Here is a 56674-nt window from a genome sequence, read left to right as displayed (position 1 = left end):
CGCTCGGCGTCGGCCCGCTGGGCCTCCTCGCCGGCGGCGGCGACCAGCTTCACCCAGCCGATCGGGCGCAGCACATACGCGGCGGCCGCCACGTCCAGCGGATCCGCGGCCGGCGGCGGCGATCCGGCGTCGAGGGCACCGGCCAGCTCGGGCTGGGCCTCGCGGAACTTCTCGCCGATGCGCTGCCGGAACAGCGGGTCGGTCTCCACTGCCGCGGCCATCGCGTTACCGGCGAACTTGGCCCGACGATTCGGGGCGAACCGGGCGTACTGCCGCAGCTGTGCGGGCAGTTCGGCCATCGTCAGCCCGCCGAAGCCGTCGGAAACGATCTGTACGACCTTCCGGCGCACTCCTTCGGGCAGCGGACGGTCGAGCACCTCAGCGGCGCCGTCGCCCGGCCCCCCGCCTGCGGTCTCCACCATCCGTCACCCCAATGCCCCTGCGGGGCCGGTCCCTGTCAGGAGCCGGCGCCCGGCCTGTCCACGAGTTCCACCTGATCCACGGCGTTGCACCACCGGCACCGCACCGACTCGATGGTCTCACTGACCACCTCGCGCTCCTCGACCCTCGGCTCACCGGCGAGGTCGAGGTGGACGTACTCGACGACCTTCGAGGAGCGGGTCACGTCGAAGCGCGTCAGATTGCCGCAGAGGGTGCAGCGCCACCGCGTGGTGTCGGTCGGCAGGGGAACCGTCATCGTGGCTGTTCGCTTTCCTTCTAGTTTCGGTGATGCGTAGTTTCCGTGATGCGCCAGTTTCCCTGGAGCGTGTGGCTCGTAACCCTACGGCCTGGCGGGTACCCGACGCCCGCCCGTCCCGGGCGGCGAGGCGGTCTGTGCGGTTGCGTCCGCTTACGTCATGCTCTGTGTCCATGATCAGCCTCTGGAGCGCGGTGGGCCGCCGGGCGGTCCGCCTACCGCAGGCGCCGGTGATGTACGGACTGATCGCCCTGTGCTGCCTGATCTTCCTGATCGGCCCCGCCTCGGGCCTCAGTCCGGCGTACGGCTCCGGCGACGAGCTGCTCGCCGTGCAGCGGGCGTACTTCCGCCACTGGGGAGTGATCCCCGCAGAACTGTTCGAGGGCTCCCCGAGGGCCGCCCTCACCCCGGCCACGGCCCTCTTCGTGCACGGCAGCTGGGTGCACCTGCTCGGCAACATGCTCTTCCTCTACGTCTTCGGGGTGATGACCGAGGAACGGATGGGCCGCGTCGAGTTCACCCTCTTCTACGTCGGCTGCGGCTACCTCGCGCTGCTGGGGTACGCGGCGGCCAACGCCGACTCCGAGCGGTCCCTGGTCGGCGCGTCGGGCGCGATCTCGGCGGTCCTCGGCGCCTTCCTGTTCCTCTTTCCCCGGGCCCGGGTGACCAGCCTCCTGCCGTTCCTGTTCTTCCTGCCGCTGCGCTTCCCGGCGTGGGTGGTGCTGCCCTTCTGGGTGGCCCTCCAGTGGCTGGCGGCGGGCCGGGCGTCCAGCGGGCCGGGGGTGGCCTATCTGGCCCACCTGGTGGGCTTCGGCCTGGGCTTTGCTTACGCGTGGGCGCGGTATGGCCGTGCGGCTAGAGTGAAGGCCGCCCCAGCTCCGGCCCCCGAGGGAGAGAACCAGCCGTGATCACCGCGATCGTCCTGATCAAGACCAGCGTGGACCGGATCCCCGAGATCGCCGAGCAGATCGCCGCGCTGGACTCCGTCAGCGAGGTCTTCTCCGTCACCGGCACCTACGACCTGATCGCCATGGTCAGGGTGAAGCGCCACGACGACCTCGCCGACGTCATCCCCGGCAGCATCAGCAAGATCCCCGGCGTGGAGGCGACGGACACGCACGTGGCGTTCCGGACCTACTCCCAGCACGACCTGGAGGCGGCGTTCGCGATCGGGCTGGACAGTTAGGTCCGCCGTCGTTCGGATCATGTCGCGGGACGCGGGGCCCGGCCCTCAGCCGGTGACATTGACCGCCGCGAGGCCCTTGGCGGACGGGACGCAGACGCGGCTGCCGCGGCACCCGTGGCGGCGTCGAGGGCGTACAGATGGTCGTCGTAGCAGCCCACGTACACCGTCCCGTCGGCCACCACGGGCGTCACGTCCGGCGCCCAGGTCGCCGTAGCCGACGAGGACCGGGCCAGGGTGAGCCACCCCCGTCGCCGCCCGCGTCGCGTTCCCGGGTCAGGTGGACCCCGCCCACCGGCACACCGGCCGCCAGCAGCCCTCCGGCGGCCGAGGTGAGCAGGCGGGGGCGAGATACACCTCGCCCATGCCACCGGCACCGAGTCTGGTACCCCGTTGCTCCCCTGTCCCGCATACGGCTGCCGAGGGGAGCGTCTACGCCGTGGCCGCGTCAGCGGTTCACACGGCGGGGACGCAACGCCCGTCCACGGTCCGGTAGTTCCACTTCGCGCCGTCGCGGACCAGTTCCCGCACCGCCCCGACGAACCGCTCGACATGCTCGTCCGGCGTGCCCGCCCCGAAGCTCACGCGGATCGCGTTGAGCGACTTCTCGCCGGGAGCCGCCTCGGGGGCGCCGCACTCGCCCTGGGTCTGCGGGTCGCTGCCGAGCAGGGTGCGGACGAGGGGATGGGCGCAGAAGAGGCCGTCGCGGACGCCGATGCCGTACTCGGCGGAGAGGGCGGCGGCGAAGTGCGAGCTGTTCCAGCCGTCGACGACGAAGGAGAGCACACCGACGCGGGGGGCGTCCGCGCCGAACAGGGACAGGATCCTGACCTCGGGGACCTCGGCGAGGCCCGCCCGGACCGTCCGGATCAGGTGCTGCTCGCGGGCGACCAGCGTGTCGAAACCGGCCTCGGTGAGCGCCTTGCAGGCCGACGCGATGGCGTAGGCGCCGATGACGTTCGGGGAGCCCGCCTCGTGCCGGGCGGCGCTCTCGTGCCACTCCACGTCCACGCCGCCGTCCGCCCGCCGGGCCACCTTGCGGCTGGCGCCGCCGCCCGCGAGGTACGGCTCGGCCTCGCGCAGCCAGTCGGCGCGGCCGGCGAGGACGCCGGAGCCGAAGGGGGCGTACAGCTTGTGCCCGGAGAAGGCGACCCAGTCGACGTCCAACTCCCGTACGGACACCGGGTGGTGGGGCGCGAGCTGGGCGGCGTCCAGCACGATCCGGGCACCGTGCGCGTGCGCGGCCGCGGCGAGCTCCCGTACCGGCCACAGCTCGCCGGTGACGTTGGAGGCGCCCGTGACGCAGACCAGGGCCGGGCCGTGGCCCTCTTGAATGGATGCAGTCCGGTCGGCGAGCGCGCGCTCCAGGGTCCGCACGGCCTGCTGCGGGGTGCGCGGCGCGTTGAGGTAGGTGACGTGGGCGTCCCGCCAGGGCAGCAGGGAGGCGTGGTGCTCGGTCTCGAAGACGAAGACCTGGCAGCCGGCGGGGAGGGCGGCGGCGAGCAGGTTGAGCGAGTCGGTGGTGGACCGGGTGAAGACCACCTGGTCGTCGCCCCGGCAGTCGAGGAACTCGGCGACGGTCCGGCGGGCGTTCTCGAACAGGTCGGTGGAGAGCTGGGAGAGGTAGCCGGCGCCGCGGTGGACGCTGCCGTAGTACGGCGCGTAGGCCGCCACGTCGTCCCAGACACGCCGGAGGGCGGGGGCGCTGGCCGCGTAGTCGAGCGCGGCGTAGGTGACTTCACCACCGGTGACGAGCGGAACGGTGACATCCCGCCCCAGAACGGGCAGCAGGGCACAAACAGACTGGTCGGCGGCAGCGGTGGAGACGGACATGGGGAACTCCCGTGAGAGGCAGAGAGAGAAAGAGAGAGAAAGGGTGTGCGGAGGCGGGGCTCGACGCCCTAGCGCATTCGCTTGCTCACGGGAGGCTCCTCGACGACCAGGACCCCTGCCCTCACAAAAATCAAGAACTGTGCGAGGGGTCCGCGCTTGCCGTAGACCTCGCTGCCTACGGCCTGGTCTTCACCCGGGGCACCCCGCCACGGACGGAGGGTTGCCGGACAGTCGGCCGGGGCCTCATGACTGTCACTCATGACCTGGACAGGAACGTACGTGAAGTGTTCGGCGTCCCGCAACCCGAGTCCGGATCGCGGGACGCACGCCACACTCCGTCCGGTTACGCGTTGCTGACGGCCACCCAGCGGTCCAGGACGCGCTTGGCGGCGCCGGAGTCGATCGACTCGGCCGCTTTCCGCATGCCGGCGCGGATCTGCTCGGTCAGCGGTCCGTCACCCGGCCGCAGCGCCACCAGCGCCGCCGCCGCGTTCAGCAGCACCGCGTCCCGTACGGGGCCGGGCTCGCCGTCCAGCAGGCGCCGGGCGACCTCGGCGTTGTACGAGGCGTCCGCGCCGCGCAGCGCCTCCACCGGCACCAGGTCGATGCCGGCCTCGCGCGGATCGAAGGTCTCCTCGGTCACCTTGCCGTCCCGGACCACCCAGACCTTCGACGTCGACGTGGTCGTCAGCTCGTCGAGGCCGTCGTCGCCCCGGAAGACCAGCGAGGAGTTGCCGCGCTCGGCGAAGACACCGGCGACGATCGGCGCCATCCGGAGGTCCGCGACGCCGACCGCCTGGGCCTTGACCTTCGCCGGGTTCGTGAGCGGGCCCAGGAAGTTGAAGGTCGTGCGGATGCCCAGCTGGCCTCGCGCCGCCGCCACATGGCGCAGCGCCGGATGGAACTTCACCGCGAAGCAGAAGGTGATGCCGGCCTCCTCGGCGACCTCCGCGACCCGCTGCGGCGTCAGTTCCAGATTGACGCCCAGCTTCTCCAGCACGTCGGACGCGCCGGAGGCGGAGGACGCGGCGCGGTTGCCGTGCTTGACGACCTTCGCGCCCGTACCGGCGATGACGATCGCCGACATGGTCGAGATGTTCACCGTCTTCGCGCCGTCGCCGCCGGTCCCGACGATGTCGACCGTCTCCCCCGGCACCTCGATGACGTTCGCGTGCTCGTACATCGTCCGCACGAGCCCGGTGATCTCCTCGACGGTCTCGCCCTTGGCCCGCAGCGCCACCGCGAACCCGGCGATCTGCGCGTCCGTCGCCTCGCCCCGCATGATCAGGTCCATCGCCCAGGCGGTGTCGTCGGCGCTCAGGTCACGGCCGTCCAGCAGGCCGTTCAGCAGGGCGGGCCAGGAACGGCCCGCCGCGGTGTCGCCTCCAGCGGGGGTCACAGCGCTCATAAGCCGCTCCTGGGTCGGTCCCGTCGTACGGGACACCTGTCTCGAACAAGGTCCACCCTATCCAGCCCGGGGCACGGCGAAGGGCCCCGTCCGGACATCGGACGGGGCCCCTGCCGTGGCGTGGCGAGTGCAGCGATCAGTGGTGGCCGTGGCCGCTCGTGATCTCCTTGTACTCCTCGACGGTGGGCTTGGGGATCTGGGCGCCCTCACCGAAGTACGCGTCGCTGAGCTTGGCGCGCAGCTTCTCGGAGCCCTTCACCTTGCGCTCGACACCGTTCTCGTCGACCGTCGGGCCGATCTCGGCCGGCTGGTACTGCTCGTGTGCCGTGAGCGTGTACAGCGCCTCCTGGCTGAGCGGCTCGTGGACCTCGATGAACTCACCGTGCGGCAGGCGCTTGATGGTGCCGGTCTCCCGGCCGTGCAGCACCTTGTCCCGGTCCCGGCGCTGCAGGCCGAGGCAGATCCGCTTGGTGATGATGAAGGCGACGACCGGTCCGGCGAAGAAGCCGATCCGGACGAACCACGTGACCGCGTTGATCGACAGATGGAAGTGGGTGGCGACGATGTCGTTGCCACCGCCGATCAGCATGATCATGTAGGCGGTGACCCAGGCGACGCCGAAGGCGGTGCGGGTCGGGGCGTTGCGCGGCCGGTCCAGGATGTGGTGCTCGCGCTTGTCCCCGGTGATCCACGCCTCGATGAACGGGTACATCGCGATCAGGCCGAGGAACAGACCGAACAGCACCAGCGGCACGAACACGCCCAGGACCAGCGTGTGACCCCAGAAGTCGATCTCCCAGCCGGGCATGGCGCGGACGAGGCCTTCGGCGAAGCCCATGTACCAGTCGGGCTGGGCGCCGGTGGACACCAGGTCCGGACGGTACGGGCCGAGCACCCAGATCGGGTTGACGGTCGCGATGGCGGACAGGGCCGCGATGAGACCGAAGACCAGGAAGAAGAAGCCTCCGGCCTTGGCCATGTAGACCGGCAGCAGCGGCATGCCGACGACGTTCTTGTTGCTCTTGCCGGGACCCGCGAACTGCGTGTGCTTGTGGTAGAAGACCAGGATCAGGTGTGCCACCACGAGGCCGAGCATGATGCCCGGCAGCAGCAGGATGTGGATCGAGTAGAAGCGGGCCACGAAGTCGGTGCCCGGGAACTCTCCGCCGAACAGGAAGAACGAGATGTACGTGCCGACGATCGGCACGGACAGGATCGCGCCCTGGGTGAAGCGGACACCGGTGCCGGAGAGCAGGTCGTCCGGGAGCGAGTAACCGGTGAAACCGGTGAACATGCCGAGGACGAACAGCAGGAAGCCGAACAGCCAGTTGATCTCACGCGGCTTGCGGAACGCGCCGGTGAAGAAGACGCGCATCATGTGCACGAACATGGCGGCCAGGAAGATGATCGCCGCCCAGTGGTGGATCTGCCGGATCAGCAGACCGCCGCGCACGTCGAAGCTGATGTCCAGCGTGGAGGCGTACGCCTCACTCATCAGCACGCCCTGCATGGGGACGTAACTGCCGTGGTACTCCACCTCGTTCATCGACGGGTGGAAGAACAGCGTCAGGTACACACCCGTGAGGATGATGATGATGAAGCTGTAGAGCGCGACCTCACCCAGCATGAAGGACCAGTGGTCCGGGAAGATCTTGCGCATGTTGGCCTTGGCCAGGGAGTAGATCCCGAGCCGGCCGTCGGCCCAGTCGGCGACGCGCTCGCCGGCCGGTGCCTTCCCGCGAGAGCGGGACTCGGAGGTGGTCGTAGTGCTCATCCGCGCTCCCAGAATGCAGGACCGACGGGCTCTTCGAAGTCGCCGAGCGCCTCGAGGTAACCCTCGTCGTTCACGCCGATCCGCAGCTGCGGCAGGGCGTGACCGGCGGGGCCGAAGATGACCCGGGCACCGTCGGACAGGTCGAAGGTGGACTGGTGGCAGGGGCACAGCACGTGGTGCGTCTGCTGCTCGTACAGCGAGATCGGGCAACCGACGTGGGTGCAGATCTTCGAGTACGCCACGATGCCCTCGTGCGACCACGCCAGCTCGCGCGGGTCCTTGATGTCGCCCGGCTGGAGCCGCACGATCATCAGGGCCGCCTTGGCGATCTCGGTGTTGAAGTCGTGGTCGTGCTCCTCCAGGCCCTCGGGCTTGGCGAACGTGAGCGAGCCGACGGCGACGTCCGAGGGACGCAGCGGCTCGTTCGTGTTCATGTTGACGAGGAGCTTGCCCCTCCTCCACAGGGTGTGCCGGAGCTTCTCCTCGGGCAGCGGCCCGAGGTCGCGCAGCAGGACGATGCCGGACAGCGGCACCAGGGTGAGCGCGCCGAGCATCGTGTTGCGGATCAGCTTGCGGCGGCCGATCGCGGACTCCTTGGCGCCCTGCCGGAAGTCCGCGTGGACCTTCGCGCGGACCTCGGGGGAGGCCTCGATCGGGTGGCGCTCGTCGGCGATCTCCACGTCGGACATCAGGGTGCGGGCCCAGTGGACCGCGCCCGCGCCGATGCAGAACAGCGCGAGGCCGAGGGTCATGCCGAGCGCGAAGTTCAGCGCGCTGATGTGCCCGAGCGGCCAGATGTAGACGGACTTGTCGATCGGCAGCGTCACGAACGAGGCGATGAAGCCGACCGTGGCCAGCATCGACACGGTGAACAGCAGGGCCACCGTGCGCTCGGACCGCTTGGCGGCCCGCTCGTCGATGTCCTGGATCCGGTGCTCGTGCGGCGGCAGACCGGGGTCCGCGAAGGGGTGCTTCTCGTCGGCGACGTCGACCGCGCCGCCCCGCTCGGCGGGCAGGTTCTCTTCTGGGATGTCTTGGCTACTCATGACTTCTTGGCCTTTGCGGTCCGGGCGGCGACCCACACGGCGACGGCGATCAGCCCGCCGAGACCGAAGATCCAGCCGAAGAGGCCCTCACTGACCGGCCCGAGGCCGCCCAGCTCCAGACCGCCGGGGCTCTCCGTATCGGAGCTGTTGACCGCCTCCAGGTACGCGATGATGTCCTTCTTGTTCTGCTCGGTCAGCACCGTGTCGGGGAAGGAGGGCATGTTCTGCGGGCCGGTCTGCATGGCCTCGTAGATGTGCTTCGGGTCGACGCCTTCCAGGGTCGGCGCGTACTTGCCCCGGGTGAGGGCACCGCCCTTGCCGGTGAAGTTGTGGCACTGCGCGCAGTTGGTACGGAACAGCGTGCCGCCCTCGGCGATGTCCGCGCCCTCCGTGCCGTACTGCTCCTCGGTCGGGATGCTCGGACCGGCGCCGAGCGAGGCGATGTACGCGGCGAGCTGGTCGATCTCGGCCTGCGTGTAGATGACCTTCTTCCGCGGCACCTGGGCGCCCTGGGAGGTCGCGGCCGGCATACGGCCGGTGCCGACCTGGAAGTCGACGGCCGCCGCGCCCACGCCGACCAGGCTCGGACCGTCGGAGGTGCCCTGACCGCCGGTGCCGTGGCAGCTGGCGCAGCCGACGGCGTAGAGCTTCTTGCCCTCTTCGATGGCGAGGGACTGGGCTGTTTCATCGGCCTGCGCCTTACCCGTAGGCGCGAGCGCGGTGTACAGCACCCCCGTGGCCGCCAGCGCGAGGAGTAGGACGACGACCGCCGCCAGCGGATGGCGTCGTCGTGCGGAGAGCTTTTTCACGGATTACCCCGGTGTCAGGATCTTCTGCGTCGAGTCTTCTGGAATGCGCGGGAGCGGGTCCCGGCTACTTGATCATGTAGATCGTGGCGAAGAGGCCGATCCAGACGACGTCGACGAAGTGCCAGTAGTAGGACACGACGATGGCGGCGGTCGCCTGCTCGTGGGTGAACCTCCGGGCCGCGTAGGTACGGCCGAGGACCAGCAGGAAGGCGATGAGTCCGCCCGTCACGTGCAGGCCGTGGAAGCCGGTGGTCAGGTAGAAGACCGAGCCGTACGGGTCGGACGAGAGCGAGAGGCCCTCGTGCTTGACCAGCTCGGTGTACTCGTAGACCTGACCGCCGATGAAGATCGCACCCATCACGAAGGTGACGATGAACCACATCCGGAGCTTCTTGACGTCACCGCGCTCGGCGGCGAACACGCCCAGCTGGCAGGTGAGGGAGGAGAGCACCAGGATCGTGGTGTTGGTCGCCGAGAACGGGAAGTTCAAGGCCGCGGCCTTCTCACTCCAGAACTCGGGACCGGTCACCGATCGCAGGGTGAAGTACATCGCGAAGAGGGCCGCGAAGAACATCAGCTCGGAACTCAGCCAGATGATGGTTCCGACGCTGGTGAGGTTCGGCCGGTTGACCGACGGGTGCGCGTGCCCGGTATCTACTGTCGTTGCTGTCGCCACGACCGACATTATGTCGGTCGCTTATCCCGCCCTCACTCCGGGGGGTGCCGTTCGGAGTGTCTCCTCGCTTCGTACTGGTGTTGACGTGGTGTTCAAGGGAGTAGCATCCGCGTCACGGGCCTTGCCGTACGACGCCGAAGTCACGGAGGAACCATGCAGCCGACCGCCACCGTGCTGGTCTACAGCGACGACTCCAACACCCGCCAGCAGGTGCGGCTCGCGACCGGCCGCCGGCCCGCTCCGGACGTCCCTGTGGTGGAGTTCGTGGAGTGCGCCACTCCGGGCGCCGTCGTCAAGGAGCTGGACAAGGGCGGGATCGATGTCTGCGTCCTGGACGGTGAGGCCGTGCCGATGGGGGGCATGGGTGTGTGCCGGCAGATCAAGGACGAGGTGTTCGACTGCCCGCCGGTGCTGTTGCTCATCGGGCGCCCTCAGGACGCCTGGCTGGCCACGTGGAGCCGGGCCGACGCCGCGGTGACGTTGCCTGTGGAGCCGGTGGAGTTCGCTTCGGCGTTGGCTGCGTTGTTGCGGTCCAAGAGGCTTATGAGCGCCTAGGGAGTTCCCCGCGCCCTCAGGGCGTTGTTCAGACACTCTGGGGCCTCAGTCTTGCCCGGTCCACCTCTGTCGGGCCCTCGGGGTCGCCGGTGACCAGGGCGCTGCCCTTGAGCCACTTCGCCCAGTCGACGTTCCAGTCACCGAAGCCGTTGCCGAACGGTTCCATCGTCTTGCCGTAGGAGTTGACCACCTTGACGATGTCGCCGGGGCGGACGTTCTCATAGAACCAGGCGGCGTTGCTGGTCCGCATGCCGATGCAGCCGTGGCTGACGTTGGCGGAGCCCTGGTCGCCGACGGACCAGGGGGCGGCGTGCACGTACTCGCCGCTCCAGGTGACCCGGGTGGCGTAGTAGACGGGCAGGTCGTACGACTCCGAGGTGCCCGCGGCGATGCCGACCGTGGTGCCGCGCATGCGTACGAAGTACTCCTTGCCGATGACCACCTTGACCCCGTTGCGGGTCTCGAATCCGGGCTTGCCCATGGTGATCGGGATGGAGTTGATCTCCTTGTCGTTCTTGTAGACGGTCATGTAGTGGCTGGCGCCGTCCGCGACGGCGACGATCCGGTCGCCCGTGGTGATTTTCAGGGGCTTGGCGGTGCCGCCCCACAGGCGGTCGTTGATCTTGATGCCGGCGAGGTTGCTGCGCACCTGGATGGTGGCGTTGACGGGCCAGTACTGCTCGGGCCGGTAGTGGAGCTTCTTGTCGTCCACCCAGTGCCAGGAGCCGTCCACGACGGGGCTGGTGACCACTTTCAGACCGCGTTCGACGATCGCGCGCTGTGCCTTGTCCTTGACAGGCTGGCTCAGGTCGGCGGTGATGGGCTGGCCCACACCGTACTTGCCCGCCTGGGGGCCGAAGGTGACGTTCAGCCGGGTCTTGGTGCGGGGCTTGCCGGTGTCGAAGGTGACGACCCGGCGGCCGGGCGCCCCGTCGTCGTCCTCGGTGCTCACCCGGACCGTGTAGTGCGCGTCCGCGGCCAGCGGTGAGGTGCTGTGCCAGCGCCCGCCGTCGGCCGAGAGTTCACCCGAGACATGGCGTCCGGCGGCGTCCGTGGCCGTGACGTCCGTGATCCGGCCCTCGGAGCCCTCGACCGTCACCTCCAGGGGCTTGTCCGGGTCGGCCTTCTTCCCGGCCTTGGTGGGGCCGTTGAAGGAGATCTGCTCCGCGGCGTCGTACGGCGTGGCGGACAGCGGGTTGCCATCGCCGCCGCAGGCGGTGACGCCCGCGCCGAGGGCGATCACCACCAGCGTGCAACCGGCGACTCTGCTGGTGCGCGATGAGTGGCTCATGCCTTCACGCTAGGAAGGTTCGTCAACCTCGGCGCGGTGAGCCATCCGGACGAGTGACGCCGTCCGTGTGAAACATGCGGAACGACGGAGCCCGGACCCTCCTGACGGAGTGTCCGGGCTCCTCAAACGCTCGTGCGCGTCCTACTGGGTTTGGTTCTCACCGCGGTAGTACTCGAAGACCCAGCCCCAGACGCCGATCAGGATCAGCGGGGCGGAGAAGTACAGCAGCCACCAGCCGACCGCGACACCGAGGAACGCGAGGGCGCCACCGATGCCCAGGGACAGCGGCTGCCAGCTGTGCGGGCTGAAGAAGCCCAGCTCGCCCGCGTCGTCCGCGACGTCGGCCTCCTTGTTGTCCTGGGCACCGACGTCGACCCGCTTGGCGGTGAAGCCCAGGTAGAAGCCGATCATGATGGCCAGGCCGAAGGCCAGGAAGAGGGCGGTGGTGCCGGCCGGCTCCTTCGACCACAAGCCATAGACGATCGCCATGGCGAGGATGAAGACGCTCAGCCACATGAACATCTTGCCCTGGATCTTCACTTCCCGGCCTCCTTGCTACCCGCCAGGGCGCTGGCACCGTGCCCGCCGTGGCCGATCTCCTCGAGCGCGGCGATGTCGGGGTGGTGCAGGTCGAACGCCGGGGATTCGCTGCGGATCCGCGGCAGGGTGAGGAAGTTGTGCCGCGGCGGCGGGCAGGAGGTGGCCCACTCGAGCGAGCGGCCGTAGCCCCACGGGTCGTCGACGCCGACCGGCTTGCCGTACTTGGCCGTCTTCCACACGTTGTAGAAGAACGGCAGGATCGACAGGCCGAGCACGAAGGAGCTGATCGTCGAGATCGTGTTCAGGGCGGTGAAGCCGTCGGCTGCCAGGTAGTCGGCGTACCGGCGCGGCATGCCCTCGGCGCCCAGCCAGTGCTGGACCAGGAAGGTGCCGTGGAAGCCGATGAACAGCGTCCAGAAGGTGATCTTGCCGAGGCGCTCGTCGAGCATCTTGCCGGTCCACTTCGGCCACCAGAAGTGGAAGCCGGAGAACATCGCGAAGACGACGGTGCCGAAGACCACGTAGTGGAAGTGCGCCACCACGAAGTACGAGTCGGAGACGTGGAAGTCCATCGGCGGCGAGGCCAGGATGACACCGGTCAGACCACCGAAGGTGAAGGTGATCAGGAAGCCGGTCGCCCAGAGCATCGGCGTCTCGAAGGACAGTGAGCCCTTCCACATCGTGCCGATCCAGTTGAAGAACTTCACACCGGTCGGGACGGCGATGAGGAACGTCATGAAGGCGAAGAACGGCAGCAGCACACCACCGGTGACGTACATGTGGTGGGCCCACACCGTCACGGACAGACCCGCGATCGCGATGGTCGCCGCGATCAGACCCGAGTAGCCGAACATCGGCTTGCGGGAGAAGACCGGGATGACCTCACTGATGATGCCGAAGAACGGCAGCGCGATGATGTACACCTCTGGATGGCCGAAGAACCAGAAGAGGTGCTGCCACAACAGCGCTCCGCCGTTGGACGCGTCGAAGACGTGCGCCCCGAACTTACGGTCCGCCTCCAGCGCGAACAGCGCGGCGGCCAGGACCGGGAAGGCGAGCAGGACCAGCACACCGGTCAGCAGCACGTTCCAGGTGAAGATCGGCATGCGGAACATGGTCATGCCGGGGGCGCGCATGCAGATGATCGTGGTGATGAAGTTGACCGAGCCGAGGATGGTGCCGAAGCCGGAGAAGGCCAGACCCATGATCCACATGTCGGCGCCGATGCCCGGTGAGCGGACCGCGTCCGACAGCGGGGAGTAGGCGAACCAGCCGAAGTCCGCCGCACCCTGCGGGGTGAGGAAGCCGCCCACCGCGATCAGCGAGCCGAACAGGTAGAGCCAGTAGGCGAACATGTTCAGCCGCGGGAACGCCACGTCCGGCGCGCCGATCTGCAGCGGCATGATCCAGTTCGCGAAACCGGCGAACAGCGGCGTCGCGAACATCAGCAGCATGATCGTGCCGTGCATCGTGAACGCCTGGTTGAACTGCTCGTTCGACATGATCTGCGTACCCGGGCGGGCGAGCTCGGCGCGCATGAAGAGCGCCATCACGCCACCGATGACGAAGAACGCGAACGACGTGACCAGGTACAGCGTGCCGATCGTCTTGTGGTCGGTGGTCGTCAGCCACTTCACCACGACATTGCCGGGCTGCTTGCGCCGGACCGGCAGCTCGTTCTCGTAGGAACCGGCTTCCGCGGCACCCGCGGGTTCGTTGAGGATGCTCACAGCTGGTTCACCTCCCGGTCCTTCTCGTGGTCCGTCTGCTCGATGCCGGCGGGAACGTAGCCGGTCTGCCCCTGCTTGGCGAGGTCCCTGAGGTGCTGCTCGTAGCGCTCAGGAGAGACGACCTTTACGTTGAACAGCATCCGGGAGTGGTCGACGCCGCACAGCTCGGCGCACTTGCCCAGGAAGGTGCCCTGCTTGTTGGGGGTCACCTGGAAGGCGTTGGTGTGGCCGGGGATGACGTCCTGCTTCATCAGGAACGGCACCACCCAGAAGGAGTGGATGACGTCGCGCGAGGTGAGGACGAAGCGGACCGTCTTGCCCTCGGGGAGCCAGAGGGTCGGGCCCGGGTTGCCCGTCTGCGGGTTCCGCTCACCCGGCGTACCACAGGTGTAGACCCCGCCGGCGTTCGCCGGGAAGTCCGCCTTGTAGCGGTTCGGAATGGCGTCCAGGGCCGGGGCGGTCCTGGCGTCGCCCGTCGAACCTTCGACTTCCTCGATGTAGTTGAAGCACCAGCTCCACTGGAAGCCGACCACGTTCACCGTGACGTCGGGCTTCTTCGACATGTCGAGGAGCTTGGACTCGTCGCGTGCCGTGAAGTAGAAGAGGACCGAGACGATGATGATCGGAACCACCGTGTACAGCGCCTCGATCGGGACGTTGTACCGGGTCTGCGGAGGAACTTCGATCTTGGTGCGGCTGCGCCGGTGGAAGATCGCACTCCACAGAATGAGGCCCCACACCAGCACGCCGACGGCGAGCGCGGCAGCCCAGGATCCCTGCCACAGGGAGAGGACGATCGGCGCCTCTTCCGTGGTGGGGGTGGGCATACCAAGGCGGGGGAAGTCCTCCCATGTGCAACCGGTGGCGGTCGCCAGGACCAGGCCCGCGGTCAGTGCCTGCAGCAGCTTCCGCCGCATCGGGCGCCGCGGCGAGCGGTCGGAGCCGTTGGGACTCACGTAGCGCCTTCCCGAGAGTCTCGCCCGCGCGTTGTGGCTGCGGCCTGCCTTACTCGGTGGTCGGTCGCCGCCCTGCGTCGGGCAGGGGTTTGGATGTTTATGCGGACCAAACCCTAGCCGACGCCCTCCGGGGGTTCGCGGGGAGGGGTGCCTACTCACTCCGTGGGTTCGCTTGTTTGGCGGCTGCGGGTGTGTGGGGGGCTGGTCGCGCAGTTCCCCGCGCCCCTGGGGGACGACAGCCTGCCCGGCGTTTTAGCGTTGCTGTGTGGCTTACTTCGACGCGGCTTCCAGTGCTCCTCTTCATCCTGTTGCCCGGCAGGCCCTGCAGGCCTCTCTTGATGAGGGGTGGGCCGATCCTGCCCGTCTGTACCGGGAGGGGCGGCGGGCGCGGTTGCTGCTGGACGCGGCGCGGGAGGCGGCCGCCGAGGCCGTGGGGTGCCGACCGGACGAGTTGGTGTTCGTCCCATCCGGGACGCGGGCCGTGCACGCGGGTGTCGCGGGTGCGTTGGCCGGGCGTCGGCGGGTCGGGCGTCACCTGATCGTGTCAGCGGTCGAACACTCCTCGGTGATCCATGCGGCCGAGGTGCACGAGGCGGACGGCGGTACGACCACCCAGGTGGCGGTGGGCCGCGAAGGCGCCGTGCGTGCGCAGGCGTACGCGGAGGCGCTGCGGCCCGACACCGCGCTGGCGTGTCTGCAGTCGGCCAACCACGAGGTGGGGACCGTGCAGCCGGTGGCCGAGGTGGCGTCGGTGTGCCGTCAGGCCGGGGTGCCGCTGCTGGTGGACGCGGCGCAGTCGCTGGCGTGGGGGCCGGTCGAGGGTGACTGGTCGCTGCTGACGGCGAGTGCGCACAAGTGGGGCGGGCCGTCGGGGGTGGGCCTGCTGGTGGTGCGCAAGGGGGTGCGGTTCGCGCCGCAAGGGCCCGCGGACGAGCGGGAGTCGGGGCGGGCCGCCGGGTTCGAGAACATCCCGGCGATCGTCGCGGCGGCGGCTTCGCTGCGGGCCGTACGGGCCGAGGCGGCCCAGGAGGCGGTACGGCTGCGGGAGCTGACGGAACGGATCCGGGCGCGGGTTCCGGAACTGCTGGGCGATGTCGAGGTGGTGGGCGATCCGCGGCGGCGGCTGCCCGGGATCGTCACCTTCTCGTGTCTCTATGTCGACGGGGAGACTTTGCTGCACGAGTTGGACCGCGCCGGTTTCTCCGTCTCGTCCGGATCGTCCTGCACGAGCAGCACGCTGACGCCGAGCCATGTACTGAAGGCGATGGGGGTGCTGAGCGAGGGCAACGTACGGGTGTCGCTGCCGCTCGGGGCGGCGGAGGACGACGTCGACCGGTTCCTCCGGGTGCTGCCGGAGGCGGTCGCGACGGTGCGGGAGAAGCTCGGGGCGCCGGTCCCCAGCACGGTCGTACGGGAGGACGCGCTCGTCGTGGACGCGGTGGGCAAGCTGTGCCCGATCCCGGTGATCGAGCTGGCCAAGGTCATCGGGGACGTGCCGGTGGGCGGGACGGTGCGGGTGCTCGCGGACGACGAGGCGGCGCGGCTGGACATCCCGGCGTGGTGCGCGATGCGCGGGCAGGAGTACGCGGGTGAGGAGCCGGCGGACCAGGGCGTCGCCTACGTGGTCCGCCGACGGGTGTAGGGCCTGTCGGACAGGCCCTGGTCAGCCCAGGTGGGCCTGGACCTCGGCGGCGGCGTCATGGCCGTACGCCTTGGTGAAGCGGTCCATGAAGTGGGCGCGGCGCAGCGCGTACTCCTGGGTGCCGACCGTCTCGATGACGAGCGTGGCCAGCATGCAGCCGACCTGCGCGGCGCGCTCCAGGCCGACGCCCCAGGCCAGACCGGAGAGGAAACCGGCGCGGAAGGCGTCGCCGACGCCGGTGGGGTCGGCCTTGCGCTCCTCCTGCGGGCAGCCGACCTCGATCGGGTCCTCGCCGGCCCGCTCGATACGGACGCCCCGGGCGCCGAGGGTGGTGACACGGTGGCCGACCTTGCCGAGGATCTCCTCGTCGCTCCAGCCGGTCTTGTTCTCGATGAGACCCTTCTCGTACTCGTTGGAGAAGAGGTACGTCGCCCCGTCCAGCAGGATCCGGATCTCCTCGCCGTCCATGCGGGCGATCTGCTGGGAGAAGTCGGCGGCGAACGGGATGTTGCGGGAGCGGCACTCCTCGGTGTGCCGGAGCATCGCCTCCGGGTCGTCGGCGCCGATCAGGACGAGGTCGAGGCCGTCGACGCGGTCCGCGACGGTCTTCAGCTCGATGAGGCGGGCCTCGCTCATGGCGCCGGTGTAGAAGGAGCCGATCTGGTTGTGGTCGGCGTCCGTGGTGCACACGAAGCGGGCGGTGTGCAGGGTCTCGGAGATCCGCACGGAGGCGGTGTCGACGCCGTGCCGGTCCAGCCAGGCACGGTACTCGTCGAAGTCGGCGCCGGCCGCGCCGACCAGGATCGGCCGGGTCCCGAGCTGGCCCATCCCGAAGGCGATGTTGGCGCCCACGCCACCCCGGCGGACATCGAGCTTGTCGACCAGGAACGACAGCGAGACCGTGTGCAGCTGGTCCGCGACGAACTGGTCGGAGAAGCGGCCGGGGAAGGTCATGAGGTGGTCGGTGGCGATGGAGCCGGTGACTGCGATGCGCACGGCGTGGAATCTCCCGGGTGGAGGGGGTTGACGATTCACGCTACCCGGTTGCAGTACCGGCGCTGAAGCGGATGGCCGGATGGCGTGGGGAGACGGCCGGGAGTCGACCGGGAGTCGACAAAGGGGGCGCGGACGGCTGCGAAGGCGACAAAACTACCCGATAGTAGATCTTTCTTCGCCTGCCTCGGCGTGTCTACGGTGCCGCTATGACGAAACTCGACGACCCGGCCCCCACCTCCGCCGACCTGGAAGGCGACCTGGCCTCGCTGCGCGGCGACTGCGCCCGGATGGTCCCGCACTGGTCGGCCCCCGACCGGGGCACCACCCGCCCGGTCCCGCTGTCGCTGATCCACGGCGTGACCGTGCCGCCGAAGTCGGCCCGGCTGCTGGACGCGATGTCGGACTACGGCGACTGAGCCGACCCGCTTCCGGGAACCGTGCGCTCCCCCGCTGCGTCCCATCGCTGTCCCCCGTAAAGGGGAGACGGGATACGACCCACCAGCGTGAGCTGTGCAGCCGAAGGAGCGATGCGGTGAACACCGAGCGACCCGACAACGACGACGACGTCGCGGGCGGGACCGGCGCCGCCGAGCCGACCGACGACGGGGGGACCGCGCCGCGGGGTGCGGGGGAGGCACGGGCCTCTGGGGGCGCGCAGGGTTCCGGAGAGGCGCAGGCTTTTGGCGGCGCGCAGGGTCAGGGAGACGCGCAGGCCTCGGAGGCCGCCCCGGCCTCAGGCGGCGCCCAAGGCTCGGCAGACGCGCAGGTCTCCGAGGACGCGCAGGCCTCGGGCGACGCCGAGGAGGGCGCCGACCGCGAGGAGCCGGACGTCGCCCGTGACGAGCAGGGCGCGGATCAGGACGTCATCCGCATGGACCAGGACGGCACCCCCACCGACCAGGAAGGCGCCCGCACGGACCAGGACGGCACCCCCACCGACCAGGAAGGCGCCCGCACCGACCAGGAAGGCGTCCGCACGGACCAGGACGGCCCCCGCGCCGACCAGGACGTCGTCCGCGCCGACGAGGGCCACGAGCACCACGCCCCCCATCCCGCCCGCCGCCGCTCCCCCGCCGTCATCGCCTCCGTCGCCGCCGCCGTTCTGCTGGTCGGTGGCGGCGGAGCCTATCTCGCGGCGTCAGCCGGTGGCGGCTCCGGCAGTGCTACGGGGTCGGGTGCCCCGGCGGGCAACGGCACTCCCCCGCCGCTCGCCCTCGACGGCTACTCCTCCGGCGCCCCGAACGGCATCGCGCCCGGCGAACCCGACCCGAACGGCGTCACCTACAAGGCCGAGGGCGCCCTCCCGGACGGCCCGCGCTCGGCGGCCGTGCACTGGCCGAAGGGCGAGGTCACCAAGGAGGACGTGGCGAGGCTCGCCGAGGCGCTCGACCTCGACGGGACGCCGATCGCCGAGGGGCAGGCCTGGAAGATCGGCGGCCAGGACGGTCAGGGACCCAGCCTCCAGGTGAACCGGCAGGCGCCCGGCACCTGGACCTTCCACCGGTACGCCCCCGGCACCGACAACTGCCGGAGCACCACGGTGTGCGCCAAGTACCCCTCCGCCGATTCCGGCGATTCCGCCGATCCGGTGAGCGAGGAGGCGGCGCGGAAAGCGGCCGCGCCGATCCTGAAGGCGGTCGGCCAGGACTCCGCCAAGGTGGACGCCGGCCAGGTCATCGGCGCGCAGCGGGTCGTGAACGCCGATCCCGTGGTCGGCGGGCTGCCGACGTACGGCTGGCCGACCGGCGTCACGGTCGGCGCCCAGGGCGACGTGGTGGCCGCGAGCGGCCAGCTGACCGCGCCGGTGCAGGGGGCGACGTACCCCGTGCTGAGCGCGGAGCGGACGCTGGAGCTGATGAACGTGGCGCAGGCGCCCGCCCCGCGCGGCGGCATCGGCGGCTGCGCCAGTCCCGTACCGCTGGACGGCGACGCGGCCTGCGGAGAGACGCCCAGCGTGCCCCGGCAGGAGCAGGTCACCGTCGAGGACGCGGTGTTCGGGCTGGCCTCGCACTCGGTGGACGCCCGGCCGGCGCTGGTGCCGTCCTGGCTGTTCGAGGTGCGGGCACCGGGGGCGCAGGACAGCTTCACGGTGACGTATCCGGCGATCGACCCGAAGTACCTGACCTCGGCCCGGTCGGGCGGGCAGCCCAGTCCGCGGCCGTCCGAGCCGGGGGACGCGCCCCGCACCCGGGACGTCCAGGTCGAGGGCTACACCGCCGAGGGCCGGGAGCTGACCGTGAGTTTCACGGGCGGAGTGTGCGCCAAGTACGAGGCGAAGGCGGTCGAGGGTCCCGACACGGTGACCGTGACGGTGACCGAGAAGTCATGGCCGGACAAAGTCTGCATCCTGATCGCCAAGGTCCACTACCGGACCGTGCAGCTGGACGAGCCGCTCGGTGACCGGAAGGTGGTCGGCTCGGACGGCGAGCGCATTCCGCTGGAGAAGCCGGGAGCGCGGCTGCCGAAGTAGCCGACCGCAGCATGAAGGCGGCGGCCCCGCAAAAGGGGGCCGCCGCCTTCACTCATGCCTTGGTGGGGCGTCGCTCAGCTGAAGGAGTCACCGCAGGCGCAGGAACCCGTCGCATTCGGGTTGTCGATCGTGAAGCCCTGCTTCTCGATGGTGTCCACGAAGTCGATGGTCGCGCCGCCCAGGTACGGAGCGCTCATCCGGTCGGTGACGACCTTGACCCCACCGAAGTCCTTCTCCACGTCGCCGTCGAGCGAGCGCTCGTCGAAGAAGAGCTGGTAGCGCAGGCCGGAGCAGCCGCCGGGCTGGACGGCGACGCGCAGCGCGAGGTCGTCGCGGCCTTCCTGGTCGAGCAGCGCCTTGACCTTGGACGCGGCGGCGTCGGTCAGGATGATGCCGTCGGTGACGGTGGTGGTCTCGTCCGATACGGACATCTACATCTCTCCCGGGTTGTACGGAGACTGCTTGCCGACGGTTGCAACCGGCGGGGCCGCGGATTCATTCCGGGGCGGGCCCGTGTCTTTTCTCCTTGGCTCCCTCTTCATGCTCGCACACGCTTCCGTGAGCGCACAGCGGCCTGTGGACAACGGGGCAACGCCGTACGACGGGGAGGTGTCGGGATTCACGTCACATCGACGCTATGGCCATCGTCAAACTGACGTGAAGCGGTTATGATAGATAGCGTCATTTCGACGAAAAGTCGAAAAGGTGTCCCGTATGTCCCGCCGATCCGGCCTCCCCGGGTCGGCGAGCCGCAGAACAGAAAGGGTGCGTGTCGTGACCACCGCCCAGACCCAGGAGCTCGACGTACAGCCGACGCCCCTCGCCCTGCTGCTGCTCGGCCGTGAGGCCGACCCGAGGAGCGAGCGCGGCGTCGAGTGTCCCGGCGACCTGCCCTCGCCGTCCGACCCGGACCTGGTGATGCGCGCCCGCGCGGCCAAGGAGAAGCTGGGCGACAAGGTCTTCGTGCTCGGCCACCACTACCAGCGCGACGAGGTCATCCAGTTCGCGGACGTCACGGGCGACTCCTTCAAGCTGGCCAGGGACGCGGCCGCGCGCCCCGAGGCCGAGTACATCGTCTTCTGCGGCGTGCACTTCATGGCCGAGTCCGCGGACATCCTGACGTCCGATGACCAGAAGGTCGTGCTGCCGGACCTGGCCGCCGGCTGTTCGATGGCCGACATGGCGACGGCCGAGCAGGTCGCCGAGTGCTGGGACGTGCTGACCGAGGCCGGGATCGCCGAGCAGGTCGTGCCCGTCTCGTACATGAACTCCTCCGCCGACATCAAGGCGTTCACCGGCAAGCACGGCGGCACCATCTGCACCTCGTCCAACGCCAAGCGGGCCCTGGAGTGGGCGTTCGAGCAGGGCGAGAAGGTGCTGTTCCTGCCCGACCAGCACCTGGGCCGCAACACCGCCGTGCGGGACATGGGCATGTCCCTCGACGACTGTGTCGTCTACAACCCGCACAAGCCCAACGGCGGCCTGACCGGCGACGAGCTGCGGGCCGCGAAGATGATCCTGTGGCGCGGCCACTGCTCGGTGCACGGTCGCTTCAACCTCGACTCGGTCAACGACGTGCGCGAGCGCATCCCGGGCGTGAACGTGCTGGTCCACCCCGAGTGCAAGCACGAGGTGGTGTCGGCCGCGGACTACGTCGGCTCGACGGAGTACATCATCAAGGCGCTGGAGGCGGCCCCGGCCGGCTCCAAGTGGGCCATCGGCACGGAGCTGAACCTGGTCCGCCGCCTGGCGAACCGTTTCGCGCCGGAGGGCAAGGAGATCGTCTTCCTCGACAAGACGGTCTGCTTCTGCTCGACCATGAACCGCATCGACCTCCCCCACCTGGTCTGGGCCCTGGAGTCCCTGGCCGAGGGCAACCTGGTCAACCGCATCGAGGTCGACAAGGAGACGGAGGCGTTCGCGAAGCTGGCCCTGGAGCGGATGCTGGCGCTGCCGTAGCCTCCGGCGGTGCGACGCGTGAAGGGGGGCCGCACCTGACGGTGCGGCCCCCCTTCGCCATGCCGGTCAGACCTGCGCGGGCTCCGGCTGCGGCTCCGCCGCCGTCTCCGGCTTCGCCTGCCGCTTCGCCAACCGCTTCTTCGCCCGGCGCTCCTTGCGGAGCTCCAGCATCGCGTAGAGCGTCGGGACCAGGAGCAGGGTCAGCAGGGTGGAGGTGATCAGGCCGCCGATCACGACCACCGCCAGCGGCTGGGCGATGAAGCCGCCCTCGCCGGTGATGCCCAGCGCCATCGGGACCAGGGCGAAGATGGTCGCCAGGGCGGTCATCAGGATCGGACGGAGCCGGTGCCGCCCACCCTCGACCACGGCCTCGACGACGCCGTAACCCTGCCTGCGGTACTGGTTGATCAGGTCGATCAGCACGATCGCGTTGGTCACCACGATGCCGATCAGCATCAGCATGCCGATCATCGCGGGGACGCCCATCGGGGTGCCGGTGGCGACCAGCAGGCCGATCGCGCCGGTCGCGGCGAACGGGATGGAGACCAGCAGGATCAGCGGCTGGACCAGCGAGCGGAAGGTCGCGACCAGCAGCATGAAGACGATCGCGATGGCCGCCAGCATCGCCAGGCCCAGGTTGGCGAAGGCGTCGCTCTGGTCCTCGGAGACGCCGCCGATCCGTGCCGTGGCGCCCGCCGGGAGGTCCAGGTCGTTGATCTTCGACTGGAGCTCGGCGCTGACCGCGCCCGTGTTGTCGCCGGTCGGCTTGGCGGTGATGGTGGCCGCGCGCTGACCGTCGATCCGGGTCATGGAGACCGGCCCGTCCACCAGCCTCACGGTCGCGATCTCACCCAGCTTCACCTGGCCCAGCGGGAGGTTGCGCAGCTCGGCGATGGTCTCGGCCGGCTCCGCCGACTTGATGACGATGTCGCGCTCGGTGTCGTCCAGCGTCGCCTTGCCCGCCGTGGTGCCGCGCACCGCCTGGGCCACGGCCGCGCCCAGCGTCTGGTCGTTGAAACCGGCGGCGGCCGCCGCGTCCTTGGCCGTCACGGAGATGCGCGGCACGCTGGTGGCCAGGTCGCTGGTGACGTCCGTGACGTCGTCCAGCCCGGCCACCGCCTCGCGGACCTCCTCGGAGGCCTCGCGCAGCACGTCCGCGTCGGCCGCCTTCACGACCACGCTGAGGTCCTGGCTGCCGAAGCCGTCACCGGCCGCGATGGTGGTCGTACCGATGCCGTCGAGCTTGTCCAGGCCCGCGTCGATGCGGTCCTGGACGTCCTCGAACGAGGCGGAGTCGTCCAGCATCACCGAGTACGAGGCCTGGTTGGTGTCGGTGCCGCCGCCGAAGGCCGCCATGAAGCCGGAGGAGCCGATCGTCACCTGGTAGTCCTTGACGCCCTCGGTGTCGGCGAGCAGCCGCTCGACCTTCTTCGCCTGGGCGTCGGTCGCGGCCAGGCTGGTGCCGGGCTTCAGCTCCTGCTTGATGGTGAGGACTTCCTGCTCGCCCTGGTCGAAGAAGTTGGTCTTCAGCAGCGGCGCCATGCCGAAGGTGCCGATCAGGACCACGACCGCGATGGCCACGCTGGTCAGGCGGCGCCGGGTGGCGAAGCGCAGAACGGGGACGTAGAACCGCTGGAGCCTGCTCTTCGCCTCCTTCTCCTCCGCCTGCCGGCGCGCCTCGTCGGCGTCCTCGGGGGTGCCCTTGGGGGCGCGCACGAACCAGTACGACAGGACCGGTACGACCGTCAGCGAGACCAGCAGGGAGGCCAGCAGGGCGGCCGTGACGGTCAGCGAGAACGAGCCGAACAGCTCGCCCACCATGCCGCCGACCAGGCCGATCGGCAGGAACACCGCGACCGTGGTGAGGGTCGAGGACGTCACCGCGCCCGCGACCTCGCGGACCGCCTTGAGGATGGCCTCCTGGCGCTCCTCGCCGTAGCCGAGGTGCCGCTTGATGTTCTCCAGCACGACGATCGAGTCGTCGACGACCCGGCCGATGGCGATGGTCAGGGCGCCCAGCGTGAGCATGTTCAGGGACAGGTCCCGCGTCCACAGCACGATCAGGGCGAGGACGACGGACAGCGGGATGCTGACCGCCGTGACCAGGGTGGAGCGGATCGACGCCAGGAAGACCAGGATCACCAGGACCGCGAAGAGCAGACCGAGCCCGCCCTCCGTGGTGAGGCCCTTGATGGACTTGGACACCGCCGGGCCCTGGTCGCTGACGACCGTCACGGTCGCGCCGGAGCCGAGGTCGGCGCGCATCTCGGGCAGCTTGTCCTCGACCGCGTCGGAGATGGCGACCGCGCTGCCGTCGCGGTCCATGGTGACGGCGACGGCGAGGCTGGGCTCGCCGTTGGTGCGGGTGAGGGAGTCGGCCCTGGCCTGCTCCTCGGTCACCTCGGCAACATCACCGAGCCGTACGGGCTTGTCGACGCCCTGGCCGGTGATCATCAGGTCCTCGATCTGCCCCAGCGAGGTGAAGCCGCCGCCGACCTGCACGGTGCGGTTGCTGCCGTCCTCGTCGAAGGAGCCGGCCGGGACGGTGGCGCCGCCCGCCTGGAGGGCCTGGACGAGGCTCTGGGTGGTGAGGCCGGCCCGGGCCAGTTCACGGTCGTCGGGGGTGACGGCGACCCGGAGGTCCCGTACGCCGTCGACGGTGACCTGGCCGACGCCGTCGATGTCCTCCAGGGCCGGTATGACGGTCCGCTCCAGCCGGTCGGCCAGCGCCTGCTGGTCCTCCTCGGAGGTGACGGCGAGGACGACGGTGGGTATGTCGTCCGTCGAACCGGCGATGACCTGCGGGTCCACGTCGTCGGGGAGCTGGACGCGGGCCCGGTTGACGGCCTGCTGGACGTCCGCGACGAGCTGCTGGTTGTCGGGGCCGTAGTCGAAGGACGCCATGATCAGGGCGTTGCCCTCGCTCGCCGTGGAGGTGACGCCGGTGATGCCGTCGACGGCTTCGAGGCTGTCCTCGATCGGCTCGACGACCTGCTTCTCGACCACGTCCGGGGACGCGCCCTGGTACGGCGCGAGCACCGACACCACGGGCAGTTCGATGGTGGGCAGCAGTTGCTGCTTGAGCTGTGGGATCGCGATCGCGCCGAAGGCGAGCGCAACGATCGACATCAGCCCTATCAGGGCCCGTTGCGCGAGGCTGAATCTGGACAGCCAGGACATGGGTCAGCGTCTCTCTTCTGTGGCCGTGAGCGGAGAACGGGCACATGTGAGCGCCCGTACCTACACCCTGAGCCATCGCCCCCCGGTGATCCGTCGCCCCTGGGTCCAGTTCCTTATACGGCGCATACTCCGGCCGCAGTACACGCGGCGCGGGGTCAGTCCACCCTCGGGCGTACCAGCCCCGACTCGTACGCGATCACCACCAGCTGCGCCCGGTCGCGGGCGCCCAGCTTGGCCATGGCCCGGTTGACGTGCGTCTTCACCGTCAGCGGGCTGACCTCCAGACGCTCGGCGATCTCGTCGTTGGAGTGGCCGCCCGCGACCTGGACGAGGACCTCGCGCTCCCGCCCCGTCAGCGCGTCCAGCCGCTCGGAGCGGGCGGGGTCACGGTCGGTGCCGTGGGTGTCGCCGCCCTGCGCGAGGAAGCGGGCGATCAGGCCCTTGGTGGCGGCCGGGGACAGCAGCGCCTCACCTCCGGCCGCGACCCGGATGGCGGTGAGCAGCTCCTCCGGTTCGGAGCCCTTGCCGAGGAAGCCGGAGGCGCCCGCGCGCAGTGACTGCACCACGTAGTCGTCGACCTCGAAGGTGGTCAGGATGACGATCCGGACGTGGGCGAGGCCGGGGTCGGAGCTGATCATGCGGGTGGCGGCGAGCCCGTCGGTGCCGGGCATCCGGATGTCCATCAGGACCACGTCGGCGCGCTGCTCCTTCGCCAGCCGCACCGCCTCCGCGCCGTCGGAGGCCTCCCCCACGACCTCCATGTCGGGCTCGGAGTCGACGAGCACACGGAAGGCGCTGCGCAGCAGCGCCTGGTCGTCGGCGAGCAGGACACGGATCGTCATACGGGGTCCTTCGCTGGGGCGGTGCGGGTCTTGACCGGCAGGATCGCATGGACGCGGAAGCCGCCGCCGTAGCGGGGACCGGTGGTGAGGGTGCCGCGCAGGGCGGTGACGCGTTCGCGCATGCCGAGCAGTCCGTGGCCGCCGCCGGAGACGGGGCCGTCGTCCTCGCCGGAGCCGTCGTCGAGGACGGTGATCTCGATGTTCGGCCCCACCCGTACGACGCTGACCTCGGCCTTCGCCGCCGTACCGGCGTGTTTCTGGACGTTGGTGAGGGCTTCCTGGATGACGCGGTACGCCGCCAGGTCGACGGCGGCGGGGAGGCTGGTGCCGTGGTCGGCGCGGGCCACCTCGACGTGCAGTCCGGCGCTGCGGAAGGTGCCGACGAGTTCGTCGAGGCGGTCCAGGCCGGGGGCGGGTTCCGTGGGGGCCTCGGGGTCGTCGGACTGGCGGAGCAGGCCGACGGTGGCGCGCAGCTCGTTGAGCGCGGAGCGGCTGGCCTCGCGTACGTGCGAGAGGGCCTCCTTGGCCTGGTCCGGCCGCTTGTCCATGACATGCGCGGCGACCCCGGCCTGCACATTGACCAGGGCGATGTGGTGGGCGACCACGTCGTGCAGGTCGCGGGCGATGCGCAGCCGCTCCTCGGCGACGCGGCGGCGGGCCTCCTCCTCACGGGTGCGCTCGGCCTTCTCGGCACGCTCGCGGATGGCCTGCACGACGTCGCGGCGGCTGCGGACCGCGTCGCCGCCGGCCGCGGCCATGCCGGTCCAGGCGAAGACGGCGAGGTTCTCCTGGGCGTACCAGGGCAGCGGGCCGGCGAGCATGGCCGCGCCGGTCAGCACGGTCATGGTGAGCAGGCCGACGCGCCAGGTGGTGGAGCGGTCGGTGCTGGCGGCGACGGTGTAGAGGGCGACCACGGCGGACATGGCGACCGGGGCTCTGGGGTCGCCGGTGACGAACTCGACGACGGAGAGGGTGCCGGTGATGCCGAGGACCCGCATGGGGGCGCGGCGGCGGAACACGAGGGCGGCGGCGCCGAGCACCATGAGGACGAGGCTGAGGATGTCCGGGGTGCGCAGCACCCAGTTGACGCCGTGCTTGCCGTGCGGGTCCACCAGGGAGGCGGCCACCATGCAGGCCAGTACGCCGGCCGCCAGCGCCGCGTCCAGCGCCGTGGGGTGCGCCTTCAGACGGCGCCGGGCGCTTTCGAGGGTGCTCACGGCTGTCAACGGTACGGGTACCTCGCGGGGCGTGGAACGGGGCTGCCGACTGCCGGCTCCCGCTGTTCGTCAGCCCCCCGGGATCAGTCCGTCGTCGCTCAGCAGCTCCCGTACCTCGTCCAGGGTCGCGTCCGGGGACGGGAGGATCAGGTCCGAGGGTTCCAGGGACTCGTCCGGGAGGGGCTCGCCCTGTTCGCGGACCTCGGTGAGGAGGGCCTGGAGAGTGCGGCGGAAGCCGGGACCGTCGCCGTTCTCCATTTCCGCCATGAGCTCGTCGTCCAGCTTGTTCAGCTCGGTGAGGTGGCTGTCGGCCAGCCGCACCTGTCCCTCCCCCATGATCCGTACGATCATGTCGCCCTCCGGTGAGTGACTACTGCTTGTCGAAGCGCGGGGTGTCCTGCGGCTGCTGCTGGGACTGGGACTGGTCCTTGCCGCCCTCGATGGCCTGCTGGTCACCGGTCCCTCCCGCCAGCTCCGCCTTCATGCGCTGCAGTTCCAGCTCCACATCCGTACCACCGGAGAGCCGGTCCAGCTCGGCCTGGATGTCGTCCTTGGCCATGCCGGTGGGGTCGTCGAGCGCGCCGGAGGCGAGCAGTTCGTCGATCGCGCCGGCCCGGGCCTGGAGCTGGGCCGTCTTGTCCTCGGCCCGCTGGATGGCCAGCCCGACGTCGCCCATCTCCTCGGAGATGCCGGTGAAGGCCTCGCCGATCCGGGTCTGGGCCTGGGCCGCGGTGTAGGTCGCCTTGATGGTCTCCTTCTTCGTGCGGAAGGCGTCGACCTTGGCCTGGAGGCGCTGGGCCGCCAGGGTGAGCTTCTCCTCCTCGCCCTGGAGCGTCGCGTGCTGGGTCTCCAGATCCGTCACCTGCTGCTGGAGGGCGGCCCGGCGGGAGAGCGCCTCGCGGGCCAGGTCCTCACGGCCCAGCGCGAGCGCCTTGCGGCCCTGGTCCTCCAGCTTGGTCGACTGGGTCTGCAGCTGGTTCAGCTGGAGTTCCAGGCGCTTGCGCGAGGTCGCCACGTCCGCGACGCCGCGGCGGACCTTCTGGAGCAGCTCCAGTTGCTTCTGGTACGAGTAATCGAGGGTCTCGCGCGGGTCCTCGGCCCGGTCAAGGGCCTTGTTCGCCTTCGCGCGGAAGAGCATCCCCATACGCTTCATGACACCGCTCATGGGCTTCGCGCGCCCCCTTCTGACGGACTCCAGATCACCGGTCTGCGACAGAACCCACAGTACGGGCCCTGCATCCATTGACGCACTGTTCGGGGACGGATGCGCTCATCCCCAAGGACGACTGAGTGCGCTCCCGCTCCGGCGTAGGGAGTAGGTGGTCCCCGGGTATGCCCCGGGGGGACCCGAGGGCGTACACATCGTCCCCTCTGTCCCTTACAAGACGACTGGTGTTGCGGGATCGTTCCCCGCCGGACTGGGGTCCATGCCCCGGGACCCCGTACCCTTGGGTTTTGTGTTCCGTAGCCGTGCCAAAGACGAGAAGGCCGCCGTCGCCGCCCAGGCGCAGCTGACCGACTCCAAGCAGCCCCGTGACCCGCAGGCCCCGAAGGGCCGGCCGACGCCCAAGCGCAGTGAGGCCCAGTCCCAGCGCCGCAGCGTCGCCAATACGTCGATGACGCGCAAGGAGGCCGCCAAGCGGCAGCGCGATGAGCGCCGTGCCGCCATGGAGCGGCAGCGCCAGGCGCTGGCGGGCGGTGACGAGCGGTATCTGCCGGCGCGCGACAAGGGTCCGGTGCGCCGGTTCGCCCGTGACTTCGTCGACTCGCGGTTCAACATCGCGGAGTACTTCCTGCCGATGGCCGTGGTCATCCTCGTGCTGAGCATGGTGCGGGTGCCGGCGCTGCAGAGCATCGCGCTGCTGCTGTGGCTGGTGGTGATCGTGCTCATCGTCCTGGACTCGTTCGTCACCGGGTACCGGCTGAAGAAGCGGCTGGCCGAGCGCTTCCCCGACGAGAACAGGCGCGGCGCGGTCGCCTACGCGCTGATGCGCTCCCTCCAGATGCGCCGACTCCGGCTGCCCAAGCCGCAGGTCAAGCGCGGAGAGCGGCCCTGAGCGCGACGCCTTTCCCGGGGGGTGCGGCGCACGCCTGGCTGAGCGGGCTCGGCGGGTTGCGTGATGTCGTACGGCAGGAGCTGGTGGCCCGGCAGCTCGACGAGCAGATAGCCGGGCGGTTCCCGGTCGGGCAGCGGCTGCGGGTGCTCGACGTGGGGATGGGCCAGGGCACGCAGGCGCTGCGGCTGGCCCGGGCCGGGCACCAGGTGACCGGCGTGGAGAAGGACGCCACCATGCTCGCCGCGGCGCGCTCCGCGCTGGCGGAGGAGCCGGTGGGGATCCAGGAGCGGGTCCGGCTCATCGAGGGGGACGGCCGGGACACGGGGGTGCACTTCCTGCCCGGCAGCTTCGACGTCGTGCTTTGTCATGGCGTACTCATGTACGTCGACGACCCCGATCCCCTGCTGGCCGGGCTGGCGCGGATGCTCGCGCCGGGCGGGCTGCTGTCGCTGCTGGTGCGCAACGGCGACGCGCTCGCGATCCGGCCGGGACTGGCCGGCGACTGGACCACGGCGCTCGCCGCTTTCGACACCACGGCGTACCGGAACCGGCTGGGCCTCGACGTCCGGGCGGACCGCCTGGCCACGCTGACGGCCACACTCGCCGGGATCGGCGCGCCGCTGCACGCCTGGTACGGCGTACGGGTCTTCACCGACACGGCGGCGGACGACGCGGAGGTCCCGGCGGACGTGGAGGCGCTGCTGGCGGCGGAGGAACGGGCCGGGCGGACGGATCCGTACCGGGGGGTCGCGGCGTTGCTGCATTTGTGCGGGGTGCGCGGCGCTCCGCTGGTGGTGCCGTGATGGGCCGTGGGTCGTGTGCGGCGCCATTGTGGCTGGTCGCGCAGTTTTGAGCCCGTTCGGGCGTACAGCGCGGGCCCTCGTCGGGGTCCGGGAGCCAGACTCGGGGCATGGAAGCTCACCCTGTCCGGACGCCGCGCCATGCCGCGGGCCTGTTGTGCTGCCTCGTCCTCGTCCTCGTCCTCGTCCTCGTCTCCGGGTGCACCGGGGGTGGCCCGGCGCGGCAGGCCGAGCAGACGGCCACGCAGGCCGCCGTCCCGGTCGCGGCGAACGATCTGCAGGACGACTACCAGAGGGTGATCAGCGACGTCCTGCCGTCGGTCGTGCAGATCCAGGGCCGCGAGGATCTGGGCTCCGGGGTGGTGTACGACGACAAGGGCCACATCGTCACGAACGCGCACGTCGTCGGTGAGCAGCGAACGTTCCAGGTGACGACCGCCAACAGCGAGGACCGGCTCGACGCCCGGCTCGTCTACTCGTACCCCGAGCAGGACCTGGCCGTGGTGAAGCTGGACCGGCTCCCCCAGGGGCTGCGGCCGGCGACCTTCGGGGACTCCACGAAGGTCGAGGTCGGGCAGATCGTGCTGGCGATGGGCTCGCCGCTCGGGCTGTCGTCGAGCGTGACGCAGGGGATCGTGTCGGCGACCGGACGGACCGTCACGGAGCCCCGCAGCGGCGGCGGTCCGGGCGCGACGATCGCCAACATGGTGCAGACGTCGGCGGCCATCAACCCGGGCAACAGCGGCGGCGCCCTCGTGAACCTCGACGGTCACGTCATCGGCATCCCGACGCTCGGCGCGATCGACCCCGGCCTCGGGGAGGGCGCCGCGCCCGGTATCGGGTTCGCGATCCCGGCGTCGATGGTGAAGACGGTCGCCGACCAGATCGTCCGGGAGGGCCGGGTCACCGACTCCGGGCGGGCGGCACTCGGCATCACGGGCCGTACCGTCGTCGACGACGACTACCGACCCGCCGGGGTGGCCATCGCCGAGGTGCGCCCCGGCGGGGCGGCGGACAAGGCCGGGATCGAGCGCGGGGACATCATCACCAGGTTGGGTGACACAAACATCACCACCATCACCTCACTCGCCGAGGCACTGGCGGTGCTGAAGCCGGGCGACCGGACGACGGTGACGTTCACGCGGAACGGCCGGGAGCGGACCGTGGACGTGACGCTGGGCGAGCACTGAGAAGGGCGGCCCGCGCAGGCCGCCCCGTCCCCGCCTGGCCCCGCCCCTAGTCCTGTTCGGCGTGCAGGCTCATCGGACCGTAGATCTCGGTGGCGTCCTCGAACAGCCGTACCTGGTCCGCGCCCCCGGCGAGCAGTTCCTTCCAGTGCTCCCCGATCCAGGACTCGGCGTCCCCCTGCGTGGTGAACTCCTCGGGCTGGACCGCGGGCTGGACCTCCGTCCCGTCGGCCTTCTCGAACCGCCACGTCCATGCCGCCATGTCGCCTCCGCGTGTCAGCACCAGCAGTGCAGGGGCCGATCTTGGTGCGGCCCCTGCGGAGAGGGTATTCGCTCCGGTCGGCACAGTCCCGCCCCCCTGGGTGGGTCCCCGTCACGCAGGATGACCGGTGACCGGCGAAAATCGGATCGTGGAACTGACTCTGCTCGGCACCGGCGCCCCCGCGGGACTCCCCCGCCCCGACTGTCCCTGCGCTGCCTGCGCCACCGCGCTCGGCCCGGACGCGCGGGCGGCCACGGCCGTACTCGTGGACGGGGGCCTGCTGCTCGACCTGACCCCGGGAGCGGCGTTCGCGGCGGCGCGGGCGGGGCGAACGCTGGCGGGCGTACGGCAGGTGCTGCTGTCGCATCCGCACGGCGGGCCGCCGGTGGAGGTGCCGGCCGGGCTGCCGCAGCCCGGGCGGGTGCCGGACGGGCGGGAGTTGGCGCTGCTGACGGGGCATCGGGTGCGGGCGATGGCGATGGACGCGCCGGGCACGGGGTACGCGGTGACCGGGCCGGACGGGCAGCGGTTGCTGTATCTGCCGCCGGGGTGTGCGCCGGCCGGGCTGGAGGAGGGGGGCGCGTCCGCGGAGCCGTACGACATGGTGCTCCTGGATGTCGTGGGGCGGCCGGACGCGCTGGCGCGGTTGCGGGCGGTGGGGGCGGTCGGGCCCACGACGGACGTCGTCGCCGTACACCTGGATCACGATGTGCCGCCCGGGGCCGAGTTGCGGCGGCGGCTGGCCGCGGCGGGGGCGCGGGCCGTGCCGGACGGGGCGGGTCTGGCGGTCGGGGCCTACGAGGACGTGCCGGACGTGCCGCGGCGGACGCTGGTGCTGGGCGGGGCACGGTCGGGCAAGTCGGTGGAGGCGGAGCGGCGGCTGGAGGCGTTCCCCCATGTGCTGTACGTCGCGACGGGCGGCACCCGGGGCGGGGACGGCGAGTGGGCGGAGCGGGTGGCCGCGCACCGGGAACGGCGGCCGGGGTCGTGGCGGACGGTGGAGACGTGCGACCTGGTACCGCTGCTCGCGGAGGACGGGCCGCCGCTGCTGGTCGACTGCCTGTCGCTGTGGCTGACGGACGCGATGGACGCCGTGGGCGCCTGGGACGACGCGGAGTGGGCCGACGGCGGCGAGAAGGCGCTGCGCGAGCGGGTGCACGCGCTGACGGAGGCGGTGCGGGGCACGCGGCGGGTGGTGGTCGCCGTGTCCAACGAGGTGGGCTCGGGCATCGTCCCCGCCACCGCGTCCGGGCGGCGTTACCGGGACGAACTCGGGCGCCTGAACGCGGCGTTCGCGGGTGAGTGCGAGCAGGTGCTGCTGGTGGTGGCGGGGCAGGCCGTGGTGCTGCGGGGGTGAAGGGCCCCGGCCCGGCCCTGTTCTCCCCTTACGGCACCGGGTTCTTGCGGGCGATCACCCGGTACGCGTTGGAGAAGCCGGTGCGCCGGAGGAGGGGCGCCAGGGTGTGGTCCAGGGCCGTGGCCGTCAGGCGTACGGGGATGGTCGCGGGCGTCAGGGCTGCGCGCGTGGCGTGTTGCAGCAGGGTGGGTGGGGTGACCCGCCAGGGGGTGTCGGGGGCAGGGAGGGCCCGGGCGAGGGCCCGGGTCGCCGCCGTGCCGAGGTCTGTGGGGGTGTGGGGGGTGGCCTTGTCCGTGGTGAGGATCGTGCAGTTGTGGGACTCCAGGACCTGGTGGACGTTGGGGAGCGGGATGAGGTGGACCTGGCGCGGTTGCGCGTGGCCGGGCCACCACTTGCCCAGGAGTGCGGCGAACGTGCTGTGCGGGTTGGTCAGTTCGAGGACGAGGTGGCCGCCGGGGCGGAGCGCCGCGATCGCCGCCCGGAGGTCCTCGCGGGGGGACGGGGACTGTTCCAGGTGGTGGAAGACGCTCACCACGTCGTAGCGGGAGCGCAGGTGGGCCAGCAGGCCGGGGCTGCTGAGGCGGCCGACGTAGGCCTCCTCCACGCGTTCCGAGGCCCGGGCGCGCAGGACGCGCGGGGTGGGGTCCGTACCGTCGAAGGACGTGTACGGGAGCAACTCCTGCGCGGTGGCCGGGAAGTCGCCGTCGCCGGTGCCCACGTCCAGCCAGCTCTCCGGTTCCGGGATGTGCAGCATCGCCCGGACGCGCTCCCGGTTGCGGCGGCGGGAGGGCGGGCGCTCGTACAGCTCCCGGTCCCGGTGGTAGAACGCCGTGCCCTCGAGGCTGAGCCCGGGGTTCTGGAAGACATGCGCGCAGTCCTCGCACTCGTCGAGGGTGAACGTGCCCGGCTTGCGCTGGATCACGTCGGGTGCCGTGAGGCGCGTGCGCAGGCGCCGCCCGCCGCACCAGGGGCAGCTGTCCCGGCGCGGTGCGTGGAAACGCTCGGTGCCCTGGGCGAGTTCGCCGAGGTACTTGGCGCGGCGCAGGTCGATCGCCGGCGGGGCGAGGGGGGCGGACGACGACATGGGCGGCTCCGGGGTGCGACGGACGGGGCGGGGAGGGACGTACGACAATCCGCTGCAAACCGGAACGTATGGGATCGCGATCTTGGGTGCAACGACGTCGTGGGGTCGTGGTCGCCATGTGGCGCCGTCCCGTTCGATCGGGGCCGGTACTGTTCGGCGAATGAGCTCGCTTAATCTCGACGACTTCACCGATCTGATCGAGCGCCCCGACGGCGGGGTGCGCCGCGACGCGGAGGCGCGCCGGGAGCGTCAGATCGTGCCGCCCGGTTCGCTGGGGCGCCTCGACGACCTGGGTGAGTGGCTGGCCGCGGCACAGGGTGCCGTACCGGTGCGGCCGGTGGAACGGCCGCGGGTGGTGCTGTTCGCCGGTGACCACGGTGTCGCGGAGCTGGGGGTGTCGGCGCGGCCCGCGGGGAGCGCCGGGGAGCTGGTGCGGGAGGTGCTGGAGGGCGGCCGGCCGGTGTCCGTGCTGGCCCGGCGGCTCGGCGTGCCGGTGCGGGTCGTGGACATGGCGCTGGACTGCGATCCGCAGGCGCTGCCCGAGGACGTGGTGAAGCACCGGGTACGGCGTGGCAGCGGGCGCATCGACATCGAGGACGCGCTGACGGCCGAGGAGGCGGAGGCCGCGTTCCGGGCCGGGGTCGCGGTGGCCGACGAGGAGGCCGACTCCGGTACGGATCTGGTGGTGCTCGGCGATGTGAGCGTGGGCGGGACCACGGTGGCCGGGGTGCTGGTCGCCGCGCTGTGCGGGACCGACGCGTCGGTGGTGACCGGGCGGGGCGGGCTCGCGATCGACGACCTGGTGTGGATGCGCAAGTGTGCGGCGATCCGGGACGCGTTGCGGCGGGCGCGGCCGGTGCTCGGGGATCAGTTGCGGCTGCTGGCGGCGGTCGGTGGTGCCGATGTCGCGGCGATGACCGGGTTCCTGCTTCAGTGCGCGGTGCGGAAGACGCCGGTGATCCTGGACGGTGTGGTGGCCGCCGCGTGTGCGCTGGTGGCGCAGCGGATCGCGTTCCGGGCGCCGGACTGGTGGCTGGCCGGGCACAACAGCGGGGAGCCGGGGCAGGCCAAGGCGCTGGACCGGATGGCGCTGGAGCCGCTGATCGACCATGGGGTGTCGGTCGGGGAGGGCGCGGGGGGCCTGCTGGCGCTGCCCCTGGTGCAGGCCGCGGCGGCGTTGGCGGCGGAGCTGCCGGAGCGGCCGGAGGAGAAGCAGCCGACCGAGGAGCTGGAGGAGAAGGAGCCCGTCGAGGAGCCGGAGGCAGAGTAGGGGACGCCCGAGAGGTGCGGATCACAGGGGCCGCGGTCAACTTTCGGCAGGTTTCGGGCGGTCTCTGTACGTGTCCTGACGTACCCGCACCACCGCACGCCCCGGAGCCGCCCCGATGAACCCCCTCGCCCGCTGGGCCCGCGCCGAATGGGGGCCGCTCCACCGGACGGTCCGTGCGGAGCTGCGCGTGCGGCGGGCGCGGGCCGTGGCGATGGCGATCGGCGCCGTCTGCCTCACCGCGCTGCTGCACTTCGTGCACGGCCGGTCGTGGGGCTATCAGTTCGTGCAGAACGTCGGGACCGTCCGCGCCGAGGACCCCCTCTGGCTGGCCCTCCTGCGCACTCCCCTGTCGCTGTTCGTGCCCGCCCTCGACCTCCCGGTGTGGGGTGCGCTGCTGCAGATCCTGCTGGTGTTCGGCATCGCGGAGATCTGCCTCGGCCGCCCGCGCACCCTCGCCCTCGCCTACACCGCCACCCTCGCCGGGACGCTGTACGCCCGGCTCGGCATCGCCCTCGGCCCCGACCACCCGCTGGGCCTGCCCGCCTCGGACGCGCAGGTCGTGGACACCGGCCCGTCGGCCGCGGTCGTCGGCCTCGCGGTGTACGTCGGCTGGCGGTACGGGGCGTACGTGACCGCCGGGGCGGTGGTCGTCGCGATGGTGGTCGAGGTGCTGGTGAAGGAGAACCTCGCCGGCAAGGAGCACCTCGCGGCGATCGCGGCGGTGCTGGTGGTGTGCGCGGTGACCGCGCTGCGTCAGCGGTTTTCCAGGTCCTAGGGGTTGGGCGTGCCGCCGAGCCAGTCCTGGAACTTGCGGCTCGGACCCAGCCAGCGGCGGTCGTGGTGGTAGGCGCGCAGGCGTGCTCTGGCCCGGGCGCGGGGACGGCGGCGGTAGAGCCGTTTCGCCCAGGGGGAGCCGGGGCGGGCCAGCCGGACCGCGGCGAACAGGGCGACGAACGGGACGATCACGCCGAGGATCGCCAGGCGGGTCTTGCCCTTGGCGAGGGCGATGAGCGAGAAGAGGAAGGTCACGGCGACCGTGGAGATGACCGAGCCCCGGCTCTGCAACTCGTCCTCGTCGAGGTCGTTGACGCCGAACGGCGAGAAACCGGCCACCCACAGACCGACCAGCGCGGCGGTGAGCACGACCGCCTCCACACTCTTGCGGCCCGCCTCCGTCCAGTACACGTCGTCGAGATGCAGGATCAGCGCGAACTCGTCCAGCACCAGGCCCGCGCCGATCCCGAAGACCACGGCCGCGAGGTAGGACCCGAAGCCCTGCCGTCCCCCGGCCACCGCGGCGAAGCCGCCGGTGAGGATGAGGATGACGCCGGGCACCACGTGGTGGACGTGCAGACCGCCCGCCTTGACGTTGCGGAAGGGGCCCTTGCCCGCCCGGATCATGCGCGTGATCAGCCGGGTGATCAGGAAGGTCAGCACAAAGGCGGTGAGCGCGAGCAACAGGGGGAGCTTGCCGGGCTCGACGATGTTGCGTTCCAGCCAGTTCCCCATACGTCCAAGTCTGCCCAGGATTGGGGCGAGATGCTCTGTGAGCGGTCGCGTACCCTGCCGGGATGCCCCTGATCCCGGCCGCGCACGGCCTCCGCTTCGCCTTCGGCACCCTCACCGTCCTGCCGGTACGGGTGACCCGCTGGGACCGGGAGACCGCACGCGCCGGGATGCTCTGCGCCCCCCTCGCCGGGCTCGTCGTCGGCCTCTGCGCGGCCGGCGTCGGTCTGCTGCTGCTCCTGCTCGGCGCGGGCCCGCTGCTCGCCGCCGTCGGGAGCGCCGCCGTACCCGCCGTACTCACCCGTGGCCTGCACCTGGACGGCCTGGCCGACACGGCGGACGGGCTGGGCAGCGGCAGGCCCGCCGAGGACGCGCTGCGGATCATGAAGCAGTCGGACATCGGACCGTTCGGGGTGCTGACCCTGGTCTTCGTGCTGCTGGCCCAGGTGGCGGCCCTTGCGCAGGTCTACGACGGCTCCTGGGCCCGGGGTGCGCTCGCCGCGGTCGTCGCGGCCACCGCGGCCCGGCTGGCGCTGACGCTGGCCGCCCGCGCCGGGATACCCGCCGCCCGCCCGGAGGGGCTGGGGGCGGCCGTCGCCGGAGTCGTCCCGGTCGGCGGGGCGGTGGGCGTCGCGCTCGCGGTGACCGGGGCCGCCGCGGCCGGTGGGGCGCTGTTCGGGGCGTACGACATCCTGCGCGCCGCCCTCGCGGTGGTCGCCTCCGCCGTCGTCGCCGACGTGCTGCTACGGCACTGCGTACGCCGGTTCGGCGGGGTCACCGGCGACGTGTTCGGCGGGCTCGCCGAGACGGCGGCCACGACGGCGCTGCTGGTGCTCGCCCTGGGCTGAAGGCGCCTCAGCAGGTTCGGCGCCACACCCCCAACTCGTACTCCTTCAGCAGCGAGCTCAGCTTCAGCCGCCGCGACTCGGCGCAGAAGCGGTGGGTGGGGAGTTCGTACTCGGCGTGGAAGACCGCCTTGCCCGCCTCGATGAAGGGGGTGAGGGCGGCGCATTCGCCGTACTGGGCGCACTGTTCGTTGACCGCGAAGTCGAAGTCGCCGACCAGTTCCGGGATCTGGTCGAGGTCGTTCTTCAGGCCGACCGCCATGCCGCGTTCGTGGGCCAGCTCGGCGATCAGGCGGTTGTAGCGGAGCTGGTCGGCGGCCGTGAGGGGGAAGCCGGTGCGGTTGCGGTAGCCGTCCATGTTGTCCGGCTCGACCGCGTCGAAGCCCTTGGCGCGGCACATGTCCATACGGGCCGCCATCAGCGGCCCGAGGACGTCGGTCCGGCGGATGTCGAGCCAGCGTTCGCCCTCCCAGCCGTTGCCCTCGCCGATGACCGACGTCGGGAACTTCTTCGCGTCGGGCCGCCAGTCCTCCCAGGCGCCGGTGGAGAGGTAGCAGATGACCTTGCGGCCCTTGTCGTGCAGTGCGGCGACCGTGGCCTTGGAGGTGTCGAAGCCGTCGATGTCGTAGACGGCCGCGTCGACGGAGGTGTCGACGCGGCCGCGCAGCTGCCACTGCCAGTCGGGAGGGCTCCAGGGTGTGCGGCAACGTACCCCATGGATGATCTCCCGTCCCGGGCACCGCGCAGTACCCGGCTCAGCCCATGGAGTGCGAGGATCGGTGCGTGGCGTCGACGCCACTGACAGGTGAACGCCCGTAGGAATGCTCGAAGAGGTACCGGGCGTAGGCTCGTGCCAGGTCAATACCTGTCCAGGTACAGACTCCACCGCACGAGGGATCTAGGGTCGGCTGTCGGGCCCGGCCGGCCCATCCCTCGGCCACAGAAACTTCACATCGGAAGCGAGATTTCACCACCGTGACTGCTCTCACTCTCAGCACCGCCGCGGCGCCCGGCCTGCGGGCCGACGCGATCGTGATCGGTGTCGCCAAGGGCGACAAGGGCCCGGTCGTCGCACCGGGCGCGGAGGCCGTGGACAAGGCGTACGACGGCGGGCTCGCCGGCGTCCTGGAGACCCTGGGTGCCTCCGGCGCCGAGGGCGAGGTGACGAAGCTGCCCGCGCCGGCCGGTTTCAAGACGCCGCTCCTGGTGGCGGTGGGCCTCGGTGCCCGGCCGGAGAAGGACGCGGAGTACGACGCGGAGGCGCTGCGCCGGGCCGCCGGTGCCGCCGCCCGTGCGCTGGCCGGTGCCAAGAAGGCCGCCTTCGCGCTGCCGGTCGTGGACGCGGCCTCGGTCGGGGCGATCGGCGAGGGCGCGCTGCTCGGCGCGTACTCCTTCGACGTGTACAAGGACAACGGCAAGGACGCCAAGGACAAGAAGAACGGCAAGGCCCCGCTCGCCGAGGTCGCCGTGCTCGGCGCCAAGCCGCGCGACAAGGCGCACAAGGCGGCGGCCGAGCGCGCCACGGCCGTGTCCGAGGAGCTCAACCGCGCCCGCGACCTGGTCAACACCCCGCCGAACGATCTGAACCCCGAGGCGTTCGCCGCAGTCGCCCAGGCCGCCGCCAAGGAGCACGGCATCAAGGTGCAGGTGCTCGACGAGAAGGCGCTGGCCAAGGACGGCTACGGCGGCATCCTGGGTGTCGGCGCCGGGTCGGCGTCGGCGCCGCGCCTGGTGAAGCTGTCGTACACCTCCTCGAAGGCGAAGAAGCACCTCGCCTTCGTCGGCAAGGGCATCACCTACGACTCGGGCGGCATCTCGCTGAAGCCGGCCGGTCACAACGAGACGATGAAGTGCGACATGAGCGGGGCGGCGGCGGTATTCGCGGCCGTGGTCGCCGCGGCTCGGCTCGGGCTGGAGGTCAACGTCACCGGGTGGCTGGCGCTGGCCGAGAACATGCCGTCCGGGTCGGCCACGCGGCCGGGTGATGTGCTGCGGATGTACAGCGGCAAGACCGTCGAGGTGCTGAACACCGACGCCGAGGGGCGGCTGGTGCTGGCGGACGCCCTGTGGGCGGCGTCGGAGGAGAAGCCCGACGCGATCGTGGATGTGGCGACCCTGACCGGGGCGATGATGCTGGCGCTGGGCAACCGGACGTTCGGTGTGATGGCCAACGACGAGGCGTTCCGCTCCGCGGTGCACGAGGCCGCGGAGGAGGTCGGTGAGGCCGCGTGGCCGATGCCGCTGCCGGAACATCTGCGCAAGGGGATGGACTCGGCCACCGCCGACATCGCCAACATGGGTGAGCGGATGGGCGGTGGGCTGGTCGCCGGGCTCTTCCTGCGGGAGTTCGTGGGTGAGGGCATCACGTGGGCGCACCTCGACATCGCCGGGCCCGCGTTCAACGAGCAGGGGCCGTTCGGGTACACGCCGAAGGGTGGGACGGGGTCCGGGGTGCGGACGCTGGTGCGGCTGGCGGAGCTGACCGCTGCGGGTGATCTGGGGTGATGTCCGCCTACTGAGTCGTAGCTCGCTGTCGTGTGGCGGGTGCGGGTGGACTGTGGCCGGGCGCGCAGTCCCCCGCGCCCCTTTACATGGGCCACCCCTGGCCTTTCTCACAAATGAGCGTGGGACGTATCACACCCTGGCCCCGCGTCTCGTTGTGTGCTGACAAGTGCGAAGATGGGGCTCGGCAGGACAGGGCCCCACCGAAGGGCCGAAGTAGAGCGGCCGGACACCAGCCGCCAGCCGGTCACCGCTGACCGGCGTACGGCGCACATGCATGGAGGACGTGACGTGGCGAACGACGCCAGCACCGTTTTCGACCTAGTGATCCTCGGCGGTGGCAGCGGTGGTTACGCCGCGGCCCTGCGCGGAGCGCAGCTGGGCCTGGACGTCGCCCTGATCGAGAAGGACAAGGTCGGCGGCACCTGCCTGCACCGGGGTTGCATCCCCACCAAGGCCCTGCTGCACGCGGGCGAGATCGCCGACCAGGCCCGCGAGAGCGAGCAGTTCGGCGTGAAGGCCACCTTCGAGGGCATCGACGTGGCCGGGGTCCACAAGTACAAGGACGAGGTGGTCTCGGGCCTGTACAAGGGCCTGCAGGGACTCATCGCCTCCCGGAAGGTGACCTACATCGAGGGTGCGGGGCGGCTGTCCTCCCCGACCTCGGTCGATGTGAACGGCCGGCGCATCCAGGGCCGCCACGTGCTGCTGGCAACCGGTTCCGTACCGAAGTCGCTGCCCGGTCTGGAGATCGACGGCAACCGCATCATCTCCTCGGACCATGCGCTGGTGCTGGACCGCGTGCCGAAGTCCGCGATCGTCCTCGGCGGCGGTGTCATCGGCGTCGAGTTCGCCTCCGCGTGGAAGTCCTTCGGCGCGGACGTCACGATCGTCGAGGGCCTGAAGCACCTCGTCCCGGTCGAGGACGAGAACAGCTCGAAGCTTCTTGAGCGCGCTTTCCGCAAGCGCGGCATCAAGTTCAACCTGGGCACCTTCTTCCAGAAGGCCGAGTACACGGCCGACGGTGTCAAGGTCACCCTCGCCGACGGCAAGGAGTTCGAGGCCGAGGTCCTGCTGGTGGCCGTCGGCCGCGGGCCGGTCTCCCAGGGCCTCGGTTACGAGGAGGCCGGGGTCGCCATGGACCGCGGTTACGTCCTCGTCGACGAGTACATGCGGACCAACGTCCCGACGATCTCGGCGGTCGGCGACCTGGTCCCGACGCTCCAGCTCGCGCACGTCGGCTTCGCCGAGGGCATCCTGGTGGCGGAGCGGCTGGCCGGTCTGAAGGTCGTCCCGATCGACTACGACGGCGTGCCCCGGGTGACGTACTGCCACCCCGAGGTCGCCTCCGTCGGCATCACCGAGGCCAAGGCCAAGGAGATCTACGGCGCGGACAAGGTCGTCGCCCTGAAGTACAACCTGGCGGGCAACGGCAAGAGCAAGATCCTCAAGACCGCGGGCGAGATCAAGCTCGTCCAGGTCAAGGACGGCGCGGTGGTCGGCGTGCACATGGTCGGCGACCGTATGGGCGAGCAGGTCGGCGAGGCCCAGCTGGTCTACAACTGGGAGGCGCTGCCGGCCGAGGTGGCCCAGCTCATCCACGCCCACCCGACGCAGAACGAGGCGCTCGGCGAGGCCCACCTGGCCCTGGCCGGCAAGCCGCTGCACGCCCACGACTGACGCCCTCGGTCATCGGGCGCGACGACACAGACTTCCGCAAATTCGTAAGGAGCAACCGAAACCATGGCGGTTTCCGTAACCCTTCCGGCGCTCGGCGAGAGCGTCACCGAGGGCACTGTCACACGCTGGCTGAAGGCCGAGGGTGAGCGCGTCGAGGCCGACGAGCCGTTGCTCGAGGTCTCCACCGACAAGGTCGACACCGAGATCCCGGCCCCGGCCGCCGGTGTGCTGGCCTCCATCAAGGTCGCCGAGGACGAGACCGTCGAGGTCGGCGCCGAACTGGCCGTGATCGACGACGGCACCGGTGCCCCGGCCGCCGCCCCGGCGCCCGCCGCCGAGGCCGCCCCGGCTCCGGCCGCCGAGCCCGCTCCGGCTCCGGTGGCCGAGGCTCCGGCCGCCCCGGCGCCCGCCGCCGCCCCCGCCGCCCCCGCCGGTGGTGCCGCCGAGGGCACGGACGTGGTCCTGCCCGCGCTCGGCGAGTCCGTCACCGAGGGCACCGTCACCCGCTGGCTGAAGTCGGTCGGCGACACCGTCGAGGCCGACGAGCCGCTGCTGGAGGTGTCCACCGACAAGGTCGACACCGAGATCCCGGCGCCCGCCTCCGGCGTGCTGCTGGAGATCACGGTCGGCGAGGACGAGACGGCCGAGGTCGGCGCCAAGCTCGCCGTCATCGGCGCGCCGGGTGCGGCTCCGGCCGCTGCCCCGGCTCCGGCCGCCCCGGCCCCGGCACCCGCCGCCGAGGCCCCGGCCGCGCCCGCCGCTCCGCCCGCCCCGGCCGCCCCGGCTCCGGCCGCTCAGGCTCCGGCCCCCGCGGCTCCCGCCGCCCCGGCCCAGCCCGCGGTTCCGGCCCAGCCCGCGGCCCCGGCTCCCGCGCCGGCCGCCCCGGCTCCGGTCACCCCGGCTCCGGCCGCTCCGGCGCCCGCCGCCGCGCAGCCGACCGACGAGGGCGCCTACGTGACCCCGCTGGTGCGCAAGCTCGCCGCCGAGAACGGCGTCGACCTGGCCACCGTCAAGGGCACCGGCGTCGGCGGCCGGATCCGCAAGCAGGACGTCCTGGCCGCCGCCGAGGCCGCGAAGGCCGCCGCTGCCGCCCCGGCTCCGGCCGCCGCCGCTCCGGCCGCCGCCGCCGCGAAGAAGGCGCCGGTCCTGGAGGTCTCCCCGCTGCGCGGCCAGACCGTCAAGATGCCGCGGATCCGCAAGGTCATCGGCGACAACATGGTCAAGGCGCTGCACGAGCAGGCGCAGCTGTCCTCGGTCGTCGAGGTCGACGTCACCCGCCTGATGAAGCTGCGCGCCCGGGCCAAGGACGCGTTCGCGGCGCGCGAGGGCGTCAAGCTCTCCCCGATGCCGTTCTTCGTCAAGGCCGCCGCGCAGGCGCTGAAGGCCCACCCGGTCATCAACGCCAGGATCAACGAGGCCGAGGGGACCATCACCTACTTCGACGCCGAGAACATCGGTATCGCGGTGGACTCCGAGAAGGGCCTGATGACCCCGGTCATCAAGAACGCCGGTGACCTCAACATCGCCGGTATCGCCAAGGCCACGGCGGAGCTGGCCGGCAAGGTCCGCGCCAGCAAGATCACCCCGGACGAGCTGTCCGGCGCGACCTTCACCATCTCCAACACCGGTTCGCGCGGCGCGCTGTTCGACACGATCATCGTGCCGCCGGGCCAGGTCGCGATCCTCGGCATCGGCGCCACGGTCAAGCGCCCGGCCGTCATCGAGACGGAGGAGGGCACGGTCATCGGCGTCCGCGACATGACGTACCTGACCCTCTCCTACGACCACCGCCTGGTGGACGGCGCCGACGCCGCCCGCTACCTGACGGCGGTCAAGGCGATCCTGGAGGCGGGCGAGTTCGAGGTGGAACTCGGCCTGTAAAACGCCCCAGACGCTGACATCGGTGCCCTCGCCCGGAATCCCCGGGCGAGGGCACCGACGTGTTCGGGGACGCGGGGCTGTGCTCAATATGCGGCTCCGCCGCGTGGGCGCGAGCAACCACCCACAACCCGCACCCGCCGAACCACGGAACCCCCCACCCCACTAGGCGTGTGCGCCTCGTCTCACCTGCACCAAAGCGCCCCCATGCGCCCCTCCCCCGCACGAGGACGGCCTTATTGTCTAATCGTCAAACGCGCCCTAAGGAGCCCTCATGACCGCCCCCGTCATCCACTCGCTGCGCGAACAGATCCGCGAGCACATCCTGGAAGGGATCATCAGCGGGCGCTGGAAGCCGGGCGAGCGGATCGTGGAGCGCCGGATCGCCACCGAACTGGAGGTCAGCCAGACCCCGGTCCGTGAGGCGCTGCGCGAACTGGAGTCGCTGCGCCTGATCGAGTCCGCACCCAACAAGGGCGTACGGGTGCGGAACCTGACCGCGGCCGACCTGGAGGAGAGCTACCCGGTCCGGGCCGGCCTGGAGGCCATCGCCGCCGAACTCGCTGCGCAGAAGCTCGCCGAGGACTGCTCCGCCCTCGAACCGCACGTCACCGCGCTCTACGAGGCCGACCGCAGGTCGGACGGCACGGCCCAGGTCCGGCACACGGTCGCCTTCCACCGCGAGCTGGTCCGCGCCGCCGGCAACTCCGTGCTGCTGCACACCTGGGAGGGGCTCGGCATCGAGGTGTTCACCGCGCTGTCGATCCGCTGGCTGGGGACCGTGCAGCAGTCCTACGCCGAGGAACACGAGGAGCTGGTCGCGGCCTTCCGGCGCCGGGATCCCCGTATCGCGGAGATCGTGAAGGCCCACGTCCTGGGGTGCGCGCCGCGCGCGTAGGCCCACCACAGGGACCGTAATGTGGCGGTATGTCCGATGCGGCGCACGGTGTTCACAGCAAACCACCCACCCCCGGACAGAAGTGGGCCCGGTTCAAACAGTCGCCCTTTCTCCCCGCCACGGTCCTGGTGCTGATCATCTCCGCGGCGGCGGGTCTCTTCGCCGGTTCGTACACCTACTCCATGGCCGACCCGGCGCCACGCTCCATTCCGACGGCGGTGGTGGGGCAGTACGAGGCGCAGCGGGGGCGGGAGTTCCTCGACGGTATGGAGCGGGCGCTGGACGCGGCCGTGAAGGTGCACACGTACGACACCCTGGCCGAGGCCCGGTCCGCGGTGGAGGAGCAGGAGGTCTTCGCGATCCTCGACCTGCGCGAGGAGGGGCGGGCCGTCACGCTCGGCGTCTCGGGGGCGTCCGGGGCGTCGGTGGCCGACGTGCTGGCCGAGGCGGCGGTCGCGGCGGGGCGGCAGACCGGGGTCGCGGTCACGGTGCGGGACATCAGGCCGTTGCAGGAGGGCGATCCGCGCGGGCTGGCGATCTTCTACATCTCGCTGGCGGCCGTGATCACCGGGTTCGTCGGGTCCATCCAGCTGAGCGTGCACGCGCGGGAGCTGAATCCGCTGGAGCGGATCGCCTTCACGGTGGCGTACGCGCTGCTCGGCGGGTTCGCGATCGCCGCGGCGGTGGACTGGGGGCTCGGGGCGCTGGATCTGCCGTTCGTGGAGTCGTGGCTGATCCTGGCGCTGACGATGGCCACGAGCGGGATGGTCTTCACCATGTTCGACACGCTCATCGGGCGCTGGGCGATGCTGCCGACCTGGGGCCTGATGGTGCTGCTGGGCAATCCGTCCTCGGGCGGCGCCGTGTCCTGGCCGCTGCTGCCGTCCGTACTGGGGGCGATCGGGCGCTGGCTGCCGCCGGGCGCCTCGGTCAACGCGCAGCACACGGCGCTGTACTTCCCCCATCACCGGCACGCCTTTCCCTACCTGGTGCTGACCGGGTGGCTGGTGGTGTCCTGCGCGGTGTTCCTGACCTGGACGGGGCACAAGCGAGCACCCGGGCACTCAAACGCGCCCTCACCTGCGTAAACCAAGGAAAAACACGGCACCGGGTGCCCAAGCACGAGGCACCGCGTGCCTACTTCCTCGTGATCAAGAGGTTTTGCGGGTCAACCCTTTGATCGATCATCGATCAGGGAGTTACAGTCCTCGACGGGCTCCCACCCGAGCCTCACGCCCTGTCCTGCCAAAGACCAAGGGCACCCCCCGAAACCCTTACCGATGAGGGAAACCCCCTCGGCTTCCCCTTCGACTGAGGAAGGCGGCGACATGACCGACCCCAACGCCATCCAGCCGAGCGAGCTCGACCAGCTCCCGGACCGCGACCCGGAGGAGACCGCCGAATGGCAGGCCTCCCTGGACGCCGTCACCAAGGCGGCCGGGCCGCACCGTGCCGCGTACCTGATGCGCCGCACGCTGGAGCGCGCCGAGGGCACCGGCATCGCGCTGCCCAAGCTCCTTGAGACCGACTACGTCAACACCATCCCCACCGCCGCCGAGCCCGTCGTGCCCGGCGACCCGGAGATGGAGGCCCGGATCACCGCCTGGAACCGCTGGAACGCGGCCGCCATGGTGACCCGCGGCAGCAAATACGGCGTCGGCGGCCACATCGCCACCTTCGCCTCCGCGGCCTGGCTGTACGAGACCGGCTTCAACCACTTCTTCAAGGGCAAGGAGGCCGACGGGTCCGGCGACCAGCTCTACATCCAGGGCCACGCCTCCCCCGGCATCTACGCCCGCGCCTTCCTCGACGGCCGCCTGAACGAGCACCACCTCGACAACTTCCGCCGCGAGTCCGGCGGCAACGGCCTGCCGTCGTACCCGCACCCGCGCCGCCTGCCCTGGCTGTGGGAGTTCCCGACCGTGTCGATGGGCCTCGGGCCGCTCTCCGCGATCTACCAGGCGCGCTTCAACCGCTACCTGACCCACCGCGGCATCAAGGACGTCTCCGCCTCCCACGTCTGGGCCTTCCTCGGCGACGGCGAGATGGACGAGCCGGAGTCGACGGCGGCCCTCGCGCTCGCCGCGCGTGAGCAACTGGACAACCTCACCTTCGTCATCAACTGCAACCTGCAGCGCCTGGACGGCCCGGTCCGCGCCAACTTCAAGATCGTGCAGGAGCTGGAGGCCCAGTTCCGCGGCGCGGGCTGGAACGTCGTCAAGACGCTGTGGGGCTCGGCGTGGGACGAGCTGTTCCAGCTCGACACCACGGGCGCGCTCGTACGCCGTCTGCGCGAGGTACCGGACGCGCAGGTCCAGACGTACCAGACCCGCGACGCCGCCTACATCCGCGCGGACTTCTTCGGCAAGGACCCGGCGCTCGTCGAGATGGCGAAGCTGCTGAGCGACGACAAGATCCTCGACTGCTTCCACTTCTCGCGCGGTGGTCACGAGCCGCGCAAGGTGTACGCCGCGTACAAGGCCGCCGTCGAGCACAAGGGCGCGCCGACCGTGATCCTGGCCCAGACGGTCAAGGGCCACACCCTCGGTACGGGCTTCGCGTCGAAGAACGCCAACCACCAGATGAAGAAGCTGACGGTGGACGAGTTCAAGACGATGCGCGACCTGCTGGGCCTGCCCATCGCCGACAGCGCGTTCGTCGACGGTGTGGTCCCCTACGGCCACCCGGGCGCCGACTCCCCCGAGGTCCGCTACCTCCAGGAGCGCCGCGCCGCCCTCGGCGGTCCGGCCCCGGCCCGCCGCGTCCACCCGGTCGCGCCGCTGCCCGCCCCGGCCGAGAAGGCCTTCGCCTCCTTCGACAAGGGCTCCGGCTCGCAGAACGTGGCGACGACCATGGCGTTCGTCCGCCTGATCAAGGACCTGGTCCGCGACAAGGAGACCGGCAAGCGCTGGGTGCCGATCGTCCCCGACGAGGCGCGCACCTTCGGCATGGAGAGCCTCTTCCCCTCCCTCGGCATCTACTCGCCCAAGGGCCAGACGTACGAGCCGGTCGACCGCGACCAGCTCATGTACTACAAGGAGGCCGAGAACGGCCAGATCCTCAACGAGGGGATCACCGAGGCCGGTTCGATGGCCGACTTCATCGCCGCGTCGACCGCGTACTCCACGCACGGCGAGCCGATGATCCCGTTCTACATCTTCTACTCGATGTTCGGCTGGCAGCGCACGGCCGACCAGATGTGGCAGCTCGGCGACCAGCTCGGCCGCGGCTTCCTCGTCGGCGCGACGGCGGGCCGGACCACCCTGACCGGTGAGGGCCTGCAGCACGCCGACGGCCACTCCCCCGTCATCGCGGCCACCAACCCCGCCGCCCTGACGTACGACCCGGCGTTCGCGTACGAGATCGCGACGATCGTCAAGGACGGTCTGCGCCGCATGTACGGCGAGGCGGCGCCGGGTGAGGACCCGGACGTCTTCTACTACCTCACCGTCTACAACGAGCCGCTGCCGCAGCCCGCGAAGCCGCAGGGCCTCGGCATCGACGAGGGCATCATCAAGGGCCTGTACCGCTTCAACACGGCGGAGTCGGCGGGCGTGACAGTGACGGCGAACGCCCCGCGGATCCAGCTGCTCGGCTCGGGTACGGCGATCCACTGGGCGCTGAAGGCGCAGGCGCTGCTCGCCGAGGAGTGGGGCGTGGCCGCGGACGTGTGGTCCGCGACGTCGTGGAGCGAGCTGCGGCGGGACGCGCTGGAGGCCGACGCGGCGCTGCTGCGCGGCGAGGAGCGGGTGCCGTACGTCCGGCAGGCACTGCAGGGCGCCGAGGGCCCGGTGCTGGCGGTCTCGGACTACATGCGGCAGGTCCCCGACCAGATCGCGCAGTGGGTCGAGCAGGACTACTCCTCGCTGGGCGCCGACGGCTTCGGCCTCTCCGACACCCGCGAGGCCGCCCGCCGCCACTTCGGCGTCGACGCGGAGTCCATCGTGGCCGCGGCCCTGGCCCAGCTCGCGAAGCGCGGCGAGGTCAAGGCGACGGCCGTGAAGGAGGCGCGCGAGAAGTACGGGCTGTAAGGCCCGGTCGCCGGCAGGCCCCCGCTTCGGTGGGGGCCTGCTGCATGATGTGCTCCATGCGCGCTGCCCGGCTCATCAAGATGGTGCTGTTGCTCCAGTCCCGGCCCGCCATGACCGCCGCCGAGCTGGCGCGGGAGCTGGAGGTGTCGGAGCGGACGGTGACCCGGGACGCGCAGGCGCTGTCGGAGGCCGGGGTGCCGGTCTACGCCGACCGGGGGCGGGCCGGGGGGTACCGGCTGATCGGCGGGTACCGGACGCGGCTGACCGGCCTGCACCGCAGCGAGGCCGAGGCGCTGTTCCTGTCCGGGGTGCCGGGGGCGCTGCGCGAGATGGGATTGGAGGACGCGGCCTCGGCGGCCCGGCTGAAGGTGTCGGCGGCACTGCTGCCCTCCCTGCGGGACGCCTCCAGGACGGCGGCGCAGCGGTTCCATCTGGACGCCCCGAACTGGTTCAAGGAGCCCCGGACGCCCGAGTTGCTGCCCGCGGTCGCGGACGCGGTGTGGGACGACCGGCGGATCACCGCCCGCTATCGCCGGGGTGACGACGAGGTGGTGCGGGAGCTGGAGCCGTACGGGCTCGTGCTCAAGGCGGGCGTGTGGTACCTGTGCGCGCGGGTGGCGGACCGCGGAGCCTTCCGGGTGTACCGGATCGACCGGTTCACGGCGGTGGAGTCCGGCGAGGAGCGGTTCGCGCGCGACGAGGACTTCGAACTGCCCGCGTTCTGGGAGGAGCGGGCGGAGCAGTTCGCGCGCTCCATCCTGCGCGCCGAAGTGGTGGTACGGCTGTCCGGGGAGGGCGTGCGGAGGCTGCCGCATGCCGTCGATCCTCAGTCGGCCCGGGACGCGCTGGCCGCCGCGCCCACCCCGGACGCCGACGGCTGGGTGACCGTGACGCTCCCCGTGGAGTCCGAGGAGGTCGCCCACACCCAGCTCACCGCCCTGGGACCGGAGGCCGAAGTACTGGCACCCGAGGCGCTGCGGGCACGCATCGCCGAGGACGCCCGGCGGCTCGCCGACCTGTACCGGACATAACGATCCGCCCCACTCCACGTGCGCCCGGACAACGACGGCCGGGTGCCTGTCACGCTCCCCGCGGAATAGGAGCAAGTCGCCCACACCCGGCTCACCACCCCGGGACCGGACGTCGAAGTACTCGCACCCAAGCAGCTGCGGGCACGCATCGCCGAGGACGCCCGGCGGCTCGCCGACCTGTACCGGACATAACGATCCGCCCCACTCCACGTGCGCCCCACCCGCGAAAGCCCGATGCTTGTCCCGTGATGGACGAGACGGAGTTCTGGGAGCTGATCGACGCCACCCGCGAGGCCGCCGAGGGCGACCCCGAGGAGCAGGCGGACCTCCTCGTGGAACGGCTCCTCCAGCTGGACCCCGAGGCGATCCTCGACTTCGCCCGTCACTTCGAGGCCCGCTACAACCGCGCGTACACCTGGGACCTGTGGGGCGCCGCGTGGGTGCTGCTCGACGGGGCCAGCGACGACGCCTTCGACTTCTTCCGGTGCTGGCTGATCGGCCAGGGCCGTGAGGTCTACGAGGGCGGGGTGCACGACCCCGACTCGCTCGCCGACCTGCTGGACGACTTCGACGAGGAGGTCGACGGCGACGGCGAGGAGCTGGGCTACGCGGCCGACGAGGCCTACGAGCAGCTCACCGGCACCGTCGCCCCCGACCTCGGCATCGCGCCCGCGGCCGCCGAACCGGAGGGCACGGCCGTCGACTTCGAGAACGAGGCGGTGCTCGCGGAGCGGTATCCGCGACTGTGGGACCGCTTCAAGGAGTGAGACCGCGCGCCGGGGTTCAGGGGGTCAGGGGCCTTCACCGCGTGGTGCAGCGGTGCCGCGTTGGCCTGGTCGAGTGCCGAGGCCGTGACGGCGGCCGGGCCCAGGACGACCGTCGCGGCCGTACAGATCACTGCCCAGGGGCCGCGCAGGCCGCGCTCCCTGCGCGGCCTGCGTGGCGGCTGTGGTCTTCCCGTGGGCTTCATGACCGGCCCTGCAACCGGGCCGCCAGTTCCCTGATCTCCGGCAGCCGCGCGGTCAGGGCGGCGCCGGGGCAGTTGGTCATGTAGCCCTCGTTGTGGCCGGCCAGGGTGGGCAGCGTGGCGGCGCTGCCGGCGGCGAAACGGCTGTTGCTGTTGCTGGAGACCAGGCGCACCTTCGCGCGCGGGTCGGTGCCCGACAGGCCCAGCTTCCAGGCGGCCAGCGCGGCGATCGCCTCGGTCATCACGCGCGGCACCTCGGCTCCCGCCGTGAACGTGCCGATGGCCGCGATGCCGGCGGTGCGGTGGTTGAAGCCCAGGGTGTGGGCGCCGGTGACGGGCCGGTCGACGCCGCCCGCGCGGCCCTCGTAGATGGTGCCGCAGCGGTCGACGAGGAAGTTGTAGCCGATGTCGTCCCAGGCGCGGGCGCCGGTCTGCCCGGCGTAGAGGTCGCGGATGATGCGGGGGGCGTCGGCGCAGCGGTAGGTGTTGGGCGAGTCGGTGTGGTGCACGAACACGGCGACGACCTTGTCGTCGTAGCGCGGCGGCGGCTGCTTGCGGGGTGCCGCGCCCTGGCCGAGCCAGACCGCCCGGGGGACGACCGGCGGCCTGGCGGCGGGGTGCGGGGTGGCCGCCCGGGCGGCGGCGAGCGGGTGGGCGGTCCGGGCGGCCGTCACCGACCGGTCCACGGCGTCCGCGCACAGCGCCAGAGCGGTCACCGCGGCGACGCCGGGCAGACAGCTCGCCAGCGCCACGGCGACGCCACGTATGGGCACGGCGTGTCGCCGTGCTTCCCTTCTGCTTCTCTTGCCACGTCTGAGGACACGCATGGACCCACTGTCGGTCCGAGCGCATCCGCCCGCGATGTGTGCTGTGCCACCTGGTGGAACCATCGTCCGGGTCGGTGACGTTTTTCGGGATACACGCACCCGTGGCCGGTTCCCGACCGGTCATCGCGCGCGTGGCTGATCACTGGGCCCGTCCGGCGCGTACCCATGCGTGCTGGGGCGCGTATCCGCGCGCACCGACGGGTCCAAGAGAAAGGCGGCTCCGTGGACCTGCTCGACATCCTGCTGGTGCTGGTGATCCTGGTCTACGCCGGTTCCGGCTACCGGCGCGGGCTGGTGGCCGGCTGTGTCTCGCTCGCCGGGTTCGTGGGCGGCGCGGCGATCGGCGTGTGGATCCTGCCGTGGGTGATGGACCTGGTGTCGCCGGGGACGACGGCGGCGACGGTGACCGCGGTGCTCACGGTGCTGGTGCCGGCGGTGATGGGCCACGAGCTGGCGGGCCGGCCGGCACTGCGGCTGCGGCGGGAGCTGGACCGGGGGCCGCTCCGGGTGGCCGACGGGGTCGGCGGGGCGGCGGCCAACTCGGTCGCCGTGCTGATCGTGGCGTGGGTGGCCGCGAGCGTGCTGGCGGCGTCCTCGTCGCCGCTGCTGACGGGCGCGATCCGGGACTCGCGGCTGCTCGGCGCGGTGCAGAGCGCGATGCCGGACACCACACCGGCGTGGTTCTCCCGGGCCACGTCGGCGCTCACCGAGGCGGGCTTCCCGCAGGTGTTCAACCCGTTCGAGAGCGAGTCGACCGCCGAGGTGGCCAAGCCCTCCGGCGACAGCGTCACGGCTGCCGCCACCAACGCCGCCAAGCTGAGCACGGTGAAGGTCGAGGGCGTCGCGGACGGCCAGGGGCGTGAGGGCAGCGGGTTCGTGTACGCGGCCGAGCATGTGATGACCAACGCGCACGTGGTGGCGGGCATCGACGAGCCGACCGTCCGGATCGGCGGGGTCGGGCCGGCGTACGAGGCTCGGGTGGTGCTGTTCGACCCGGACAAGGACGTGGCCGTGCTCTACGTCCCCGATCTGCGCGCGCCCGTCCTGGAGTTCGACGACGACGCCGAGCGGGGCGACGCGGCCGTGGTCGCCGGTTATCCGCAGGACGGCGGGCTGGATCTGCAGGCCGCCACGGTGGCCAACCGGGTGCGGGCGACGGGCCAGAACATCTACAGCGACGAGAACGTCACGCGCGAGATCTACTCGATCCGCTCCACGGTCCGCCCGGGCAACTCCGGCGGCCCGCTGCTCACCACCGACGGCAGGGTCTACGGCGTGGTCTTCGCCCGCTCCACCTCCGACGCGGAGACGGGCTACGTCCTGACGGCCGACGAGGTCGCCGGTGACGCGGCGCGGGCGGCGGACGCGACGGCGCCGGTGGACACCGGCGCGCTCATCACGTCGTAACGCCCGGCAGGGCACGGCGGATCAGAGGGAACGGCCCATCAGCACGTCGTCGACGTACTCCCCGTCGAGGAAGAACTCCTCCGGCAGCACTCCCTCCACCACGAACCCCTCGGACTCGTACAGCTTGCGGGCCGGGGTGTTGTGCCCGAGGACCCGCAGGGTGATCCGGCGGGCCCCCTGCCGCCGTGCCTCGTCCTGCACGGCCCGCAGCAGCGCCCGGCCGACCCCGGCGCCCCGCGCCTCCTCGGCGACGGCCAGGCCCTGGATCTGGCGGACGTGCGCGTTGCTCTCCAGCGGTGTGGGGAAGCCGAGCCGGATGTAGCCGACGACCGCCGAGGCGAGTTCGGCGACCAGATGGTCACGCGGCCCGAAACGGTCGCTGAAGAAGGGCTCGTACGGCGGCCTGGGGCGCGGCTGGACGGAGTGCAGCACGGACCAGCACCGGCGGTCGAGCCGCCCCAGCGCCTCCTCGTCGGAGTACCTGGCGTGACGTATGTACGGAACCGGCATGACGTCACTGTACGGCGGCCGTACGACGGCCTGTGCGGCCTTTGTGCGGGGTTGACCGGCAGTATGGGCCGCATGGAACGAATCGCGGTGGCCGGCGCGTCCGGTCTCATCGGCAGCGCCCTCGTGCGGTCTCTGACCGCCGAGGGGCACGAAGTGGTGCGCCTGGTGCGCCGGGAGCCCCGGGCGGCGGACGAAGTCCGCTGGGATCCCGGGGGCGAGTACGTCGACACGGCCGGGCTCGCCGGGTGCGACGCGGTGGTGAACCTGGCGGGCGCCGGGGTGGGCGACCGGCGCTGGACCGAGGCGTACAAGGCGCGGATCCGTGACAGCCGGGTGCGCGGTACGGCGACGCTGGCCAACGCCGTCGCGGGGCTGCCGGCGGAGCGGCGGCCGCGGGTGTTCGTCAACGGCAGCGCGATCGGCTACTACGGGGACACCGGGGAGCGTGCCGTCGACGAGGACGCGCCCTCGGGGACGGGCTTCCTGCCGGAGGTGTGCGTGGCGTGGGAGTCGGCCGCGGCGCCCGCGCGGGACGCGGGGGTGCGGACGGTGTTCGCGCGGACCGGGCTGGTGGTGTCCCGCAAGGGCGGTGCCTGGGGGCGGCTGTTCCCGCTGTTCCTGGCGGGGCTCGGCGGGCGGCTCGGGGACGGGCGGCAGTACTGGTCGTTCATCTCGCTGCACGACGAGGTCGCCGCGCTCCGGCACCTGATCGACCGGGAGGACCTGTCAGGGCCGTTCAACCTGACCGCACCTCAGCCGCTGACCAACCGTGAGATCACCGCGGCGATGGGGCGGGTGCTGCACCGGCCCACGCTGTTCGCGGTGCCGGCGCCGGTGCTACGGGCCGTGCTGGGTGAGATGGCCGGGGATGTGCTGGGCAGCCAGCGGGTGGTGCCGAAGCGGCTGCTGGAGTCGGGGTTCGGCTTCGCGTTCCCGGGGATCGAGGAGGCGATTCGGGCGGCGGGGTGAGAGGTGGGGCGTCTCTGCGGGAAGGCCTGCGCCCATGGCCGTACACGACCGCATGCGACCACTGTGCGACCGTGCCCTGTTCATGCGCGACTGCCCCTGACCGGACGCTGCCCTAACCTCGACCCGAACTCGGGTATCCCCGCAGCCGGTTGAGGGCATCAGCTCTCCACCGGCCGCGCAACGTCGAGGAGGGGCACGTGCTTGAGCCCGCGTATCAGGCGGACGTCGTCGTCGTGGGAGCCGGGGTCGCCGGTCTCGCCGCGGCGCATCGGCTGACCGGTGCAGGAATCCCCACCACCGTTCTGGAGGCCACCCCCTGCGTGGGCGGGCGGATGGCGACGGAGAAGGTCGACGGCTTCCGGCTCGACCGCATCGGTCAGCTCCTGTTCACGTCGTATCCCGAACTGCGCCTGACACCGGGGCTCGAGGCGCTGGCGCTGCGCACGTTCACCCCGGGTGTGCTGCTGCACAGCGACGGGCGCCGGCAGCGGGCGGGCGCCCCGGCGGGCGGCCGGAGCGCAAGGGGCGCACTCCATGCCGTGCGCGCCCTTGCGAGCGCCCCCCATTCGACGGCGAGGCCGGTCACAGGGGGCCGTGGACCGGCGGGGGCGCCCCGCGCGGGGGCGCCGCTGGGCGGTGCCGTGGACCAGGCGCGGCTCGGGGCCGCGCTGGCCCGGATCGGCGGGATGCCGGTCGAACGGCTGCTGTCCCGGCCCGAGTTGCCCGCCGGTCAGGCGTTGGCGGCGCGCGGGCTGCCCGCCCGGACGATCGACGGCTTCCTGCGCCCGCTGCTCGCCGCGCTGTTGTGCGACCCGGAGCTGATGACGTCCAGCCGGTGCGCGGACCTGGCGTTGCGGGCGTTCGCGGCGGGGCGGATGTGCGTGCCGGAGGGGGGCGCCGAGGTGCTGCCGGAGCTGCTGGCACGCGGGTTGCCGCCGGGGACGGTGCGCACCGGGGTGCGGGTCACCGGGGTGTCCACGACGTCGGTGAGCACGGCCGAGCACGGGGAGTTCCGGTGCCGGGCGGTGCTGCTGGCGACGGACGCGCGGACGGCGGCCGAGCTGCTGCCGGGGTTGCGGGTGCCGGGCTTCCATCCGGTGACGGTGGTGCACCACACGACCGACGAGGCGCCACAGACCGGGGCGTCGCTGCTGCTGGACGCCGACCGGGGCGGTCCGGTGGCGCACACGGCGGTGGTCAGCGCGGTGGATCCGACGCGGGCGCCGCAGGGGCGGGCGCTGGTGTCGTCGACGGTGCTGGGGGCTCCGCCGAGCGATGTCGACACGGCGGTGCGGATGCATCTGGCCCGGCTGTACGGCACGTCGACGGCACGGTGGGAGACGCTCGCCGTGCACCACACCGCCGAGGCCGTGCCGATGATGCGGCCGCCGCATGATCTGCGACGGCCGGTGCGGTTGCTGGCGGGCCTGTACGTGTGCGGCGACCACCGGGACACCAGCACGGTCCAGGGCGCGCTGCACTCGGCCCACCGGGCGGCCGCGGCGATCCTGACGGACCTGGGCGCGACGGGCTCGCTGCACACCGCGGATCCGGCCCCCAGGGCTCGGGCGGCGTGAGGGACGGGCGCCACCACGGTGGTTGCTCGCCGTGGCGGCGCCCCAAGGGCCTGCTGATCAGCTCAACGCCGCCACCTTGTCCCGGTACGTCCGTGCCGGGGCCGCGTCCTTGTACGGCTCCAGGCGGCGTTCGAAGTCCTTGACGTACTCCACCGCCCGCACCGACCGCATCTCCGCCGCCTGACCGGCCGCCTCGGCGGCCAGTTGGCAGGCTTGGTCGAGTTCGCCGAGCCCGAGGCGGGCGGTGGCGAGGACGACGCGGCAGAACAGGCGGCTGCGGGCGAAGCCGGGCGGCCGCAGCCGCAGCGAGCGCTCCGCGTGCTGCGCGGCGGCCCGGAACTGCTGCAGGTCCCGGTGGCAGTGCCCGAACTCGTCGGCGAGCTGCGCCTCGTCGAAGAACCGCGCCCAGTACGGGACGTCGTCGCCTGGCCGGGCCGCCTCCAGCGCGCGCTCGGCCCGGACGAGGGACGCGGTGCACGCCCGCACCTCCCCCAGCACCCCGTGCCCCCGCGCCTCGGCGGCGTGCAGCAGCGCCTGCACCACGGGCGGCGCGGAGCCGCCCATCCCCTGCTGGGCCACCCGCGCCAGCTGCACGGCCTCGCGCCCATGGCTCAGATACACGGCCTGCCGGCTCATCGTGACCAGGACGTACGCCCCGTACGCCCGGTCCGCGGCCGCCTGCGACAGCCGCAGCGCCTGCACGAAGTACCGCTGGGCGAGGCCGTGCGCGGCGATGTCGTACGACGTCCAGCCGGCGAGCCGGGTGAGGTCGGCGGCGGCCGCGAACAGCCGACGGCCGGTCTGCTCGCCGTAGGTGCCGCGCAGCATCGGTTCGAGCTCGTGCTCCAGATAGCGCACCAGCGCCTGCCGGGCGTGGCCGCCGCCGTAGGCGTTGTCGAGGGTGCAGAACAGCTCGGCGACCGAGCGGAGCGCGGCGATGTCGCCGGAGGTGACCCGGTGGCCGGGCCCACGCTCGGCCCGGCCGCGCTGCTGAGGCACCACCGGGCGGCCCTGCGCGGGCACCCGGGCCGGGGACTCGCCCCAGGCGACCTTCTCGTCGGCCCGGCCGATCAGCCAGTCCCGGCTGGGCACGACCAGTCCGGCCGGGGTGAAGGCGATCTTGCGCAGCTCGGCATGGCTGCCGGAGTCCTTGCGCCACAGCCCGCTGACGATGTCGACGGCCTCCTCCGGACCGGCCGCGAACTCCAGCCCCGCGTACACCGGG

The 56674-nt window shown here is 71.4% G+C and carries 51 protein-coding genes and 1 riboswitch (2 of these 52 cut by a window edge); of the genes, 25 read left to right on the top strand and 26 right to left on the bottom strand.

All coding sequences use genetic code 11. From position 1 onward, the window contains the following. Nucleotides 1–422 carry the 5' portion of an NYN domain-containing protein gene (locus HJD23_RS31415; RefSeq protein ID WP_171115434.1) on the bottom strand. It extends 928 nt beyond the left edge of the window, so the window shows 422 of its 1350 coding nt (coding positions 1–422); the start codon lies at nt 420–422; its stop codon lies off the left edge, out of view. Nucleotides 423–457: 35 nt separating this feature from the next. After that, complete coding sequence (locus tag HJD23_RS31410; protein WP_171115436.1) at nt 458–697, bottom strand: hypothetical protein; 240 nt, start codon at nt 695–697, stop codon at nt 458–460. A 173-nt stretch (nt 698–870) separates the two neighbouring features. Here HJD23_RS31410 and HJD23_RS31405 point away from each other — a divergent pair, with 173 nt between their 5' ends. Both HJD23_RS31405 and HJD23_RS31400 read left to right on the top strand, forming a co-directional pair. After that, nucleotides 871–1605 (top strand): rhomboid family intramembrane serine protease, encoded by a 735-nt coding sequence (locus tag HJD23_RS31405; protein ID WP_171115438.1) that lies wholly within the window; start codon nt 871–873, stop codon nt 1603–1605. Then, entirely contained in the window at nt 1602–1883 is a 282-nt protein-coding gene (locus HJD23_RS31400; RefSeq protein ID WP_141314915.1) for an Lrp/AsnC ligand binding domain-containing protein, read from the top strand. The genes HJD23_RS31405 and HJD23_RS31400 overlap by 4 nt, the downstream gene beginning before the upstream one ends. Nucleotides 1884–2336: 453 nt before the next feature. Here HJD23_RS31400 and HJD23_RS31390 read toward each other — a convergent pair whose 3' ends face one another. The 6 genes from HJD23_RS31390 to HJD23_RS31365 form a co-directional block, all read right to left on the bottom strand. Continuing rightward, nucleotides 2337–3713, bottom strand: coding sequence for an aminotransferase class V-fold PLP-dependent enzyme (locus HJD23_RS31390; RefSeq protein ID WP_171115442.1), 1377 nt, complete (start codon nt 3711–3713; stop codon nt 2337–2339). Between the two features lie 147 nt (nt 3714–3860). Next, nucleotides 3861–3977, bottom strand: a riboswitch (SAM riboswitch). Nucleotides 3978–4056: 79 nt separating this feature from the next. Beyond that, the gene (gene trpD, locus HJD23_RS31385) at nt 4057–5121 is read right to left on the bottom strand and encodes an anthranilate phosphoribosyltransferase (RefSeq protein ID WP_171115444.1); all 1065 of its coding nucleotides are present in this window, start codon (nt 5119–5121) and stop codon (nt 4057–4059) included. 136 nt (nt 5122–5257) lie between these two features. Beyond that, nucleotides 5258–6895 (bottom strand): cytochrome bc complex cytochrome b subunit, encoded by a 1638-nt coding sequence (locus tag HJD23_RS31380; protein ID WP_171115446.1) that lies wholly within the window; start codon nt 6893–6895, stop codon nt 5258–5260. Further along, a complete protein-coding gene (locus HJD23_RS31375) occupies nt 6892–7941 on the bottom strand; it encodes a Rieske 2Fe-2S domain-containing protein (protein WP_171115448.1) in 1050 nt (349 codons plus the stop codon). Before HJD23_RS31375 ends, HJD23_RS31380 begins: the two co-directional genes overlap by 4 nt. Then, nucleotides 7938–8750 (bottom strand): c-type cytochrome, encoded by an 813-nt coding sequence (locus HJD23_RS31370; protein WP_171115450.1) that lies wholly within the window; start codon nt 8748–8750, stop codon nt 7938–7940. Before HJD23_RS31370 ends, HJD23_RS31375 begins: the two co-directional genes overlap by 4 nt. 64 nt (nt 8751–8814) lie before the next feature. Then, nucleotides 8815–9435 carry a heme-copper oxidase subunit III gene (locus HJD23_RS31365; protein ID WP_171115452.1) on the bottom strand — a complete coding sequence of 207 codons (621 nt, stop codon included), beginning with the start codon at nt 9433–9435 and terminating at the stop codon, nt 8815–8817. A gap of 144 nt (nt 9436–9579) precedes the next feature. Here HJD23_RS31365 and HJD23_RS31360 point away from each other — a divergent pair, with 144 nt between their 5' ends. Then, a complete protein-coding gene (locus tag HJD23_RS31360; protein ID WP_171115453.1) occupies nt 9580–9981 on the top strand; it encodes a response regulator transcription factor in 402 nt (133 codons plus the stop codon). Nucleotides 9982–10009: 28 nt separating this feature from the next. Here the strand turns inward: HJD23_RS31360 and HJD23_RS31355 are convergent, their stop codons facing one another. The 4 genes from HJD23_RS31355 to coxB all read right to left on the bottom strand — a co-directional run bounded on the left by HJD23_RS31355 (nt 10010) and on the right by coxB (nt 14498). After that, nucleotides 10010–11272 (bottom strand): Ig-like domain-containing protein, encoded by a 1263-nt coding sequence (locus HJD23_RS31355; protein ID WP_171115455.1) that lies wholly within the window; start codon nt 11270–11272, stop codon nt 10010–10012. A gap of 141 nt (nt 11273–11413) precedes the next feature. Then, nucleotides 11414–11812, bottom strand: a complete 399-nt coding sequence (locus tag HJD23_RS31350) for a cytochrome c oxidase subunit 4 (RefSeq protein WP_171115457.1) — start codon at nt 11810–11812, stop codon at nt 11414–11416. After that, a complete protein-coding gene (ctaD, locus tag HJD23_RS31345; RefSeq protein WP_171134094.1) occupies nt 11809–13542 on the bottom strand; it encodes a cytochrome c oxidase subunit I in 1734 nt (577 codons plus the stop codon). Before ctaD ends, HJD23_RS31350 begins: the two co-directional genes overlap by 4 nt. Continuing rightward, complete coding sequence (coxB, locus tag HJD23_RS31340) at nt 13539–14498, bottom strand: cytochrome c oxidase subunit II (protein WP_171109846.1); 960 nt, start codon at nt 14496–14498, stop codon at nt 13539–13541. The genes ctaD and coxB overlap by 4 nt, the downstream gene beginning before the upstream one ends. Before the next feature lie 265 nt (nt 14499–14763). On the opposite strand from coxB, the gene HJD23_RS31335 reads away from it, so the two are divergent. Beyond that, nucleotides 14764–16140: a cysteine desulfurase/sulfurtransferase TusA family protein gene (locus HJD23_RS31335; protein WP_171109847.1), complete on the top strand. Its 1377-nt coding sequence runs from the start codon at nt 14764–14766 to the stop codon at nt 16138–16140. A 21-nt stretch (nt 16141–16161) separates the two neighbouring features. On the opposite strand, the gene HJD23_RS31330 is transcribed toward HJD23_RS31335, so the two are convergent. Then, entirely contained in the window at nt 16162–17136 is a 975-nt protein-coding gene (locus HJD23_RS31330; protein WP_171109848.1) for a carbohydrate kinase family protein, read from the bottom strand. Between the two features lie 206 nt (nt 17137–17342). Between HJD23_RS31330 and HJD23_RS31325 the strand changes: the two genes are divergently transcribed. Together HJD23_RS31325 and HJD23_RS31320 are read left to right on the top strand one after the other, a co-directional pair. Further along, on the top strand, nt 17343–17552 hold the full coding sequence (locus HJD23_RS31325) for a hypothetical protein (RefSeq protein WP_171109849.1): 210 nt from the start codon (nt 17343–17345) through the stop codon (nt 17550–17552). A 116-nt stretch (nt 17553–17668) separates the two neighbouring features. After that, nucleotides 17669–19606, top strand: coding sequence for a hypothetical protein (locus HJD23_RS31320; protein ID WP_171109850.1), 1938 nt, complete (start codon nt 17669–17671; stop codon nt 19604–19606). A 74-nt stretch (nt 19607–19680) separates the two neighbouring features. Here the strand turns inward: HJD23_RS31320 and HJD23_RS31315 are convergent, their stop codons facing one another. Beyond that, complete coding sequence (locus tag HJD23_RS31315) at nt 19681–20037, bottom strand: iron-sulfur cluster assembly accessory protein (protein WP_006135694.1); 357 nt, start codon at nt 20035–20037, stop codon at nt 19681–19683. A 343-nt stretch (nt 20038–20380) separates the two neighbouring features. Here HJD23_RS31315 and nadA point away from each other — a divergent pair, with 343 nt between their 5' ends. Further along, the gene (gene nadA, locus HJD23_RS31310; RefSeq protein WP_171109851.1) at nt 20381–21565 is read left to right on the top strand and encodes a quinolinate synthase NadA; all 1185 of its coding nucleotides are present in this window, start codon (nt 20381–20383) and stop codon (nt 21563–21565) included. Between the two features lie 66 nt (nt 21566–21631). On the opposite strand, the gene HJD23_RS31305 is transcribed toward nadA, so the two are convergent. The 5 genes from HJD23_RS31305 to HJD23_RS31285 all read right to left on the bottom strand — a co-directional run bounded on the left by HJD23_RS31305 (nt 21632) and on the right by HJD23_RS31285 (nt 27969). Then, nucleotides 21632–24745 carry an efflux RND transporter permease subunit gene (locus HJD23_RS31305; RefSeq protein WP_171109852.1) on the bottom strand — a complete coding sequence of 1038 codons (3114 nt, stop codon included), beginning with the start codon at nt 24743–24745 and terminating at the stop codon, nt 21632–21634. A gap of 155 nt (nt 24746–24900) precedes the next feature. Beyond that, on the bottom strand, nt 24901–25587 hold the full coding sequence (locus HJD23_RS31300; RefSeq protein WP_171109853.1) for a response regulator transcription factor: 687 nt from the start codon (nt 25585–25587) through the stop codon (nt 24901–24903). Then, a complete protein-coding gene (locus tag HJD23_RS31295) occupies nt 25584–26804 on the bottom strand; it encodes a sensor histidine kinase (RefSeq protein WP_171109854.1) in 1221 nt (406 codons plus the stop codon). Before HJD23_RS31295 ends, HJD23_RS31300 begins: the two co-directional genes overlap by 4 nt. Nucleotides 26805–26873: 69 nt before the next feature. Then, on the bottom strand, nt 26874–27155 hold the full coding sequence (locus tag HJD23_RS31290; protein WP_171109855.1) for a hypothetical protein: 282 nt from the start codon (nt 27153–27155) through the stop codon (nt 26874–26876). A gap of 19 nt (nt 27156–27174) precedes the next feature. After that, nucleotides 27175–27969 (bottom strand): PspA/IM30 family protein, encoded by a 795-nt coding sequence (locus HJD23_RS31285; protein WP_171109856.1) that lies wholly within the window; start codon nt 27967–27969, stop codon nt 27175–27177. A 262-nt stretch (nt 27970–28231) separates the two neighbouring features. Between HJD23_RS31285 and HJD23_RS31280 the strand changes: the two genes are divergently transcribed. From HJD23_RS31280 to HJD23_RS31270, 3 genes are all read left to right on the top strand, one after another. Then, on the top strand, nt 28232–28861 hold the full coding sequence (locus HJD23_RS31280) for a DUF3043 domain-containing protein (protein ID WP_171109857.1): 630 nt from the start codon (nt 28232–28234) through the stop codon (nt 28859–28861). Between the two features lie 83 nt (nt 28862–28944). Next, nucleotides 28945–29664 (top strand): methyltransferase domain-containing protein, encoded by a 720-nt coding sequence (locus HJD23_RS31275; RefSeq protein ID WP_171111630.1) that lies wholly within the window; start codon nt 28945–28947, stop codon nt 29662–29664. Nucleotides 29665–29771: 107 nt separating this feature from the next. Beyond that, nucleotides 29772–30851, top strand: a complete 1080-nt coding sequence (locus HJD23_RS31270; RefSeq protein WP_171109858.1) for a trypsin-like peptidase domain-containing protein — start codon at nt 29772–29774, stop codon at nt 30849–30851. A gap of 46 nt (nt 30852–30897) precedes the next feature. Here the strand turns inward: HJD23_RS31270 and HJD23_RS31265 are convergent, their stop codons facing one another. Next, nucleotides 30898–31110 (bottom strand): hypothetical protein, encoded by a 213-nt coding sequence (locus tag HJD23_RS31265; protein WP_171109859.1) that lies wholly within the window; start codon nt 31108–31110, stop codon nt 30898–30900. A gap of 148 nt (nt 31111–31258) precedes the next feature. On the opposite strand from HJD23_RS31265, the gene HJD23_RS31260 reads away from it, so the two are divergent. Beyond that, nucleotides 31259–32467 carry a bifunctional adenosylcobinamide kinase/adenosylcobinamide-phosphate guanylyltransferase gene (locus HJD23_RS31260; protein WP_171109860.1) on the top strand — a complete coding sequence of 403 codons (1209 nt, stop codon included), beginning with the start codon at nt 31259–31261 and terminating at the stop codon, nt 32465–32467. 28 nt (nt 32468–32495) lie between these two features. Here HJD23_RS31260 and HJD23_RS31255 read toward each other — a convergent pair whose 3' ends face one another. Beyond that, nucleotides 32496–33551 (bottom strand): class I SAM-dependent methyltransferase, encoded by a 1056-nt coding sequence (locus tag HJD23_RS31255; RefSeq protein WP_171109861.1) that lies wholly within the window; start codon nt 33549–33551, stop codon nt 32496–32498. A gap of 160 nt (nt 33552–33711) precedes the next feature. Here HJD23_RS31255 and cobT point away from each other — a divergent pair, with 160 nt between their 5' ends. Together cobT and HJD23_RS31245 are read left to right on the top strand one after the other, a co-directional pair. Next, nucleotides 33712–34821, top strand: coding sequence for a nicotinate-nucleotide--dimethylbenzimidazole phosphoribosyltransferase (cobT, locus tag HJD23_RS31250; protein WP_171109862.1), 1110 nt, complete (start codon nt 33712–33714; stop codon nt 34819–34821). Between the two features lie 115 nt (nt 34822–34936). Then, complete coding sequence (locus tag HJD23_RS31245; RefSeq protein WP_171109863.1) at nt 34937–35596, top strand: hypothetical protein; 660 nt, start codon at nt 34937–34939, stop codon at nt 35594–35596. On the opposite strand, the gene HJD23_RS31240 is transcribed toward HJD23_RS31245, so the two are convergent. Then, nucleotides 35593–36330 carry a hypothetical protein gene (locus tag HJD23_RS31240; RefSeq protein WP_171109864.1) on the bottom strand — a complete coding sequence of 246 codons (738 nt, stop codon included), beginning with the start codon at nt 36328–36330 and terminating at the stop codon, nt 35593–35595. The genes HJD23_RS31245 and HJD23_RS31240 overlap by 4 nt on opposite strands. A 62-nt stretch (nt 36331–36392) precedes the next feature. On the opposite strand from HJD23_RS31240, the gene HJD23_RS31235 reads away from it, so the two are divergent. Then, nucleotides 36393–37175 (top strand): adenosylcobinamide-GDP ribazoletransferase, encoded by a 783-nt coding sequence (locus tag HJD23_RS31235; RefSeq protein ID WP_171109865.1) that lies wholly within the window; start codon nt 36393–36395, stop codon nt 37173–37175. A gap of 7 nt (nt 37176–37182) precedes the next feature. Here the strand turns inward: HJD23_RS31235 and HJD23_RS31230 are convergent, their stop codons facing one another. Next, nucleotides 37183–37896 (bottom strand): endo alpha-1,4 polygalactosaminidase, encoded by a 714-nt coding sequence (locus tag HJD23_RS31230; protein ID WP_240981004.1) that lies wholly within the window; start codon nt 37894–37896, stop codon nt 37183–37185. Between the two features lie 251 nt (nt 37897–38147). On the opposite strand from HJD23_RS31230, the gene HJD23_RS31225 reads away from it, so the two are divergent. From HJD23_RS31225 to HJD23_RS31190, 8 genes are all read left to right on the top strand, one after another. Beyond that, nucleotides 38148–39677, top strand: coding sequence for a leucyl aminopeptidase (locus HJD23_RS31225; RefSeq protein WP_171109867.1), 1530 nt, complete (start codon nt 38148–38150; stop codon nt 39675–39677). A 288-nt stretch (nt 39678–39965) separates the two neighbouring features. Next, nucleotides 39966–41354 (top strand): dihydrolipoyl dehydrogenase, encoded by a 1389-nt coding sequence (gene lpdA / locus HJD23_RS31220; RefSeq protein ID WP_171109868.1) that lies wholly within the window; start codon nt 39966–39968, stop codon nt 41352–41354. 63 nt (nt 41355–41417) lie between these two features. After that, nucleotides 41418–43235 (top strand): 2-oxoglutarate dehydrogenase, E2 component, dihydrolipoamide succinyltransferase, encoded by a 1818-nt coding sequence (sucB, locus tag HJD23_RS31215; protein WP_171134093.1) that lies wholly within the window; start codon nt 41418–41420, stop codon nt 43233–43235. 271 nt (nt 43236–43506) lie between these two features. Next, the gene (locus HJD23_RS31210; protein WP_171115531.1) at nt 43507–44130 is read left to right on the top strand and encodes a GntR family transcriptional regulator; all 624 of its coding nucleotides are present in this window, start codon (nt 43507–43509) and stop codon (nt 44128–44130) included. 29 nt (nt 44131–44159) lie between these two features. Further along, complete coding sequence (locus HJD23_RS31205; RefSeq protein ID WP_171115533.1) at nt 44160–45218, top strand: ABC transporter permease; 1059 nt, start codon at nt 44160–44162, stop codon at nt 45216–45218. A 240-nt stretch (nt 45219–45458) separates the two neighbouring features. Continuing rightward, a complete protein-coding gene (aceE, locus tag HJD23_RS31200; protein ID WP_171115535.1) occupies nt 45459–48161 on the top strand; it encodes a pyruvate dehydrogenase (acetyl-transferring), homodimeric type in 2703 nt (900 codons plus the stop codon). A 56-nt stretch (nt 48162–48217) separates the two neighbouring features. Further along, nucleotides 48218–49192, top strand: a complete 975-nt coding sequence (locus HJD23_RS31195) for a YafY family protein (protein ID WP_171115538.1) — start codon at nt 48218–48220, stop codon at nt 49190–49192. A 248-nt stretch (nt 49193–49440) separates the two neighbouring features. After that, nucleotides 49441–49959, top strand: coding sequence for a DUF4240 domain-containing protein (locus tag HJD23_RS31190; RefSeq protein WP_171118921.1), 519 nt, complete (start codon nt 49441–49443; stop codon nt 49957–49959). Between the two features lie 199 nt (nt 49960–50158). Here the strand turns inward: HJD23_RS31190 and HJD23_RS31185 are convergent, their stop codons facing one another. Next, on the bottom strand, nt 50159–50932 hold the full coding sequence (locus HJD23_RS31185) for a peptidoglycan recognition protein (protein ID WP_240980862.1): 774 nt from the start codon (nt 50930–50932) through the stop codon (nt 50159–50161). A 276-nt stretch (nt 50933–51208) separates the two neighbouring features. On the opposite strand from HJD23_RS31185, the gene HJD23_RS31180 reads away from it, so the two are divergent. Continuing rightward, nucleotides 51209–52393, top strand: a complete 1185-nt coding sequence (locus HJD23_RS31180) for a MarP family serine protease (protein WP_171115542.1) — start codon at nt 51209–51211, stop codon at nt 52391–52393. A gap of 21 nt (nt 52394–52414) precedes the next feature. Here the strand turns inward: HJD23_RS31180 and HJD23_RS31175 are convergent, their stop codons facing one another. Continuing rightward, complete coding sequence (locus HJD23_RS31175; protein WP_171115543.1) at nt 52415–52903, bottom strand: GNAT family N-acetyltransferase; 489 nt, start codon at nt 52901–52903, stop codon at nt 52415–52417. A gap of 72 nt (nt 52904–52975) precedes the next feature. On the opposite strand from HJD23_RS31175, the gene HJD23_RS31170 reads away from it, so the two are divergent. Together HJD23_RS31170 and HJD23_RS31165 are read left to right on the top strand one after the other, a co-directional pair. Beyond that, the gene (locus HJD23_RS31170; RefSeq protein WP_171115545.1) at nt 52976–53872 is read left to right on the top strand and encodes a TIGR01777 family oxidoreductase; all 897 of its coding nucleotides are present in this window, start codon (nt 52976–52978) and stop codon (nt 53870–53872) included. Nucleotides 53873–54069: 197 nt separating this feature from the next. After that, a complete protein-coding gene (locus HJD23_RS31165; protein ID WP_171115547.1) occupies nt 54070–55449 on the top strand; it encodes an NAD(P)/FAD-dependent oxidoreductase in 1380 nt (459 codons plus the stop codon). A gap of 57 nt (nt 55450–55506) precedes the next feature. Here the strand turns inward: HJD23_RS31165 and HJD23_RS31160 are convergent, their stop codons facing one another. Continuing rightward, nucleotides 55507–56674 carry the 3' portion of a regulator gene (locus tag HJD23_RS31160; protein ID WP_171115549.1) on the bottom strand. 269 nt of this gene lie beyond the right edge of the window, so the window shows 1168 of its 1437 coding nt (coding positions 270–1437); its start codon lies beyond the right edge, outside the window; its stop codon occupies nt 55507–55509.

The organism is Streptomyces sp. Z423-1 (assembly GCF_013009255.1).
Lineage (GTDB): Bacteria > Actinomycetota > Actinomycetes > Streptomycetales > Streptomycetaceae > Streptomyces > Streptomyces gossypiisoli.
The sequence above is the reverse complement of the archived record's forward strand: the minus strand, read 5'-3'. Positions and strand labels throughout refer to the sequence as shown.

What these genes read in the sequence shown, in the direction of transcription:
- HJD23_RS31175 (WP_171115543.1), bottom strand. Translation starts at nt 52,903, where the DNA reads ATGCCGGTTCCGTACATACGTCACGCCAGGTACTCCGACGAGGAGGCG.
- HJD23_RS31365 (WP_171115452.1), bottom strand. Translation starts at nt 9,435, where the DNA reads ATGTCGGTCGTGGCGACAGCAACGACAGTAGATACCGGGCACGCGCAC.
- HJD23_RS31290 (WP_171109855.1), bottom strand. Translation starts at nt 27,155, where the DNA reads ATGATCGTACGGATCATGGGGGAGGGACAGGTGCGGCTGGCCGACAGC.
- HJD23_RS31410 (WP_171115436.1), bottom strand. Translation starts at nt 697, where the DNA reads ATGACGGTTCCCCTGCCGACCGACACCACGCGGTGGCGCTGCACCCTC.
- HJD23_RS31235 (WP_171109865.1), top strand. Translation starts at nt 36,393, where the DNA reads ATGCCCCTGATCCCGGCCGCGCACGGCCTCCGCTTCGCCTTCGGCACC.
- HJD23_RS31375 (WP_171115448.1), bottom strand. Translation starts at nt 7,941, where the DNA reads ATGAGTAGCCAAGACATCCCAGAAGAGAACCTGCCCGCCGAGCGGGGC.
- trpD (WP_171115444.1), bottom strand. Translation starts at nt 5,121, where the DNA reads ATGAGCGCTGTGACCCCCGCTGGAGGCGACACCGCGGCGGGCCGTTCC.
- HJD23_RS31190 (WP_171118921.1), top strand. Translation starts at nt 49,441, where the DNA reads ATGGACGAGACGGAGTTCTGGGAGCTGATCGACGCCACCCGCGAGGCC.
- HJD23_RS31355 (WP_171115455.1), bottom strand. Translation starts at nt 11,272, where the DNA reads ATGAGCCACTCATCGCGCACCAGCAGAGTCGCCGGTTGCACGCTGGTG.
- HJD23_RS31315 (WP_006135694.1), bottom strand. Translation starts at nt 20,037, where the DNA reads ATGTCCGTATCGGACGAGACCACCACCGTCACCGACGGCATCATCCTG.
- HJD23_RS31285 (WP_171109856.1), bottom strand. Translation starts at nt 27,969, where the DNA reads ATGAGCGGTGTCATGAAGCGTATGGGGATGCTCTTCCGCGCGAAGGCG.
- HJD23_RS31380 (WP_171115446.1), bottom strand. Translation starts at nt 6,895, where the DNA reads ATGAGCACTACGACCACCTCCGAGTCCCGCTCTCGCGGGAAGGCACCG.
- HJD23_RS31245 (WP_171109863.1), top strand. Translation starts at nt 34,937, where the DNA reads ATGAACCCCCTCGCCCGCTGGGCCCGCGCCGAATGGGGGCCGCTCCAC.
- sucB (WP_171134093.1), top strand. Translation starts at nt 41,418, where the DNA reads ATGGCGGTTTCCGTAACCCTTCCGGCGCTCGGCGAGAGCGTCACCGAG.
- HJD23_RS31205 (WP_171115533.1), top strand. Translation starts at nt 44,160, where the DNA reads ATGTCCGATGCGGCGCACGGTGTTCACAGCAAACCACCCACCCCCGGA.
- HJD23_RS31360 (WP_171115453.1), top strand. Translation starts at nt 9,580, where the DNA reads ATGCAGCCGACCGCCACCGTGCTGGTCTACAGCGACGACTCCAACACC.
- HJD23_RS31405 (WP_171115438.1), top strand. Translation starts at nt 871, where the DNA reads ATGATCAGCCTCTGGAGCGCGGTGGGCCGCCGGGCGGTCCGCCTACCG.
- aceE (WP_171115535.1), top strand. Translation starts at nt 45,459, where the DNA reads ATGACCGACCCCAACGCCATCCAGCCGAGCGAGCTCGACCAGCTCCCG.
- HJD23_RS31300 (WP_171109853.1), bottom strand. Translation starts at nt 25,587, where the DNA reads ATGACGATCCGTGTCCTGCTCGCCGACGACCAGGCGCTGCTGCGCAGC.
- cobT (WP_171109862.1), top strand. Translation starts at nt 33,712, where the DNA reads ATGAGCTCGCTTAATCTCGACGACTTCACCGATCTGATCGAGCGCCCC.
- HJD23_RS31255 (WP_171109861.1), bottom strand. Translation starts at nt 33,551, where the DNA reads ATGTCGTCGTCCGCCCCCCTCGCCCCGCCGGCGATCGACCTGCGCCGC.
- HJD23_RS31270 (WP_171109858.1), top strand. Translation starts at nt 29,772, where the DNA reads ATGGAAGCTCACCCTGTCCGGACGCCGCGCCATGCCGCGGGCCTGTTG.
- HJD23_RS31210 (WP_171115531.1), top strand. Translation starts at nt 43,507, where the DNA reads ATGACCGCCCCCGTCATCCACTCGCTGCGCGAACAGATCCGCGAGCAC.
- HJD23_RS31280 (WP_171109857.1), top strand. Translation starts at nt 28,232, where the DNA reads ATGCCCCGGGACCCCGTACCCTTGGGTTTTGTGTTCCGTAGCCGTGCC.
- HJD23_RS31170 (WP_171115545.1), top strand. Translation starts at nt 52,976, where the DNA reads ATGGAACGAATCGCGGTGGCCGGCGCGTCCGGTCTCATCGGCAGCGCC.
- HJD23_RS31240 (WP_171109864.1), bottom strand. Translation starts at nt 36,330, where the DNA reads ATGGGGAACTGGCTGGAACGCAACATCGTCGAGCCCGGCAAGCTCCCC.
- HJD23_RS31195 (WP_171115538.1), top strand. Translation starts at nt 48,218, where the DNA reads ATGCGCGCTGCCCGGCTCATCAAGATGGTGCTGTTGCTCCAGTCCCGG.
- HJD23_RS31265 (WP_171109859.1), bottom strand. Translation starts at nt 31,110, where the DNA reads ATGGCGGCATGGACGTGGCGGTTCGAGAAGGCCGACGGGACGGAGGTC.
- HJD23_RS31325 (WP_171109849.1), top strand. Translation starts at nt 17,343, where the DNA reads ATGACGAAACTCGACGACCCGGCCCCCACCTCCGCCGACCTGGAAGGC.
- HJD23_RS31390 (WP_171115442.1), bottom strand. Translation starts at nt 3,713, where the DNA reads ATGTCCGTCTCCACCGCTGCCGCCGACCAGTCTGTTTGTGCCCTGCTG.
- HJD23_RS31305 (WP_171109852.1), bottom strand. Translation starts at nt 24,745, where the DNA reads ATGTCCTGGCTGTCCAGATTCAGCCTCGCGCAACGGGCCCTGATAGGG.